52 protein-coding genes are annotated in these 53,680 nt (G+C 56.3%); 24 read left to right on the top strand and 28 right to left on the bottom strand.

The genetic code is table 11. The features are described 5' to 3' along the window. Together ACR1XY_RS20035 and bfr are read left to right on the top strand one after the other, a co-directional pair. Positions 1–225, top strand: a 225-nt coding sequence (locus ACR1XY_RS20035; protein WP_480595805.1) for a hypothetical protein, incomplete at its 5' end; no start/stop codon positions are given. A gap of 585 nt (positions 226–810) precedes the next feature. Further along, complete coding sequence (gene bfr / locus ACR1XY_RS20040) at positions 811–1,296, top strand: bacterioferritin (protein ID WP_480595807.1); 486 nt, start codon at positions 811–813, stop codon at positions 1,294–1,296. Between the two features lie 242 nt (positions 1,297–1,538). On the opposite strand, the gene ACR1XY_RS20045 is transcribed toward bfr, so the two are convergent. The 9 genes from ACR1XY_RS20045 to ACR1XY_RS20085 all read right to left on the bottom strand — a co-directional run bounded on the left by ACR1XY_RS20045 (position 1,539) and on the right by ACR1XY_RS20085 (position 11,016). After that, positions 1,539–2,162 (bottom strand): class I SAM-dependent methyltransferase, encoded by a 624-nt coding sequence (locus tag ACR1XY_RS20045; RefSeq protein WP_480595809.1) that lies wholly within the window; start codon positions 2,160–2,162, stop codon positions 1,539–1,541. 9 nt (positions 2,163–2,171) lie between these two features. Beyond that, complete coding sequence (gene pssA / locus ACR1XY_RS20050) at positions 2,172–2,918, bottom strand: CDP-diacylglycerol--serine O-phosphatidyltransferase (protein ID WP_480595811.1); 747 nt, start codon at positions 2,916–2,918, stop codon at positions 2,172–2,174. Positions 2,919–2,930: 12 nt separating this feature from the next. Then, on the bottom strand, positions 2,931–3,605 hold the full coding sequence (locus ACR1XY_RS20055) for a phosphatidylserine decarboxylase (RefSeq protein ID WP_480595813.1): 675 nt from the start codon (positions 3,603–3,605) through the stop codon (positions 2,931–2,933). Positions 3,606–3,904: 299 nt separating this feature from the next. After that, positions 3,905–4,876, bottom strand: coding sequence for a D-cysteine desulfhydrase family protein (locus ACR1XY_RS20060; protein WP_480595815.1), 972 nt, complete (start codon positions 4,874–4,876; stop codon positions 3,905–3,907). A 61-nt stretch (positions 4,877–4,937) separates the two neighbouring features. Then, entirely contained in the window at positions 4,938–5,642 is a 705-nt protein-coding gene (locus tag ACR1XY_RS20065; RefSeq protein ID WP_480595817.1) for a TSUP family transporter, read from the bottom strand. A 61-nt stretch (positions 5,643–5,703) separates the two neighbouring features. Continuing rightward, complete coding sequence (locus tag ACR1XY_RS20070) at positions 5,704–6,444, bottom strand: aspartate/glutamate racemase family protein (RefSeq protein WP_480595819.1); 741 nt, start codon at positions 6,442–6,444, stop codon at positions 5,704–5,706. A gap of 27 nt (positions 6,445–6,471) precedes the next feature. After that, positions 6,472–7,710 carry an NAD(P)/FAD-dependent oxidoreductase gene (locus ACR1XY_RS20075; protein WP_480595821.1) on the bottom strand — a complete coding sequence of 413 codons (1,239 nt, stop codon included), beginning with the start codon at positions 7,708–7,710 and terminating at the stop codon, positions 6,472–6,474. A 4-nt stretch (positions 7,711–7,714) separates the two neighbouring features. Beyond that, complete coding sequence (locus ACR1XY_RS20080) at positions 7,715–9,928, bottom strand: TRAP transporter permease (RefSeq protein WP_480595823.1); 2,214 nt, start codon at positions 9,926–9,928, stop codon at positions 7,715–7,717. A gap of 80 nt (positions 9,929–10,008) precedes the next feature. After that, positions 10,009–11,016, bottom strand: a complete 1,008-nt coding sequence (locus tag ACR1XY_RS20085; protein ID WP_480595825.1) for a TAXI family TRAP transporter solute-binding subunit — start codon at positions 11,014–11,016, stop codon at positions 10,009–10,011. A gap of 128 nt (positions 11,017–11,144) precedes the next feature. Here ACR1XY_RS20085 and ACR1XY_RS20090 point away from each other — a divergent pair, with 128 nt between their 5' ends. The 4 genes from ACR1XY_RS20090 to ACR1XY_RS20105 all read left to right on the top strand — a co-directional run bounded on the left by ACR1XY_RS20090 (position 11,145) and on the right by ACR1XY_RS20105 (position 16,078). Further along, positions 11,145–12,113 (top strand): LysR family transcriptional regulator, encoded by a 969-nt coding sequence (locus tag ACR1XY_RS20090; protein WP_480595827.1) that lies wholly within the window; start codon positions 11,145–11,147, stop codon positions 12,111–12,113. A 260-nt stretch (positions 12,114–12,373) separates the two neighbouring features. Continuing rightward, positions 12,374–13,831 carry a xylulokinase gene (gene xylB, locus ACR1XY_RS20095; RefSeq protein WP_480595829.1) on the top strand — a complete coding sequence of 486 codons (1,458 nt, stop codon included), beginning with the start codon at positions 12,374–12,376 and terminating at the stop codon, positions 13,829–13,831. Then, complete coding sequence (locus ACR1XY_RS20100; protein ID WP_480595831.1) at positions 13,828–14,787, top strand: aldose epimerase family protein; 960 nt, start codon at positions 13,828–13,830, stop codon at positions 14,785–14,787. The genes xylB and ACR1XY_RS20100 overlap by 4 nt, the downstream gene beginning before the upstream one ends. After that, positions 14,777–16,078, top strand: coding sequence for a cytochrome-c peroxidase (locus tag ACR1XY_RS20105; RefSeq protein ID WP_480595833.1), 1,302 nt, complete (start codon positions 14,777–14,779; stop codon positions 16,076–16,078). The genes ACR1XY_RS20100 and ACR1XY_RS20105 overlap by 11 nt, the downstream gene beginning before the upstream one ends. On the opposite strand, the gene ACR1XY_RS20110 is transcribed toward ACR1XY_RS20105, so the two are convergent. Both ACR1XY_RS20110 and ACR1XY_RS20115 read right to left on the bottom strand, forming a co-directional pair. Next, a complete protein-coding gene (locus ACR1XY_RS20110) occupies positions 16,079–17,590 on the bottom strand; it encodes a CRTAC1 family protein (RefSeq protein ID WP_480595835.1) in 1,512 nt (503 codons plus the stop codon). Then, positions 17,580–18,797 (bottom strand): ROK family protein, encoded by a 1,218-nt coding sequence (locus tag ACR1XY_RS20115; protein ID WP_480595837.1) that lies wholly within the window; start codon positions 18,795–18,797, stop codon positions 17,580–17,582. Before ACR1XY_RS20115 ends, ACR1XY_RS20110 begins: the two co-directional genes overlap by 11 nt. A 151-nt stretch (positions 18,798–18,948) precedes the next feature. On the opposite strand from ACR1XY_RS20115, the gene xylF reads away from it, so the two are divergent. The 6 genes from xylF (at position 18,949) to ACR1XY_RS20145 (ending at position 24,615) form a co-directional block, all read left to right on the top strand. After that, positions 18,949–19,968 (top strand): D-xylose ABC transporter substrate-binding protein, encoded by a 1,020-nt coding sequence (xylF, locus tag ACR1XY_RS20120; protein ID WP_480595839.1) that lies wholly within the window; start codon positions 18,949–18,951, stop codon positions 19,966–19,968. 60 nt (positions 19,969–20,028) lie between these two features. Next, positions 20,029–21,327, top strand: coding sequence for a sugar ABC transporter permease (locus tag ACR1XY_RS20125; RefSeq protein WP_480595841.1), 1,299 nt, complete (start codon positions 20,029–20,031; stop codon positions 21,325–21,327). Further along, positions 21,327–22,130, top strand: coding sequence for an ATP-binding cassette domain-containing protein (locus ACR1XY_RS20130; protein ID WP_480595843.1), 804 nt, complete (start codon positions 21,327–21,329; stop codon positions 22,128–22,130). The genes ACR1XY_RS20125 and ACR1XY_RS20130 overlap by 1 nt, the downstream gene beginning before the upstream one ends. 9 nt (positions 22,131–22,139) lie before the next feature. Further along, a complete protein-coding gene (gene xylA, locus ACR1XY_RS20135; RefSeq protein WP_480595845.1) occupies positions 22,140–23,447 on the top strand; it encodes a xylose isomerase in 1,308 nt (435 codons plus the stop codon). 456 nt (positions 23,448–23,903) lie between these two features. Beyond that, a complete protein-coding gene (locus ACR1XY_RS20140) occupies positions 23,904–24,125 on the top strand; it encodes a hypothetical protein (protein ID WP_480595847.1) in 222 nt (73 codons plus the stop codon). Between the two features lie 61 nt (positions 24,126–24,186). Then, positions 24,187–24,615, top strand: a complete 429-nt coding sequence (locus ACR1XY_RS20145) for a MarR family winged helix-turn-helix transcriptional regulator (protein ID WP_480595849.1) — start codon at positions 24,187–24,189, stop codon at positions 24,613–24,615. Positions 24,616–24,655: 40 nt separating this feature from the next. Here the strand turns inward: ACR1XY_RS20145 and fahA are convergent, their stop codons facing one another. The 9 genes from fahA to ACR1XY_RS20190 form a co-directional block, all read right to left on the bottom strand. Further along, the gene (gene fahA / locus ACR1XY_RS20150) at positions 24,656–25,906 is read right to left on the bottom strand and encodes a fumarylacetoacetase (protein ID WP_480595851.1); all 1,251 of its coding nucleotides are present in this window, start codon (positions 25,904–25,906) and stop codon (positions 24,656–24,658) included. A gap of 10 nt (positions 25,907–25,916) precedes the next feature. Beyond that, the gene (maiA, locus tag ACR1XY_RS20155) at positions 25,917–26,549 is read right to left on the bottom strand and encodes a maleylacetoacetate isomerase (RefSeq protein ID WP_480595853.1); all 633 of its coding nucleotides are present in this window, start codon (positions 26,547–26,549) and stop codon (positions 25,917–25,919) included. Between the two features lie 88 nt (positions 26,550–26,637). Further along, positions 26,638–27,183 (bottom strand): VOC family protein, encoded by a 546-nt coding sequence (locus ACR1XY_RS20160; RefSeq protein ID WP_170516642.1) that lies wholly within the window; start codon positions 27,181–27,183, stop codon positions 26,638–26,640. Positions 27,184–27,220: 37 nt separating this feature from the next. Continuing rightward, positions 27,221–28,537, bottom strand: coding sequence for a TRAP transporter large permease (locus ACR1XY_RS20165; RefSeq protein WP_480595856.1), 1,317 nt, complete (start codon positions 28,535–28,537; stop codon positions 27,221–27,223). Next, the gene (locus ACR1XY_RS20170; RefSeq protein WP_480595858.1) at positions 28,534–29,082 is read right to left on the bottom strand and encodes a TRAP transporter small permease; all 549 of its coding nucleotides are present in this window, start codon (positions 29,080–29,082) and stop codon (positions 28,534–28,536) included. Before ACR1XY_RS20170 ends, ACR1XY_RS20165 begins: the two co-directional genes overlap by 4 nt. A gap of 3 nt (positions 29,083–29,085) precedes the next feature. Continuing rightward, positions 29,086–30,120 (bottom strand): TRAP transporter substrate-binding protein, encoded by a 1,035-nt coding sequence (locus ACR1XY_RS20175; protein WP_480595860.1) that lies wholly within the window; start codon positions 30,118–30,120, stop codon positions 29,086–29,088. Between the two features lie 20 nt (positions 30,121–30,140). After that, positions 30,141–30,329: a DUF2783 domain-containing protein gene (locus tag ACR1XY_RS20180; protein ID WP_170406772.1), complete on the bottom strand. Its 189-nt coding sequence runs from the start codon at positions 30,327–30,329 to the stop codon at positions 30,141–30,143. A gap of 5 nt (positions 30,330–30,334) precedes the next feature. Continuing rightward, entirely contained in the window at positions 30,335–31,957 is a 1,623-nt protein-coding gene (locus ACR1XY_RS20185; protein ID WP_480595862.1) for an FAD-dependent oxidoreductase, read from the bottom strand. Between the two features lie 70 nt (positions 31,958–32,027). Next, positions 32,028–32,978, bottom strand: a complete 951-nt coding sequence (locus ACR1XY_RS20190) for an MBL fold metallo-hydrolase (protein ID WP_480595864.1) — start codon at positions 32,976–32,978, stop codon at positions 32,028–32,030. 278 nt (positions 32,979–33,256) lie between these two features. On the opposite strand from ACR1XY_RS20190, the gene ACR1XY_RS20195 reads away from it, so the two are divergent. Beyond that, on the top strand, positions 33,257–33,559 hold the full coding sequence (locus ACR1XY_RS20195) for a hypothetical protein (RefSeq protein ID WP_480595866.1): 303 nt from the start codon (positions 33,257–33,259) through the stop codon (positions 33,557–33,559). Positions 33,560–33,671: 112 nt separating this feature from the next. On the opposite strand, the gene ACR1XY_RS20200 is transcribed toward ACR1XY_RS20195, so the two are convergent. The 7 genes from ACR1XY_RS20200 to ACR1XY_RS20230 all read right to left on the bottom strand — a co-directional run bounded on the left by ACR1XY_RS20200 (position 33,672) and on the right by ACR1XY_RS20230 (position 41,732). After that, the gene (locus ACR1XY_RS20200; protein WP_480595868.1) at positions 33,672–34,907 is read right to left on the bottom strand and encodes a Tm-1-like ATP-binding domain-containing protein; all 1,236 of its coding nucleotides are present in this window, start codon (positions 34,905–34,907) and stop codon (positions 33,672–33,674) included. After that, positions 34,904–35,863, bottom strand: coding sequence for a phosphotransferase enzyme family protein (locus ACR1XY_RS20205; RefSeq protein ID WP_480595870.1), 960 nt, complete (start codon positions 35,861–35,863; stop codon positions 34,904–34,906). The genes ACR1XY_RS20200 and ACR1XY_RS20205 overlap by 4 nt, the downstream gene beginning before the upstream one ends. Beyond that, positions 35,860–37,185 carry an aspartate aminotransferase family protein gene (locus ACR1XY_RS20210; protein ID WP_480595872.1) on the bottom strand — a complete coding sequence of 442 codons (1,326 nt, stop codon included), beginning with the start codon at positions 37,183–37,185 and terminating at the stop codon, positions 35,860–35,862. The genes ACR1XY_RS20205 and ACR1XY_RS20210 overlap by 4 nt, the downstream gene beginning before the upstream one ends. Then, on the bottom strand, positions 37,170–38,654 hold the full coding sequence (locus tag ACR1XY_RS20215; RefSeq protein WP_480595874.1) for an aldehyde dehydrogenase: 1,485 nt from the start codon (positions 38,652–38,654) through the stop codon (positions 37,170–37,172). Before ACR1XY_RS20215 ends, ACR1XY_RS20210 begins: the two co-directional genes overlap by 16 nt. 7 nt (positions 38,655–38,661) lie before the next feature. Continuing rightward, positions 38,662–40,194: a tripartite tricarboxylate transporter permease gene (locus tag ACR1XY_RS20220; protein ID WP_480595876.1), complete on the bottom strand. Its 1,533-nt coding sequence runs from the start codon at positions 40,192–40,194 to the stop codon at positions 38,662–38,664. Positions 40,195–40,202: 8 nt separating this feature from the next. Beyond that, complete coding sequence (locus ACR1XY_RS20225; RefSeq protein WP_480595878.1) at positions 40,203–40,739, bottom strand: tripartite tricarboxylate transporter TctB family protein; 537 nt, start codon at positions 40,737–40,739, stop codon at positions 40,203–40,205. A 63-nt stretch (positions 40,740–40,802) separates the two neighbouring features. Next, a complete protein-coding gene (locus ACR1XY_RS20230; RefSeq protein WP_480595880.1) occupies positions 40,803–41,732 on the bottom strand; it encodes a tripartite tricarboxylate transporter substrate binding protein in 930 nt (309 codons plus the stop codon). A gap of 108 nt (positions 41,733–41,840) precedes the next feature. Between ACR1XY_RS20230 and ACR1XY_RS20235 the strand changes: the two genes are divergently transcribed. Beyond that, positions 41,841–42,620, top strand: a complete 780-nt coding sequence (locus tag ACR1XY_RS20235; RefSeq protein ID WP_480595882.1) for an IclR family transcriptional regulator — start codon at positions 41,841–41,843, stop codon at positions 42,618–42,620. A gap of 32 nt (positions 42,621–42,652) precedes the next feature. Then, positions 42,653–44,005 (top strand): aminotransferase class III-fold pyridoxal phosphate-dependent enzyme, encoded by a 1,353-nt coding sequence (locus tag ACR1XY_RS20240; protein ID WP_480595884.1) that lies wholly within the window; start codon positions 42,653–42,655, stop codon positions 44,003–44,005. 67 nt (positions 44,006–44,072) lie between these two features. On the opposite strand, the gene hpaR is transcribed toward ACR1XY_RS20240, so the two are convergent. Further along, complete coding sequence (gene hpaR, locus ACR1XY_RS20245; protein ID WP_480595886.1) at positions 44,073–44,513, bottom strand: homoprotocatechuate degradation operon regulator HpaR; 441 nt, start codon at positions 44,511–44,513, stop codon at positions 44,073–44,075. Between the two features lie 105 nt (positions 44,514–44,618). Between hpaR and ACR1XY_RS20250 the strand changes: the two genes are divergently transcribed. From ACR1XY_RS20250 to ACR1XY_RS20290, 9 genes are read left to right on the top strand one after another with little or no spacing between them, the layout of a single operon-like run. Beyond that, a complete protein-coding gene (locus ACR1XY_RS20250) occupies positions 44,619–45,017 on the top strand; it encodes a 5-carboxymethyl-2-hydroxymuconate Delta-isomerase (RefSeq protein WP_480595888.1) in 399 nt (132 codons plus the stop codon). A gap of 3 nt (positions 45,018–45,020) precedes the next feature. Next, positions 45,021–46,529 (top strand): 5-carboxymethyl-2-hydroxymuconate semialdehyde dehydrogenase, encoded by a 1,509-nt coding sequence (gene hpaE, locus ACR1XY_RS20255; protein ID WP_480595890.1) that lies wholly within the window; start codon positions 45,021–45,023, stop codon positions 46,527–46,529. A gap of 52 nt (positions 46,530–46,581) precedes the next feature. Next, entirely contained in the window at positions 46,582–47,436 is an 855-nt protein-coding gene (gene hpaD / locus ACR1XY_RS20260; RefSeq protein WP_480595892.1) for a 3,4-dihydroxyphenylacetate 2,3-dioxygenase, read from the top strand. A 43-nt stretch (positions 47,437–47,479) separates the two neighbouring features. Continuing rightward, positions 47,480–48,322: a 3,4-dihydroxyphenylacetate 2,3-dioxygenase gene (hpaD, locus tag ACR1XY_RS20265; RefSeq protein WP_480595894.1), complete on the top strand. Its 843-nt coding sequence runs from the start codon at positions 47,480–47,482 to the stop codon at positions 48,320–48,322. Between the two features lie 24 nt (positions 48,323–48,346). Further along, the gene (locus ACR1XY_RS20270) at positions 48,347–49,828 is read left to right on the top strand and encodes an NAD-dependent succinate-semialdehyde dehydrogenase (protein ID WP_480595896.1); all 1,482 of its coding nucleotides are present in this window, start codon (positions 48,347–48,349) and stop codon (positions 49,826–49,828) included. Then, entirely contained in the window at positions 49,828–50,682 is an 855-nt protein-coding gene (locus tag ACR1XY_RS20275) for a fumarylacetoacetate hydrolase family protein (protein ID WP_480595899.1), read from the top strand. The genes ACR1XY_RS20270 and ACR1XY_RS20275 overlap by 1 nt, the downstream gene beginning before the upstream one ends. Continuing rightward, positions 50,679–51,479, top strand: coding sequence for a 2-oxo-hept-4-ene-1,7-dioate hydratase (hpaH, locus tag ACR1XY_RS20280; RefSeq protein WP_480595901.1), 801 nt, complete (start codon positions 50,679–50,681; stop codon positions 51,477–51,479). Before ACR1XY_RS20275 ends, hpaH begins: the two co-directional genes overlap by 4 nt. Positions 51,480–51,493: 14 nt before the next feature. Then, a complete protein-coding gene (locus ACR1XY_RS20285; RefSeq protein WP_480595903.1) occupies positions 51,494–52,549 on the top strand; it encodes an aldolase/citrate lyase family protein in 1,056 nt (351 codons plus the stop codon). Between the two features lie 12 nt (positions 52,550–52,561). Next, the gene (locus ACR1XY_RS20290) at positions 52,562–53,299 is read left to right on the top strand and encodes a metallophosphoesterase family protein (RefSeq protein WP_480595905.1); all 738 of its coding nucleotides are present in this window, start codon (positions 52,562–52,564) and stop codon (positions 53,297–53,299) included. Positions 53,300–53,680 lie beyond the last annotated feature (381 nt).

The following is a 53,680-nucleotide window of genomic DNA, read 5'->3' on the forward strand; positions in this document are numbered from 1 at the left end:
GGCGACCCGCTACGACAGGTGCCCGAAGGTCTTCCTGTCAGCCATCGCCCTCGCAGCACTCGTCATCTATTGGCTATGAGCCCTGACCCTAGCTCGGATCAAAAGGGACAGGTTTTGCTGCGTTCAGCAAGGGGCACGGGATCGAATGAGGAATTGGAAACTGTCGTCGTCACCCTTATCAACCGCTTCGAACAAACGGCCCAGCCAAGCCTCATCAAAGGATAATTCGGCGGTTCCGCGCCGGAAGAATACAGATCCTTTGGTAACGGCTCGACGAAATCCGCGCATCAGGGTTTCTGCGGCGTATCTGAGCATCTGCCGGGTCAGCCAGCAGCAGAGCGCAGGCCTGACCCAATTCAACACGCGAGGATGATCGGGTCTGCAGTGCAACCACGCGTAGATGATTGACGAACTGCATCGCCCGCTCCAGCAGCTCGGGCGCACCGAGAGGGTGGACGTCTTCCCTTTTATTTAAACTGCCTGCCTGCATCATGATATGGGACCACTTCAAAACGCAAAGCCTTACAATTGTGCTAAGGCTTAATCCGGACAGCCACTGATCTGCAAAATGTAATAACCCGGCAGGTACAGCATTGCGGTCCCGGGATCGCACCCTACTCAGACTGGTAGCAATAACGAACGCGCTTTGCCAGTTCCCAGGGTAAAACTAACAAGAATCGTCGGGATTTCGGTTAGTTAACTGAAGGCAAAGGGTAATCCGTCGATTTTGGAACAGTTCTAAAAAATGTTAAGATCAACCATCGAAAACCTCGTCCATGCAAGACGAACATGAAGCCAGGGAGACCATTTATGAAGGGTGACAAAAAGGTAATCGATTATCTGAACAAAGCGCTTCGGCACGAACTGACAGCCGTCAGCCAATACTGGCTTCACTACCGCCTCCAGGATGACTGGGGACTTGGGAGCATGGCCAAGAAAAGCCGGGAAGAATCCATTGAGGAGATGGAACACGCCGACAAATTGATCGAGCGGATCATTTTCCTTGAGGGCCATCCCAACCTGCAAAAACTGGACCCGCTAAGGATCGGAGAGAATCCACGTGAAACTCTGGAATGCGATTTGGCTGCTGAGCAAAGCGCTCGTTCCCTCTATAAGGAAGCGCGAGATGTCTGCAAAGCCGCAGGTGACTATGTTTCCATGGGTTTGTTCGAAAGCTTGATGTCAGACGAAGAAGGCCACATTGATTTCCTCGAAACGCAGTTGGAACTCTATGACCGCGTCGGACCCGAGTTGTTTGCTCAACTGAACGCCACCAAGATGGAAGATGTCGAATAAACCGCGCTGACACCCATTGGCGTGTAGCTTTTCAAGAAATCCAGCATTTTCTTCGGTAAAGCATCATCGCTCCACGAATGTCGTATTATTTCGCAGAAGATCGCCAAATTATGACACTTCAATGCGCGCATCTCGCGGCTGCAAATCCGACTCATAAAAGAGAGAATTTGTTAAATTATTGGACCGAAAGGATGTTGCTCGGCTCCGTATTTAGGGCCGCAAAACCTTTCTTTTGAAGGCTGTTACCCGACCATTGTTTTTTTCAGTACCAAAAAAGTCATCATGCCCAGCGGGGGAATCTGTCTTTGTTCTTCGACTGAGAGCGCATCCTCTTTCAGCACCGTTTCAATCTCAAAATCGGAATGCCAGCCGATTGTATTTGCAAGTGGCGAAAACACCCTTTCAAGAGAAGCAAGCAGTCCCCGCTCTCGTTGGAAATGGTTCGTAATCACTACTTTGCCACCCGGTTTGCAGACCCTTGCTATCTCCGTCATCACCCTTTCCGGTTCCGGAACGACGGACAGAACGTGCATTGCCACAACCGTATCGAAATGGTTCTCTGGAAAATCAAGCGCGCGGGCGTCCATTTGCCTCAACTCTGTGACATGGCTGAGTGACATAGCTTTTACCTTGTCGCGGGCTTTTTGCAGCATCTCCTCGCTGAAATCGATCCCGGTCACTTGCGTCTCGGGCCCGTAATGCTCCAGTGACAGCCCGGTGCCGACGCCAACTTCAAGAACCTTTCCAGCGCGTTTGTTTATATATTCAACCGCGTGTTGCCGCCCGGCATTGGTGATAGCTCCAAACGTCTTGTCATAGACGGGTGCCCAGCGAGCATAGGAAGTTTGAACGGCTTTAATGTCCATATCGAGTCCTTAACGGTTAGAAGTAGTTTCCCTGTCGAGCCATGCCCACGCGACCATCACCACATATGTGAGACAGAGTGCGATCAGCGTGACCCAGGCAAAGGTCAGGAGCGCGGCACCTGCAACGGCGACGCCAATGAGGAAGTATTTTACGTTTTCACGGGAGATCCTTGTGGTCTTGAATGACCAAGTCGGTATGTGGCTGACAAGTAGAAGACCGATTGTCACCATGTAGAGGCAAATAAAAATACTGGGCAGCAATGGGGCATCCGCGAAAGCGAAGGACAGATACATTGGCATCATGACCAGCAGGGCTCCTGCAGGGGCGGGGACCCCCTCGAAATAGGCGCTGTCCTGATCACAGGTCTCAGATTTGCTACCCACATTGAACCGGGCAAGGCGCATGACGCAGCACACCGCAAAAAACAGGACTGCAAGCCACGCAGCACTGCGTATGTCCTGCAAGGCCCAGAAATAGAGAACGAGCGGCGGAGCCACTCCGAAGTTCAGGAAATCTGCAAGTGAGTCAAGCTCGGCCCCCAGTTTGCTGTCACTGCTGAGCAGGCGGGCAATACGTCCATCCAACCCATCCAGAACACAGGCGGCAATAATGAGCTGAACCGCAAGCACGTAGTTGCCCTGAACTCCAAATCTGATTGCTGACAAACCCGCGCAAATAGCCGTTATGGTTAACACATTGGGAAGCAAATGGATCAGCGCAAACCCTTTCTCTCCCTGTTCGGATGGTTCTGCCACTGATCCAACTACCTACTTTTCTACGGGTTTGTGCAAACTGGCAAGGACGGTCTCGCCAGCAATCATCGTTTGCCCGACACGCACCTGCGGGTCCACGCCATCGGGAAGATAGACGTCCAGCCTAGACCCGAAGCGGATCAATCCAAATCGCTCTCCGGTTTGCAGCGCGGCGCCGGGTTTTACAAAGCAGACGATCCGTCTGGCCACCAGGCCGGCAATCTGGACAACGGCAAGGTCTTGACCGTTCGTCATGCGGATACGCAGGCTATTGCGCTCGTTGTCTGCGCTGGCCTTGTCCAGGGATGCGTTGAAAAACTTGCCGGGGCGGTAAGCAACCGCGGTAACTTCACCTTCAATGGGCGTCCGGTTCACGTGACAGTTGAATACACTCATGAACACACTGACTCGGGTGAGAGGCGCATCGGTCATCCCAAGTTCGTTCGGTGGCACCGCCGCTTCGATCAGCGAAACCACCCCGTCCGCCGGACTGACGATCAACCCTTCTTCTGACGGCGGCACCCGTTCCGGGTCGCGAAAGAAATAGTAGCACCAGACCGTAAGGCCGACGCCAATCCAGCCCATTACGTCAGACAGAAGAAAAAGGCCGACCGTTATGGCGGCAAAGATTGCGACAAACCGAATACCTTCCGGGTGCATCGGCTTGATGAACGTATCGCGCATGCGCATCGCAAAATTTCCCTCAGGTCAATTGACGGCTCTTTCATAAGTGGATTGGTAAGGAACGCAAGTGGGACCACCCATGCCGGTGCCAATCAATGGTAGCTTGGAAGATTTTTTTCGGTGCAATAGACACGAAACTCGCTTCGTGACCACTAGTCATTTAGATTTCGCTACGCAACTGATGCAATCAGTTGGAGAGACATTGGTAACGGATGATGAGGAAATGCTTCACGCACCGAAGCGCTGACAGGGGTTGGGAGAAAAGTCGGTGGTCGCTGGCGGTGCTGTATTGGGCGATTTGTTTCTTAGGATTGGTTGTCCATCAACTCTCTTTGGTACCCGAATAATGCAGGCAGCCCACCCGTGTGCAGCATGACAACTTTTTGTCCGGGTTGAATTTCTCCTGCGCGCACCAAATGCAACAACCCTGCAAAGGTTTTCGCAGAATAGACAGGATCAAGGAAAATTCCTTCGGTGCGAGCCATCTTTTCCAATGCAGCTTTTGTCATTCCACTTAGTTTGCCGTAGCCGGGCGGCAGCGCATCATCCAGAACGTTGACCTTGTCCTGCAATGGCGCCGCGTCTATATCCAGCAAATCCGCCAATTTCTGCAGAACAGTATTCATTCGGACCTTTTGCTGATCGCGATTCCTGCGCACGCAGACGCCGAACACAGTGGCGGCATTCTCCTCCAGTGCTATTCCAGTCAACAAGCCTCCATGTGTTGCGCCGCTACCTGACGGTACGACGACTGCGTCGAAACTCGGCATCTGTTGGCACAATTCTTGCCCGGCGACGACATAGCCGAAGGCACCCAAGGGTGGATGGTTCAGTCCCAGGTGAATGACATAGGGTTTGCGCCCTTGAGCCTTCAGTTCTTCGGCGCGTGCATGCAACGCAGCGTCGGCACCGGCTTCGTCCTCGCCTTCGGGGTAGCTCATATGTTCGGCGCCCAGGATCCTTGCCAAAAGCACATTTCCTGAACTGTAGTACTCCTCACCCATATCCGGCACACGTTCTTCCAGTTGCAGGATGGATTGCATGCCCAATTTGGCCGCTGCTGCTGCCGCAGATCGAACAAAGTTGGACTGAACGGCGCCGGTGATCAGAACGGTATCAGCACCTTGCTGAAGTGCATCGCCAAAGTAGAACTCAAGCTGCCGCGTTTTATTTCCACCAAAGCCAAGCCCGGTCAGGTCATCGCGTTTCAGCCAAAGGTCTATGCCCAATTCCGCAGACAGTCGATCCAATCGCTCCAACGGGGTTGGACCTGTCATGAGTTGGGCCCGAGGAAATCTGTCCAGAAAATTTTTTTGTGTCATCGTCTGCCCTTCGATTTTACGCGATCGTAAATGCGCGATGAAAGAGAACACTGCAGGCTATCAACGAAACCACGCGGATAGCCGTTGTGACTAGCGATTGTGGTAAGCAAGGGCCTACCGAGCGTCCGAGAAGGCTGCCAATCAGCGTGAGCACGAGGAAGCCCCATAGTTGCGCGCCATAAGTGAAAATTTGCGTCTCTGAAACGCTGTGCAACAGAAATGCGATGCCATACGCCACCAGCGCAATGGGCTGAACCAGCTTTGCAACTTCTTTGGCTGGGCGGCCTTTTGCAATCAAACCGAAAACCATAAGAGGACCCGGTGTAGCCGCCCAAACGGTTGCCAGCCCAGACAACCCCGAAACAATCGAAAATCCCGCTGTTCCAATTGAGCGGCGCAAGGGCAGCAAGGTCGTTAGAAGCCCGATCAGCAACAGGCTGGCCGTCAAGCCAAGGACAAATGCCTCACTCAGCAAGGGGTAGACGGCGAGACCTGCAATCACTCCGACGAGGCATCCGATGATCGCCGTGCGAATTGTCTGCTCGTCGGCTTTCAGCACGTGCCGGTCTGTCGCTACCGCTGAAACAACGGTGTTCAATAGAAGCAGCACGGGAACAGCCGTCGAAGTACCAAGCAGGATCATCATTGGTGGCCCTGCGATAATGCTAAACCCGATGCCCACGCCGACTTGCAGCATTGCGCCAAGGCCGATGGCAGCCATCAGGATGGCAAGGTCAACGGACACTTATACCCCCAAGGTCCCGCGCGGTACTGCTGTCCCTTTACGCCCAAGGCATGATTCCGGCGTAGGCATTGCGCGTCGCAACGGTATGCGCCATCTGCGCCAGTGTCGTCAAATCGAAGACTGGAAGTTGCAGCACTTCCTGAAGGCGCGCGGCATATGGCGGCAAATCTGTACACTCCAGTACCAGCGACCGAATATCCGGTGCTTGGCGCTTTAATCGCAGCGCGGCCTCAAGGACTTCGGCCTCGATCAGATCAGTATCCATGCGGGTGCGCGCGTTTCGCAAAATCACCTCTGCGAATTCGCTGGTATCCTCTAACCCTTGCACCGCGACGGGAATATCGGCGGCCCCGACACCTTCGAAATGCCTCGGCGTCAGCGCTGACGCATCAGCGGTCAGCACGCCCACTGGAGCATTCGCTCCGGTCATGTGGAATGCCAGAGGCACCTGGATCAGGCTGGATGCGAAGACAGGCACCGAGACTGCCGCCGCCAGTTCCTTTTGAAACAATGCCAGAAAACCGCAGCTTCCGGTGATGGCCCGAACGCCCTCGGCCTCGAGCCGTTTTGCGCCCTCAATAAACGGAGCGAGCAATTCGGGGGTTGGATTGTTTAGCAGGGTAGGGACGGTGACGCCGTCGATCATTTCGTAGAGCACCGGAAACGGCAGGCTGGACGGGTTCTTTATGTGCCCGGGTGGTTTCGGGAAATAGCTTTCAAGGCACAAGACCCCGATTGAAGCCCCGCAGATATTCTGGCCGCCCGTGTAAATTGGCATGGTGCTCAAGTCCTTTCGATGCGGAAGTTAAAACCGGGCCAACGAATATGGCGCCAGATCGATATTCGGCCTGCGCCCTGACACAAGATCGGCCACAAGCTCACCGGTCTTCGGGGCCATCATAAGCCCGTAATGAGAATGCCCGAATGCAGCGTAGAGCCGGTCGTTGCCATTGAGCGGCCCAATTGCAGGCAGGCTGTCAGGGAAAGAGGGGCGCCGTCCCATCCAGAATCGGGCCTGACTTGTATCAAGATCCGGAACCATGGATTTGGCCTGTTCGGTCAGTATCGTTTCCTTGCGCGGATCGGCAGGGGTATTTATGCTGGCAAACTCGGCCGTGCCAGCGATCCGCAGGCCGTCTTGCATTGAACTTGCAACCACCTTTGCGTCGACATCCATGACCGAATTGTTCAGAGCGGCTGAGGGCATGGGAAACTCAACGTGGTATCCTCGTTCAGCAGCCAGGGGCACGGGCAGCCCCAGTGGTTTTAGCAGGTCAGCGGACCACACTCCGGCTGCAATGATAACATGGCGCGCGCGCAGTGTTTCGCCCAACGTGGCCAATCGCCAATCGCCGTCCTCGCCGCGGGTCAGCTTGGTGACTTCAGTCCTTACAATCTCGGCGCCTTGCGCGCGCGCTTTTTCAGCCAGAACTGCACCCACACGCCCTGGAGAGGTCGCGCGGGCCTGGCCTTTGATCACAATCGCGGCCTTGAACTCTTCTGTCAGTGCGGGTTCCATGCGCCGCAACTCCGCACCGCCAATGCGCTCCAAATCGCCGCCTTTTTCCCGGCGGATCAAATAGCCAAGCCCATCCAGGTCGGCCTCTTCCGGGTTGCGGAATGCGTGGATATAGTAGCTATCGGCGATCAGATCTTCGTGCCCGGTGCCATCCAGATGTCGACGGTACAAATCAATGGAGGGACGACACAAAACCTCCATCGCGTCCGAGACTTCGCGAACAGACTTTTCGCTGGACTTACCCAGAAAGCGCAAACCCCATGGGATCATCTTCGGCCAGAAACCCGCCCGGACCGACAGTGCGCTTTTCGGGCCCAGCAGCATTTGGGGTAGTTTCTTCCAAATACCTGGAACTGCCTGCGGAATGATCGACCAAGGTGACACCACGCCCGCATTACCGAACGAGGTCTCTTGCCCCGGTTCTCCCCGGTCCACAAGACGGACCGGTATGCCCCGCTCTTGTAGAGACAGTGCGCAACAGATTCCGACGATCCCTGCGCCGATAATGGTAACTTGCTCTGTCATCGTATCAGGCTGGAGATTGGCTGCGATTGCGCGCGATCAACTGGGTGACGATGACTGGCGAGGCCACTGCCAACGCTATTAGGTCAGCTGTCAGACTCGGGGCAACGAAGATCACCCCGGCGATTGCCATCAGAACACGCGACGCGAGGTTCAGTGGCTTCAGCCAGTAACCTACCACTGCAGCGGACAGGGCAATAACACCGGCTATGCAGCTAGCCGCGGTATATGTGAACTCCCACAGATTAAACCCGGTTGAGGACACAAACAGCAGAACCGGGGCGTAGACAAAGGCCATTGGCGCGATCACTTTGCCCAGTCCAAGGGTGAAGGCGGACAACCCTGTTCGGAACGGGTTCGAGTTGGCAATCGCCGCCGCCGCATAGGCTGAGGTGCAGACCGGAGGCGTGATTTCGGATACCACGCCGTAATAAAGTACAAACAAGTGGCTCGCGATTGGCGGAACGCCTAGTTGCGCCAGCGCAGGCTGCGCGACCGAAACCAGCATGATGTAGAGAGCCGTGGTCGGGATACCTGCACCCATCAGAATGCATACGATGGCGATGAATACCAGCGAGATGAAAAGCTGCAGGTCTTCCATCGCAAACAGCTGGAAGCTACCGAACGAGATCATGTTGTACAGATCGGACGCCAGATTGCCCGCGCCTTGCGTTACCATAAAGCCGATACGAAAGCCGATACCGGTGGTGTTGATTACGCCAACCACGATGCCCACCGCGGCAGCCGCCGCACCCACAGCCAGCGAGTATTTCACACCCAGTTCCACCGCAGCCAGCATCTCGGGCACTTCGATCCGTTTCTGCGGGTTGAGTGTCGCAACCACGGACAGGGCACACAGGATCGCCGTCATGGTCAGGTCGAATCCACCATCTGAGAATTTCCACAGCACGAAGGCGAGAAATGCTGCGGCATAGATCAACGTTGGTGGCTGTTTGATGCGCGACATGCCCGCGATCACGGCAAGAGAAATACCGCAGAAGGCGGACATGAACGGCGTATAGCCTGTGAACAGTACCACCAACAGACCGATTAGCGGTACGATATTGGCCCAGCCTTCGGCCCAAACGGCCTTGAGCTGCGGCAGTTGTTCTTTCGCCAGACCCTGCAGGTTCAGCTTGCGCGCCATCAAATGTACCACGGCGAAGACGCCGACATAGTGCAGGATAGCCGGGAAGATCGCCGCGATCACGATAGTGGTGTACGGGACCTCAAGGAACTCAGCCATGATAAAGGCCGCGGCACCCATGATCGGCGGCGTGATCTGTCCCCCCGCCGAAGACGCGGCCTCGACCCCGCCTGCAAAATGGCCGGGGTATCCAAGGCGCTTCATGTTGGGAATTGTCAGCGCGCCGGTTGATACGGTGTTGGCCACCGAAGAACCCGAGATCGTGCCGAAGAAGGCCGAGGATACCACCGACACTTTTGCCGGACCGCCAGTATAGCGGCCCGCCAAAATGGTTGCGTTGTCGATGAAAAGCTGTCCCAACCCAGTGCGCTGCGCGATCACGCCGAACAGGACGAAGTGGAACACGATGGTCGAAACCACCCAGAGTGTGACGCCGTAGATGCCTTCTTGCGGGAAATACATCGATGACACGAAGGTTTTGAAATTCACGCCGGGATGCTGCAGCAAGCCGGGGAAATACGGCCCCAGCAGAGCGTATGAGATAAACACACAGATGATCAGCGGTAGCACCCAGCCTAGCGTGCGGCGCGCAATATCCAGCACAAGAAGGATGATGACGACACCCAGAAACACGTCATATGCGTTTGGGTTGCCCATGCGGAACGTTTGTTCCTCAATTCCCAGTGCCGGGATTCCACGCCAGGCAATACCGACATAGAGCGCAGCAACGATGCCGAGCGCCATGAAGACCAGATCATAAAGGGGTATGTTGCCGATGCGGAACCGGCTGACCTTGAGGGCATAGAGGCTTTTGGCCCCGATAATAGGGATTGTCGCGTAGACCAGAATGAACAACAGGGCCAAATAGATACCCATGTGCCAGTGATCGGCAGGCAGGCCAAAACCTGCGGTGAAGAATTCGTAGAACGCAAAGATCAGGGCAACGACACGCAGCACTTTGCCAGTGGTGGGCGTAACCTGCCGAACGGCGGCGCCTTCGTCGAACTGTTCCTCAATAGCGGCCAGTTCCTCGGCCGTCAGTTCGTGGTCATCAAGTTTCTGGGTCTCGGACATGATGGCCCCCCGATTTTGCAAAATTCCAGAGTACGGTGCCCCGCGCAGGGGCACCGTCGACAGGTGTCAGTGAGGTGTGGTTACTGAAGAAGCCCGGCTTCTTTATAGAACTTCTCCGCGCCCGGATGCAGCGGAACACCCAACGCCTCGACACCGTCCAGGGCTGTGTCCGGAGTGATCTGCTTACCCTTGGCGTGGCCGTTATCCAGCAGCTTGCGGGTGTTGTCGTTCCACAGGGCCTTGGTCAACTGATAGACCAGATCCTCTGACAGGTCCGACGAAACAACCAGCATCGCGCTGACCGCGGGGGTTTTGGTTTCTCCGTCAATACCTTCGTAGACACCACCCGGAATGGCCGAGGGAATATAGGCGGGAATGATCTCATTGATCTTGGCGAGATCCTCATCGCTGAACGAATGCAAATTCATGCCCTTGGTCGAGGAGAGTTGCACCATAGCAGCAACTGGCCAGCCCGCAGCATAGAAATAGGCGTCCAGCTGACCATCGGCCAGACGCTCGGCGCTCTGGCTGTTGTTCAGCTCGGCTTCGTCCATGTTGTCGCGGTTGACGCCCCATGCGTCCAGCATTTGCAGCACGGCAACCTGCGTGCCCGAACCGGCTTGAGCAATACCAACACGTTTGCCTTCCAGATCGCCCAGATCGTTGATCGTCTGTCCGGCTGGCAGAACCAGATGCAGGTCTTCAGGAAACAGGTTGGCCACGATGCGCAGATTGGGATGAGGCTTACCCTCGAATTTACCCTCGCCCAGATACATCGAACGCGTGACGTCGGCCGCGGCCAGACCAGCCTCAAGCTCACCGTTTTGCACGGCGGCGTTGTTGAAGACCGACGCGGTTGTGGATTGCGCAATGGCGATCAGGCCGGGAACGCCACACTGCCCGCCCTCTTCGCACGGGCGTGAGCCCGGAGGAGCCGAGATGCCGTTGGCGATGGTGCCGCCAATGGGGAAATAGGTGCCGCCGGCACCACCAGTGCCGATACGGAAAAAGGTCGGGTCTTGTGCCAGCGCGGGGGCTGCCAGTGCGCCTGCCAGAGCAAGGCCAGTCAAGCATTTCGCAAATTTCATTGTCGTCTCCGTTGTTGGTTCGTTGGATTCGGTTGGTCCGAACTTCGATCCTGAAAGCCTAAAGGCAAATCGCATAAAAACAAATTTTTTATATTTCATAAAACTAAGGTTTTCCTTATGTATTGGGTATGAACTTGACGCAGCTCACTGTATTCCGAGAGGTGATGGAAACCGGCTCCATCTCTCAGACCGCCAAGAAACTGAACCGCACACAGCCCGCTATAAGTCTTGCGTTGAAGAACCTTGAAAAGACGCTGGGCTTGCCATTATTCGAACGCAAGGGAAGGCGGCTGGTGCCGGTGCCCGAGGCGCATTATCTGCTTGCCGAGACCACCGGCATCCTGGACCGACTTGCGACGATATCCAGCACAATGGAAGGGCTGATAAAAGGGCATTCCGGCAGCCTCAACATCGCAACAATGCCGGGTCCATCCGCTTTTTTGTTCCCGCGGTTTATTAGCCAATCGGTCGGTGAAAACCCAGAGATACGCATCACGTTGTCTACGCGTAGCTCACCGCAGATTATGGAGCTTGCCGGGACGCAGAACATAGATTTTGGCTTCGCAGATTTCGAACACTCGGCCGGGAAAGAGCCTCAGTATTCGGCTGAGCTGATCCGGGCGGACTGTTTTTGTGCCGTCGATCGTAACAGCCCGCTTGCTTCCCGCAAGATCTTGACAGTCTCCGATCTCGACGGGGCTCCTATGGGGGGGCTGCATGCCACTCATCCATTCCAAAGTAAAATTCGGCAAGAGTTTCAGGATGTATCTGCTAACTACAACCCAACGGTGACCTGTCAGTACTTTCTTCCGTTGATACCCTTTGTGAGCTCCGGTCAGTGTTATTCGATCGTGGATCCGTTGACTGTGGCGACTGAGCTGGAGCTAAATTTTTCGAACGGAAAGATTGCGTTCTTGCCCTTCGAGAAACCGCTCAGATACGAATATGCGCTCCTTGAGCCCGACCACCGACCACCGTCTCAGCTGGCACTAAAGATCAAAGCAGGTTGGAAAGCCGAAGTGTTGAGGATGTTGGAGCAGGTGAACGCAAACCCTAAAGCGGTATGTATTGATGAAGCTGGTGGCGAGCGTAGCTGAATTGCCGGTTCCTTTTTTTGTCTGCTGTTCGTGGTCTAGCGAGCTGCCATGTATGCATTCAACCGGTATGTATTTCATAAGAAGATGTGCTCTGCTGCATATGCCGAGTGGTGCAAGCTAGCTCGGCATAATGGGCGGCCTGACTGATGCGGCTAAGGGTGGTCAATTTTTGTCTGACAGCACCTTTCTGGCAGCACCTTGACAAGACCTCTGCATTAATTAATTTTATCAGGTAAAATAAATTCCTGGGGTGGTGTCGAATGTACTTGGGATTGGATTTGGGAACGTCGGGTCTCCGCGGGCTTCTGGTAGATGACACCGGTCTTGTCTTCGGTGACGCCGAGGTCAGCATTTTGACCTTGTCGCCCAAATCCGGTTGGTCCGAGCAGAACCCCCTGGACTGGATCAATGCTTGCCAAGAGGTTGTTAGGCAAATCCGCGCAAACAACGAGGAGGCATTTTCAAAACTGCGCGGTATTGGCCTAAGCGGGCACATGCATGGTGCGACACTTCTGGATAAAAGAGGTGAAGTGCTAAGACCTTGCATTCTTTGGAATGACACGCGGTCAGCTGACGAGGCAGCGATACTGGATCAAACGCCGGGGATGCGCACAATCTCAGGAAACATAGTATTCCCGGGGTTCACAGCGCCAAAGCTCGAGTGGTTGCGTACGCACGAGCCAGATGTGTTCTCAAAGATAGACAAAGTATTGTTGCCGAAAGACTATTTGCGGTTTTGGCTGACAGGAGAATACATTTCGGACGTGTCAGACAGCGCGGGAACATCCTGGTTGGATGTCCAGAATCGGCAGTGGTCGGAAAAAGCTCTTTCCATGGGTCACATGCGGGTCGAACAAGTGCCTCTCTTGGTCGAGGGCAGTGATCCCGGTGGAGAGCTGAAGGATGAGTTGAGACAGGAGTGGGGGCTTTCGTCTCCGGTTGTCCTTGCAGGCGGCGCGGGTGACAACGCTGCGGCAGCTTGCGGAATCGGGAGCATTAACGACGGCGCGGGGTTCGTTTCACTTGGAACATCCGGTGTGTTGCTGGTTGCGAGGGAATCCTATGCGCCTGCTCCGGAAACTGCTGTGCACTGCTTTTGTCATGCCGTCCCCGAAAGGTGGATACAAATGGGCGTCATACTTTCCGCAACTAACAGTATGAATTGGTTGTCGCGAACTTTGGGTGAACCGGTGGAAAAACTCGCTGCAGCGTTACCCGGCAGGTTGAATGGGCCTTCTTCGATCACCTTTCTGCCATACCTTTCAGGAGAACGGACACCGCATAACGACAGCCGGATCCGTGGCGCATTTCTGGGCGTGGACGTGTCGTCCGAACCTAATGACCTAACCCAGTCCGTGATGGAAGGCGTTGCATTCGCAATGAGAGATTGTCTGGAAGCGTTGAAAAGCACCGGAACGCAGCCGCGAAGCCTAATGGCGGTTGGGGGAGGCGCGCGATCCCGGTTTTGGTTGGAAACCTTGGCCACAGTTCTGCAAGTTCCATTGGAAGTGCCCAAAGGTAGCGAATTCGGTGCAGCAATGGGCGCTGCACGCCTCGCAATTTGTGCTGCCAACGGCGCTGAACCGGCGCAAGTCATGACGCCTCCGGAAATCGAAGAATGTATCGAACCGCGCAACGACCTGATTGACGCCTACGAAAACGAATACAGGCGCTATAAGCAATTCTACACGGCGCTAGAGCCACTTGCAGCAAGATGAAACCAAAAACGAATACGCTTGATCAGATTGAAACGGCTATTCTCGCCGATGGGGATATGCGCCTTTCTGTCCTGAACTACGGGGCTATAACGCAGGGCTGGTGGTACAAGGGCGAACCGCTCATTCTTGGGTTCGAAGACCCAACAGCGTATCTGACCGATACCCGTTACCTGGGCGCAATTGTCGGGCGGGTTGCAAACCGGATCGGCGGTGCAAAGTTTAACCTGGGAAGCACCACTTTCCAGTTGAGCGCCAACGAAGGCGAAAACACATTGCATGGTGGAGAGGGCGGACTCTCCAAACAATTCTGGAACCTCGAACAGATTGCTCAGAATGAGGTTTTGCTAAGCTACGTTTCACGCGATGGGGAAAGCGGTTTTCCCGGCGAGATCAGGTTTGAGGTCAGAATCTGCCTGCAGTTTCCGCGTTTGGTTTATTCAATGACCGCGCAGCCGGACCGGCCAACACCGATAAGTTTGACGCAGCATAACTACTACACTTTGGGTAGCTCAGAAGGAATTGATGAGCATAAACTGAAGCTAGCTTCAAACCGATACTTGGAAATCGACGATCAGGGAATTCCTTCGGGCCAAGTGCGTGCCACCAAAGAAAGCGATCTGGATTTTTCAACACCCAGAACAATCGGAAGTGTTTCGGAGGCGATCGATCACTACTTCTGCTTCGATCACGATCATGACCCATCGGCTCCGGCCGCTAAGTTCACGGCACCCTCTGGTCTTACATTAAAAGCCTATTCCGACCAACCCGGAGCACAGATCTATTCGGGGTACAAAAAGGCAAAACCACTTTGTGTTTCGTCCGCTTTGTGCATTGAGCCATCGGGCTACCCTAACGCACCCAATATCCCATTGTTTCCCTCAGTTATCTGCACCCCAGAGACACCCTACCGACAGGTGCTTGTATTAGAAATCTCTGAGGATCAAAATGAGAGCTAGCTCGCTGTTTTTGGCTATCAGCGCGTCGATCGCGAACCTTGGTGGCGCGAACGCTCAGACGTTTGGCCCGCTGCCAGAGTTTCTTGAGCCAGATTTCGCGAGTGTCGAGCTTGGGCGCTTGCTGTTTTATGACCCGATATTGTCAGGGAACGAAAATATCAGCTGTGCAACCTGTCATCATCCCAGGCTTGGCACTTCAGACGGCCTTTCCCTTGGTATTGGGGAAGGGGGGATTGGGCTGGGCGCAGAGCGAAGGTTGGACCCAGAGAACACTCCTGAACAACGTATTCCGCGAAATTCACCCGGGTTGTGGAACCTCGGGGCCACTGAATTTCAGACGTTTTTCCTTGATGGCCGACTAGAGGCAGACCCAACGCAACCTGAGGGTATTAGAACTCCGCTGGGCACAAACATGAGATCCGGTTTCAAGTCGGCGTTGGCGGCACAAGCAATGTTTCCGGTTTTATCGGCGGACGAAATGGCTGGTCACTACTCCGAGAATGACGTGAGCAAAGCGGTTCGCCTTGGTTTTCTGACACAGCAAGGCGGTGCGTGGGACCTGATAGCGACACGGGTCGCAGCAGTTCCTGAATACCGCCAGAGGTTTGAAGGTGTTTCGCCGGATGATGGGATCACATTCACGGCAATTGCCAATGCAATCGCGGATTTTATAGCCTTCGAATGGCGCGCGGATAACAGCCCGTTCGACCGCGCAATGCGCGGCGAGGCCGAGTTGCCGCAAGAAGCAGAACTCGGCATGGAGTTGTTCTATGGAAAAGCTGGGTGCAGCAACTGCCACTCGGGTTGGTTTCAGACGGATCATAAGTTTCATTCGATTGCGCTGCCGCAGATCGGTCCGGGTAAAGCGGCGCGATTTGAGAACCACGTCAAGGACGACGGCCGTCTTCGTGTAACCGGTGACCCGGAAGATGGGTTTGCGTTTCGAACGCCATCCCTACGCAACGTGACTCTGACGGCTCCATACGGCCATAGTGGAGCATACGCCCGGCTTGAGGACATGGTGCGCCACCATCTGGACCCGGTGACGTCTTTGCGAAACTACTCGATAGAGATGGCCCTGTTACCTGCTTTTCCGGGATCTGAAGATCATAATCCGTTGTTGGACGAACAGCACTTGGATGCGATCGCTGAAAGCAACAGCCTGCCAAAAGTTGCACTGACGGATCGAGAGGTAGTCTTACTTCTCAGCTTTCTGAAAAGCTTGGAAGACCCAGCCGAACGGCTAGGGATACCCGATCAGGTTCCAAGCGGACTGCCAGTGGATCGATGATCAACGGTGAATTCGAATGATCTGATTAGAGGGGTGTTCCAGCCATTCGCTAGCCTCTCCACCCGGCCAGATCACGCGAACCTGCGCTCGATCCTCACGCCCAAGTCCAAAATGGTGGAGCCCGGCGATACCACTGGCGTGGCCGCCGCCAACTGTTATCTCGCGAGTTTGAACACCCTGCGAGGTTCTGACTTCGATAAACCCGCCCACTGCTGCACGGTTGGATTGGTTCTGTGCGACATCAAGCAACAACCAATCTCCTCCCTGTGACGTGTTCTGGCTGACTTCCAGTTCCGAACCACGGTTGACGACAACAAGGTCCATACTCCCGTCGTTATTTAAGTCTGCAAGGGCTGCCCCGCGAGATTTCGCCATCGACGCAACGGCGGCGCTTGTCGAGGCTTCAAAGAACGAACCATCAGAGTTTTGCAAAAGCAGGTTGTTGGGATCGTTCAGGGCGGCGTCCGGCATTTGCTCAACATTGCCTTTGGCGACGAATATGTCGTCTCGACCATCATTATTCACGTCACTAAACTGCGCGTGCCACCCGGTTGATGGCCTTCCGTCATTACCGAGATGAGGCCGATGGGCTGTCGTGCCCTTTTCATAAGTAGCGTCGCGCCAAGTTGGGCCGTTAGTTTCAGGATCAAAAACCTGAAGTTTTTGGTCGCCCATAGACGTTAGATAGAGCTCGGGAAAACCGTCTCCGGTCAGATCCCGTGAGGCGATCCCCATTCCCCAGATTGAATAGGGTAGCCACCCTTCTTCAAGCGCATACAGCCGTGGTTCCGGTTCCATGGCCCAAAGTTGCTCTTGCCCGCCCCGCACGTAGTAGTGGCGGTCGTTACTGACACGAAGGTCCGCGCGCCCGTTTCGTGCCCAATCAGAAAACAGAATGGAAAGCGAACAAAACCCGGGTTCAAGCTGTTGTGGCTGTCGGTAACTGCGCCCTTCGGGGCGATAAAGCAGGGTCGGCCCGCAAGATTGGAATGGGCCTTCGGGGTCGAACCGATCAACATAAGTTCCAAACGCCAAGGTAGGTAAAGACTGCCCATCTTCCCAAGTGGCCGAGAAACCCGTCGTCCAGTGATCCTCGGACTGAAAACCAAGGTTTTCGAAAGGGCTGAATTGGCAGCCCGGATGGCCTTTGAGAAGGAGGTCTTTGCCTACACGCAAGACCGCTAAATCTATTAGGCCATCGCTATCCACGTCCAATGGATACGCCCCACTTACCCCGGTCAAGGACAGTTGGTCAGGCGTTTGAGCTTGAAAAGAGATCTCTTCCCGCGATGTATTTTTGAACAGTTGAGATTGATTTGATCCACCTGCCAGGAACAATTCGGGCAGTGCATCACCGTTGCAATCGAAAACGGCCAAGCCACCGCCAACGAAATGCTCCCAGCCGCCATCGTAAACATGCGACGGAACTTCAATGCTCACAAACTCGGGGATTCTTGTCTCCGCGTTGGCGACTGTGGCAAAAACCGATAATGCCGCAAGATCAAATCGCATTTGCTGCAAGTTCCTTAACTTTGAGGATCGAAATTTGTTCAATCCCGTACGCTGCTGCGCCCTTGGCCCACATCAGGTCACCCCAATGGTGCACTTTGATATCAGGCAAAGGCGCGTCCACGCTGACGACGCCACTTCGAATGCGGGTCATGACCTCATCCGTACAAAGATGTTCAAAGCTCTTTTGCGGGCCTGACACAATGATACACTCTGGGTCGAACAGGTTGATCAGATTGGACACTCCAAGCCCGAACATCTGACCCGCCCGGGCAAGCACCGAAGCCGCTCTTTCATCTCCAGAAACTGCGCGATCCTGTATGTCGGACACGGTCTTTAGTTCGTTGTTTTGTCCTGTGACTGTCATTTCCCGGATTAAAGCGTAGTCCCCGACATAGGCTTCAAGGCATCCGCGTTGACCACACTGACACAGGGCTCCGTCAAGTTGCACTTTTGTGTGTCCAAACTCTGCCCCGCAGCCTCTTTCTCCACGGTACAGTTTGCCATCGAGAACGATGCCAAGACCAACACCATGTTCGATCGTGACGACGAGAAAGTTTTTCAGACCGTTACCCAGCCCAAACAACTGTTCGGCTTTCGCGACAAGGTTGGCATCGTTCTCTACGAATGCGGGGCAGGGCAATTGGTTTGAGAGTAAGTTGCTGAAATCAATGTTTCTTTCGGTTATCGATGATGACCAGTGGACAAAGTTTCTGCTTGCATCGACCTGGCCGGCTACCCCGATAGAAATGCCCGCCAGTTGTTCGACTGAGCCATCGATTTTTGCACAGGCTTCCGTAAGCGCATTGTGGATGGTCGAAACAAACTCTGCAGGCGGCATTCTGGCGTTGTTTAAGGGAAACTTGTGCGAAGTGACTTCGTTGCCCTCAAAATCGACCAGAATGATCGATATCATCTGCCGTGCCACCTTTAGCCCCGCCACAAGGAAAGACTGACCGTCCAATTGCAGCAAGATCTTGGGTCGGCCCCTTTTTCCGGACTTTGATTGCGCTTCGGCTTCAATCTCTTTGATTAGCCCTGCTGAGATGAGATCGGCAGTCGCCGCTGTCACGGTTGCAGGGCTGGTCTGCAAGGCCGTTGCGATCTCGATTCGCGGAACGGCACCCTTTGATCTGATGTGCTCCAACACCCGCAGGCGGGTTGTGTTTCTTTGTTCCAAAGAAATCGGTGAGGCTTTGCTTTTCAGCATCTTGTACTCGCGAATCTATTTGTTGGTCTAATCTATTTGAGATTTCGCGCGTCTTGTAGACTAAATATTTTACCGACTGAAATAAATATGATATTCAGAACTGTGAGAGCCGCGAATCGTGATGCGATGGCTCAGCAAATGGGAGGAAATCATGAAAAGAATTCTCAGTGTCTCAACTGCGGCCACCTTATTGGCCTCGGTTGCATTCGCAGAGCCGGTCGTCGGTGTAAGCTGGTCCAACTTTCAGGAGGAACGTTGGAAGACTGACGAAGCAGCCATCAAATCGGCGCTTGAAGCAGGTGGTGCTGAATACACCTCGGCAGATGCGCAGTCGTCTCCCGCAAAGCAGCTGTCGGACATTGAAAGCCTGATCGCCCAAGGTGTAGACGCGCTTATCATTCTGGCACAAGACTCACAGGCGATTGGACCAGCTGTTCAGGCGGCTGCCGACGAAGGTATCCCGGTGATCGCCTATGACCGTTTAATCGAAGATGATCGTGCCTTTTATTTAACGTTTGACAACGTCGAGGTTGGCAGAATGCAGGCCCGCGCAGTCTTTGAGGCGATGCCCAAGGGCAACTATGTCATGATCAAAGGTTCTCCCACCGACCCGAACGCGGATTTCCTTCGTGGCGGACAGCAAGAGATCATCGGCGCAGCAGTGGACAGCGGTGAAATTGTGATCGTTGGTGAAGCCTACACAGATGGCTGGTTGCCCGCCAATGCTCAGCGGAACATGGAGCAGATTTTGACGGCCAATGAAAACAACGTGGACGCGGTTGTCGCTTCGAATGACGGCACGGCAGGTGGCGTTGTGGCCGCTCTGACCGCGCAGGGCATGGAGGGAATTCCCGTGTCGGGTCAGGACGGAGACCACGCTGCATTGAATCGGGTCGCGTTGGGCACTCAAACCGTTTCGGTTTGGAAGGACGCCCGTGAGTTGGGTAAGGCAGCCGGTGAAATCGCGGTCGCACTCATCGGAGGCACAAGTCCCGCAGATGTCGACGGCGCAGTCAGCTGGACTTCACCCGGGGGCACAGAGATGAACTCGGTCTTCCTTGCACCGGTACCGATCACCAAGGACAACCTTTCAGTAGTTGTAGATGCAGGATGGATCCCACTTGAAGATCTATGCCAGGGCGTGGAAAACGGCCCTGCTCCCTGCAACTAAACTTCACAGTCCCTGGCCCTTTTGGGGCCGGGGACCCTTGCTGACTATGAAAGATCGGAAATGACCGAAACTTCGTCTCAGCCGATACCAGAAAAAGCAAAACCCAGCCTGTTCCAACAGTTGGAACTGGATATGCGGCTTTTGGGAATGATCGGCGCGTTTGTCATCCTTTGCATTGGGTTCAATATCGTCACGGATGGGCGGTTCCTGACACCACGCAACTTGTTCAACCTGTCTATCCAGACAGTTTCGGTCGCCATCATGGCGTGCGGGATGGTGTTCATCATCGTCACGCGGCACATCGACTTGTCGGTCGGAGCGCTGTTGGCAACAACCTCGGCAGTGATGGCGATGACACAAACCGAGCTGCTGCCGCATATGCTGGGAATGGGTTTGAACAACCCGGCAACTTGGGCGATTACGATAGTGGTTGGGCTGTTTGTGGGCACATTGATTGGTGCATTCCACGGCTGGATGGTCGGCTATCTTACGATACCGGCCTTCATTGTCACTCTCGGTGGGTTTTTAGTCTGGAGAAATGTGGCGTGGTATTTGACCAGTGGTCAAACCATTGGTCCGCTGGACAGCACATTCCTAATGTTCGGCGGTACAAACGGAACAATGGGTGCAACGACAAGCTGGCTATTCGGGCTTTTCGCTACCGCAATCGCTATATGGGCCTTGTGGAGCGGACGACGGGCAAAAGCTGCACACGGTTTCCCTGTCAAACCGATCTGGGCCGAGACCACCATGGCTGGGATAATCGCGATTGCGATCCTCGGATACGTTTTCATCGTCAATAGCTACGCCATTCCAACGCGTCGACTGCAACGTATGTTCGAAGCGCGCGGAGAGACGATGCCCGAAGGGCTTGTTGTAGGGTACGGCATTCCAATTTCGGTGCTGATATTGATTATCGTTGCGGTGACTCTGACGATCGTGGCGCGGAAAACCCGGTTTGGCCGATACATCTTTGCCACCGGCGGCAACCCGGATGCAGCAGAGCTTTCTGGCATCAATACACGGCTGCTGACCGTGAAGATTTTTGCTCTTATGGGTTTCCTGTGCGCCGTTTCAGCTGTCGTCGCCTCGGCGCGTCTGGCAAACCACTCGAACGATATTGGAACGCTGGACGAACTGAGGGTCATCGCAGCCGCAGTTATCGGTGGGACCGCTTTGTCAGGTGGCATCGGCACCATCTACGGTGCGATCCTCGGCGCACTGATCATGCAAGCGCTTCAATCAGGCATGGCCATGGTCGGCGTTGACGCGCCTTTCCAGAACATCGTGGTCGGCAGTGTTCTCGTGCTGGCCGTTTATATCGACATCGTCTACCGCAAGCGACTGGGGGCAAAGTGATGCAAGCTCAGGATACGCAGAAATCCCCCGCCAACTCTGGTCGTGGTTCTGGCGCGCCGCCATTGGTCGAGATGCGTGATATCTCGATTTCTTTCGGTGGAATCAAGGCAGTAGACCATGTGTCGGTCGATCTCTTTCCGGGTGAAGTCGTTGGTTTGCTTGGACATAACGGGGCCGGAAAGTCTACTTTGATTAAGGTTCTGTCCGGCGCCTATCAAATGGATCACGGCCAAATTTTGATTGATGGCAAACCGGTCGAGATCGGCAATCCCCGTGATGCGCGAGCAAACAATATCGAAACCATTTACCAAACGCTTGCGCTGGCCGACAATCTGGACGCAACTTCGAACCTTTTCCTGGGGCGCGAGATGACGACGCCTTTTGGGTTGGTCAACGACGCGGCTATGGAGGCCGAGTGCCGAAAGATCATGGCGCAGCTCAACCCGAACTTTCAGAAGTTCAATGATCCTGTTTCCGCGTTGTCGGGGGGGCAAAGACAATCTGTGGCGATTGCTCGGGCCGTCTATTTCAACGCCCGCATACTGATCATGGATGAGCCCACGGCGGCGTTAGGCCCGCATGAAACGCAGATGGTGGCGGATCTGATACACCAGTTAAAGGCGCAAGGCATCGGAATTTTCCTGATCGATCACGACGTGCATGCGGTTATGGAACTGTGCGATCGCGCCTCGGTCATGAAAAACGGGAAATTGGTTGGCACCGTGGAAATTGCAGACGTCACAGACGACGATCTGTTGTCGATGATCATTCTCGGCAAACAGCCAGCACAAAAAGCAGAGTAGGGGGCAGAAATGCCAAGCGGATTTTTTGAAGGGATCGAGCAGATCCAGTTTGAAGGTGTTGAAAGCAAGAACCCGATGGCCTTTCGGTATTACAATCCGGACGAAATTGTCATGGGTAAGCGTATGGAAGACCATTTACGCTTTGCAGTTGCTTGGTGGCACTCTTTTGCTTGGGAGGGAGGAGACCCCTTTGGAGGAGCGACCCTGGAACGTCCATGGCATCCGCAGGATGATATGGGGCGTGCCCGCCTGAAGGCAGACATCGCTTTTGAAATGTTTGAGATTTTGGGTCAGCCATATTTTTGCTGGCACGACGCTGACATCCGGCCCGAGCAGGGTAACTTTGCCGACAACCTGATAACCCTGGAAGAAATCACCGATTATATTGGTGAAAAGATGCGGGTGTCTGGTACTAAGTTGCTTTGGGGGACGGCCAATATGTTCAGTCACCGCCGGTGGATGGCTGGCGCCAGCACTAACCCTGATCCCGACGTTTTCGCGTTTGCCGCAGCAACTGTAAAGTCATGCTTGGATGCGACCCATAAACTGCGTGGCGAAAACTATGTGCTCTGGGGCGGACGTGAAGGGTACGAGACTCTGCTGAACACGGATATGAAAACCGAGTTGGACCACATGGGCCGGTTTCTGAACATGGTCGTGGAATACAAACACAAGATTGGGTTCAAGGGCGCCATTCTTGTGGAGCCCAAACCTCAGGAGCCCTCTAAGCATCAATACGATTATGACGCGGCAACCTGCATCGGATTTCTTCGGAAATACGGGTTGGAGAACGAAGTAAAGCTGAACCTAGAGCAGGGACACGCGATCCTTGCGGGGCATAGCTTCGAGCATGAAATCGCGGTTGCTTCTTCTGAGGGCATGTTGGGTTCGATAGATATGAACCGCAACGATTACCAATCTGGGTGGGATACGGACCAGTTCCCGAATAACACGCCAGAGGTTGCTTTGGCATACTACTACATTCTGAAAGCTGGTGGATTTACAACCGGGGGCACAAACTTTGACGCCAAAATACGCCGGCAATCGATTGACGCCACCGACTTGTTGGCAGCTCATATCGGCGCCATGGACATATGTGCGCGTGGTTTGAAAGCAGCGGCTGCAATGATTGAAGACGGTGGTTTGGATCGAGCGCTGTCAGAACGGTACTCTGGTTGGAGCGCACCCGGGGCGGCGTCAATGTTGGACTGCAGCCTGGAAGAAATCGCCGCTCGAGTTGTTCATGAAGGGATCAATCCTGAGCCAAAATCAGGACGCCAGGAAATACTAGAGAATTACGTGAACAGGTTTGTGTGACCAAGGAAACTGATACATAGGGACAGGTTTCCAGGCGGGCTATGCTTGCGGCAGACCCCTGAGTGATATCCGGGTGTGCTAGTCTCACTTAGGATTATCGTGGTGAGTCTGGTTCGTTTGCTGACAAACTTCGCTGGTAAGTCTGCCTAATCCTGCCAAAGGGTTACCAAATTGCGCCAAAGCCTTTTGTCCCTTCTGATTTTTCGTGTGGGAATTGAGAAGGTCCGAGGTTGGGTTCCAAAGGCCAGCGATGAAGACGCGCTGTCGATGGCACATGCACCGTGACGCAGGTGTTGAAAATCTCGCTGGTAGCAGGTGCTCAAGTGTGCAGGCCTGCCCAATGATTATCTGTCTGCCTAAACCCGCGGCGCCACTCTGCGTGATTGCATTGCCCTGTGGGACGCGGTCAAGTCTGAATATGGCAAGGCTGATTTGGCTATTCACCTTGGGCAGACCGTGGCGCGGTCCCTTCGTGCCGCTGGTTTTTTTTCCTGCATCTCGAGTATCGAGATGAGCCTGACCCGGCTGACTGTGTTCAAGCCGCTGATGAGGTCGATCAAACTGGATGTCGACCGCCGCGAGGACAGGGTGGTCGCCACCTATTCCTCTGGCGACCCAGATGTTTCCGCCCCGCCCACCGCCGCTCGTCTCGAAGCGGTCTATTTCATGGAATGTTGATGGGTATACCTGCGAACATATCGTTGCAGGTGAAACGATATTGGCTTATTCTACGCGAAGCATGCAACTCGATGATTTTTTTCCATACCGATTGGCTGTCGCGTCCGAAGCGTTCTCAAGAAACCTTACGGACGTCTATGAGCGCGAACTGGGCCTCTCGCGTGAGGAATGGCGATTGCTGTTTCTGCTGGCAAATGTAGAAAGCATGACGTCGCTGGACCTCGCACGGCGGACGACACTTGATAAAGTACAGGTCAGCCGGGCGGCCAAACGCCTTGATGAAAAGGGGCTGATCGTTCGTGAAACCTCAGACGAGGATCGTCGAATCCGGGTTTATCGCTGCACGCCCGAGGGGTTTCACCAGTTTCAGCATCTAGAGCCAAAGGTGCGGGAACGGGCCAACCGTATGCTTGATGCGCTGACCCCCGAGGATCGCGAAGCGCTGGAGCAGGGAATATCGGCGCTTATGATCGTGGCCAAATCCGACTGAAATAAAGGACAGAGGTCAAAATGACCTCTGCCCATACCTGTCACGGCCGATCATGGGCCGAAAGCAGCGTGCCCACGCAGGATCCAAACCCGACACGATGGTCCTTACCGTGCGCGGCACCGCGCAGTGTGAGCTTATCGCCATCTTCCAGAAAGCTGCGCTCGTCTCCGCTGTCCAGGGTCAGAGGCTCTTTGCCGCCCCAGCTAAGCTCCAGCAGGCTGCCGCGATTTTCCTTTTCAGGGCCGGAAATTGTGCCTGATCCCAGCAAATCTCCCACTCGCATCGGGCAGCCGCTGGTCGTGTGATGGGCAAGTTGCTGAGCCGCGGAATAATACAATTCGTTGTAGTTGGTACGCGCGATAATCGTCTCTGCCGTACCATCAGGTGCCAGCCCGACCTCAAGGGCGATATCATAAAGCATCGGGCCGGGTTCCTGCAAATAAGGAAGCAGCTCTTTTTCCCGCTCGGGTGTTGAGGTGCGGAAGGGTTCCAGCGCCGCTTTGGTGACGATCCACGGGCTGATCGTGGTCGCGGTGGCCTTTGCCTGAAACGGGCCAAGCGGCTGATACTCCCATGCCTGAATGTCCCGCGCGGACCAGTCGTTAAGAAGAACATAGCCAAAAATCATGTCATCGGCCTGCTGAACCGATACAGGCCCGTTCGAAGGTTGCCCAACGATTGCGCCCATCTCCAGCTCCAAATCAAACCGCCGGGACGGGGCAAAGATCGGCGCGTCCATATCAGCGCTTTTGAGCTGGCCCCACGGGCGGCGTATGTCCGTGCCACTCACCACGATCGATGACGCACGTCCGTTATAGCCGATCGGAATGTGCAGCCAGTTCGGGGGCAGGGCGTTTTCAGGGCCGCGGAACATGGTGCCGACATTGAACGCATGATTGCGGCCTGCATAGAAATCCGTGTACTCGGCGACGTCGAACGGCATGGCCATCGTGGCGGAGGCCATCGGAACAAGATAGGCGGTCAATTCGTTCTGACGGTCAGATCCTGCGGCCAGTGCTTCGGTCAAAGTAGCGCGGAATTGGCTCCAGACCTGAGCCCCAAGCGCCATGAACCCATTCCATGACCCGCTCGAAAACACTGAGGCCTCGGGCAGATCAAGTTTGCCGTCCATCTCCATCTGCGCAACATCGAGGATCATGTCTCCGATAGCCACGCCACAATGCGGCGCGCCCGCGCCGGTTCTGAAAACACCATAGGGCAGGTTGTTTAGCGGGAAGTCGGTCGCGGCCGAGTTGGCGCTTTCGACCCAAGAGGGCAAGAGTTTCGTCATGGTTACACCTTTAAGCCGCGTCGGGCTGATTTTCGGGGCGGGCGTTGTTGAACGCCGTAAGGGAAAGGGCGCGTTCCTCGATCTCGAGAAGGCGGGGGAAGGGGGACATATCAACGCCCCAGCGATGCGCGTTATAAAGCTGGGCTACGAGGCAGATGTCGGCGAGGTCGGGACAATCCCCGAAACTGAACGTCGTCGCCTTTGGCAGCAGTGCTTGATAGGCGGTAAATCCTTCGGTCATCCAATGGCGGAACCAATCAAGCTGGTCATTCGCCGAAAGCCCCATGTGGGTCTTGAGGTGGGTCAGGACCTTGAGGTTGTTCACTGGGTGAATGTCTAACGCTATGGTCTGTGCAGCGGCCTGAACGCGGGCGCGTTGGAGTGGTTTTGTCGGCAATAGCCGAGGCTCAGGGACGATAGTGTCCAGATACTCGATAATCGCAAGCGACTGGGTCAGAACAGTGCCGTCCTTAAGAACAAGGGTCGGAACACCCTTGCAGGGATTAAGTGCCGCGTAGTTGGGGGCACACTGCTCTCCGGCGACCAGATTGACCGGGCAGGTTTCATAGCTGAGACCTTTGAGATTCAGAGCAATCCGGACCCGGTATGAGGTCGTAGAACGCCAATAGGAGTAAAGTTTCATGACCTCATCCAGCAAGTCTTAGCGCATAGTCAAAACCTGACGGCTTCAGGTCCCGCGCCGGATCAGACACCCGGCGCGGGAAAGTGCATCAGGCGCTTTTGTTGAGTTCTTTGGCGTGCAGCCAATCGGCGTGTTTCGGTGCTTTCTTGGTTTTCGACCAATCTTCGAGCATCAGCCATTTCACCTCGTCCATCCGTGCCAGCATCGCTTCTTCCTCTGGGTCGGGGCAGGCCAGTTCGATCCGGTGGCCTGAGGGATCGAAGAAATAGATTGAATGAAAGATCGAATGGTCGGTGACTCCAAGAACTTCGACGCCGTTGGCCTCGAGGTGTTCTTTGAACTCGATCAGGGTTGCGCGGTCCTTGACCTTGAAGGCGATGTGCTGAACCCAGATCGGAGTATTCGGGTCGCGGCCCATTTCAGGCTTGGTCGGTAGTTCGAAGAACGCCAAGACGTTGCCATCACCGGCATCCAGGAACAGATGCATGTAGGGGTCCGGCTCGTGGGTCGAGGGCACATGGTCCTCGGCAATGGCCAGAATGAAATCCATGTTCAGCATCTTGCCATACCACTCGACGGTTTCCTTGGCATCTTTGCAGCGATAGGCGACGTGGTGAATTTTTTCGATTTTCATCGTGTCTTCCTTTCCGAATGGGTTGGGTTTGGGAGGTTCACATCAGTCCCACAAGCCAGAGCGACAGTGAGGGAATGAGGATGAGCAGGGCCAGCCGCAGGATGTCGGCGATCCAGAAGGGCAGGACGCCCTTGAAGATGGTTGCCAGCGACACGTCCTGAAGAACACCTTTCAGTACGAAGACATTCATGCCGACCGGGGGGGTGATCAGGCTGATCTCGGTCGCGACAACAACGACGATGGCGAACCAGATCAGCGCGTTTTCGGGATCGAGCAACAGTTCGTTGGCGAACTCCAGCTCGAACATCAGCGGATAGAACACTGGCACCGTCAGCAGGATCATCGACAGGCTTTCCAGCACGCAGCCAAGCACCATGTAGACCACGATGATGAACACGATCACCGCCCATACGGGCATTTCGTTGTCGATCACAAAACTGGACAACGCATCGGGCAGCCCGGCGAAGTTTATGAAATTGGTGAACAGCTCGGCCCCGATAATGACGGCAAAGATCATCGCAGTAGCTCGGATGGAATCCATCGTGGCGGCGAAAAACCCACCCCATGTCATGGACCGCAAGGCTACAGCAATCAGCACCGATGCGCCTGCACCCATACCTGCCGCTTCGGTTGGGGTGAAAAACCCGCCGTAGATCCCGGTCATGATGAACAGGAACAGGCCCAGCACACAGAAGACGCCAACCAGGTCGGTCCGGCTCATCGGTTCGGTGTTTTCTTCTTCGGGCGCCAGCGCAGGGTTTACACGCACCGCAACCATGACCGCGCCAAGATACAGGAGCACACCGATGATGCCTGGTATGATGCCAGCAATGAACAGTTTGGCGATGTTGGTCTCGGTCAGCAGTCCATAGATGATCAGGATCACCGAGGGCGGGATTAGGATACCCAGCGTGCCGCCAGCCGCGATGGAGCCGGTTGCAAGGCGGTCATCATAGCCAAACTTGCGCATCGAGGGCATCGCGACCTTGGACATGGTCGCAGCGGTCGCCAGTGAAGACCCGCACACCGCGGAAAAGCCCCCGCAAGAGAAGACGGACGCCATGGCAAGGCCGCCGCGCAGTTTGCCAAATAGCCGGTCAGCACCCGCAAACAGGCCATGTGCGACGCCGGATCCAGCCAGCACGTTGCCCATGAAGATAAAAAGCGGAATGACTGACAGGCTGTAGGACAGTGCGGTATCGAAAGCCACTTGGCCGGTCATCGCCCAAGCCGGTTCCCAGCCGCGCATATAGGCAAAGCCGAAACCACCAACCGCCGCCATGGCAAAGGCAATCGGCACCCGCAACAGGATCAACCCCAAAAGGACGGCAAAACCGATGAGTGATTCAATCATGGCAAAGCCTCCGGAGACGCTTGATCGGAATTGCGCTCTTTCGGCGGTTGCAGGCCGCGCAAAAAGGCGATGAAGGCCGAGACCATGCAGGACACGCCCGCCAGATATCCAAAGGGGGCCAGCGGGATCTCCAGCGCGTTACTGACCGCGCCGTCATGGGCCGCCTTGGCCGCATGGGTAAACAGCCGCCAGGCGAAGGTGGCCAGAAGGGCGGCGGAAAACAGCCCGGCAAAGGCGGAAAGCAGACGTTGGGTATGCTTGCCGAGAACCATGTTCAGCAAGTCGACCTCGATATGCTCGCGCCGCTCTGTTGTCAGCGGCAAAGCCAGAAAAACAAGGGCTGCAAGCAGAATTTCGGTAAGTTCGAACGCGCCAGCCAGCGGCGCATTCAAAAAGTAACGCCCGATCACATCCACACAGGTAATGAGAATGAGGCAGAACAGGATCAGAGCGGCGCCGGCACCAAGCGTCCTGTCAAGCAGCAGCCCGATGTCCAGCCCCTCTTCCGGGGGCTGGTCGGGGAAACGATGGCGAAGCCGCTCCATGGATCAGAAATCCACACCAGCCTGCTTGCGCAGTTCTTCGAGGGCTGCCGCTCCGTCATAGCCATCAGCCGAAATTGCCTCGGACCATGCAACTTCGGCGTCAGCCGCCCGGGACTTGATCGCATCAACCACGGCAGCCGGAGCTTCGTAAACCGTGATCCCAGCCTTTTCAGCAGCTGCGCTGCCTTTTTCGTCGGCTCCGATCCAGGCCTCGCCAACCAGCGTGGCAAAAGCCTCGCCCGAGATCGCTTCGATCGCGGCCTGGTCCTCTGCGGAAATCTCGTTCCACTTGTCTTCGTTCATGACCATGAACCAGGTTGTGTTATAGAGACCGCCGGGCACTTTCATCGTGTATTTGACGTCTTCGGTCAGCTTGAACGCGGCCAAGGCATCATAGGGGAAGGTGACCCCGTCGATCACGCCGCGCGACAGCTTCTCATAGACCTCGCCCGAGGACATAAAGAGCGTTGTTGAGCCCATGCCCGACATCAGATCGGAAATATAGCCACCGGGGACGCGGATCTTCAGACCAGCAAAATCGTCGGCGGTTTCAATTTGACGGACGTTGTTGTGCAACATGCCCGGGCCGTGCACGAACAGACCCAGAAGCTTGGTGCCTTCATGCTCTTTCTGGGCTTCCAGCGGACCGGAATACACGTTCCAGAACGCTTTGGAACCAGCCACGGCGTCATCGCCGATGAACGAAAACTGGCCGATGCGCGACCGGGTGAAACGGTCATCGGTGGTGAAAGAGTGCAGACCATAGGTGATGTCGGCAATACCGTCGGCTGCCATGTCGTAATGCGCGGGCGGCGGGCCCAGCGGTTTGGCCAATACGCGGACCGTCACGCGCCCGTCGGTGACTTCTTCGACCTGCTTGGCCCAGGGTTTGATCGCGCCAGTCACGATCGGGTGGCGCGGTGGTAGCCAGCTGGACAGGGCCAGAGTGGTGTCGGCCATCGCGCTCGATGCGAGCGACAGGGCGATGGAAGTTGCGCCGACGCAGGCGAGGGCGCGGGTTTTCAGGTTCAGTTTCATAGTTTCCTCCCTATGAAGTGTCAGATTTCAGCAGCTTTGATCGCTTCGGTCAGAACCGAGCGTTCGCCGATGTGGTTAGCCAGTATCAGGATCAGGCGGGCGCTTAATGCGTCGCTTTGGTCTTTTTCCAGCCCGTCATGAGCGGCCAGAAGCTCGGCGTAGAAATCATCGACGCCATCAATGTTAGGGGTCAGGATCAAATCAGTCATGAGGCTTACTCCTTGCCGACCGCGCGCCGGATCGAAGCGCGGATCGCATTTTCGTCAAAGCCAGGCCGGCGAGAGGCCACGTGTTGATCAGGGCGGATCAGGTAAACCGCGCTGTCGGCCTCGCCCAGATACCGCTTTTTTAGCGCGCCGGTTTTGTCATCCTTGACCGAAAGGGCCAGGCGCGTGACCTGAACACCGTCTTCCTCGATCATGTCAGGGGCATCGGCGTCGATGGTCAAAAGGATGAATTCGTCGCCGAGTTTGGACAACAGGAAATCGTCGCCCAGCGGCGCATCAGGGCAAACCGATCCGGGGCGCGATTGTGCGGGGCCGTTCAGGGCATCTGCCGAGTTGAGCGGCGACCCGTCATAGGTGCAAGGCACCGACAGGCGACCGGAATTCACCATGGGGCGCGCAAATTCGTACTTTTCGGACAGCGAAAGCACGGCGTCGCGCAGAATGCGGCTCGTTTCGGACTTTGGAGTGATGAAATCCGTCGAACGGGTCGAATTCAGGATGTTTTCATCCGCGCCATGGATGCGTTCAACGTCGTAAGTGTCCAGCAAGCTTTCTGGGGCTTCACCGCGCATCACCATGCCCAATTTCCAGCCGAGATTGTCGACATCCTGCATGCCCGAGTTGGCTCCGCGCGCGCCAAAAGGTGAAACCTGATGCGCTGCGTCTCCAGCAAAGAACACGCGACCGTCGCGGAAACTGTCCATGCGCTTGCACTGGAACGTATAGATTGACGACCAGACCATGTCATATTCAACACCTTCGCCCAGGAACGCGTCGAGACGGCGGCGGATGTTCTCCTCTTTCATCTCTTCGGCCCGGTCGACATCCCAGCCGATCTGGAAATCCACGCGCCAGACGTCGTCGGGTTGCTTGTGCAGCAGGGTGGACGCACCCGACCCGTGGGTCGGTTCGAACCAGAACCAGCGTTCGGTCGGAAAGCTGTCGTTTTTCATCTTGATGTCGGCAATCAGGAAACTGTCCTGGAAAACTTTGCCGGTGAAATCCAGATCCAGCATCGTGCGCAACGGCGACGAGGCCCCATCACACCCGATCAGCCAGTCCGCTTCGAGCGTATAGGGGCCATCCGGTGTCATGATGGAAAGGGTGACGTGATCATCGTGCACTTCGACGGCATCCACGCGGTTCTTGCCGCGGATTTCAATCGGAGCTCCTTGCGCCTGCAACTCCTCAAAGCGGTCGAGCTGGTAACTTTCGTAATAGGGCTGCTGCATGTTGATGAAGGCGGGATATTCATGGCCTTCCTCGGGCAGCAGGTTAAACTCGAAAACTTGGTCGTCTTTGTGAAAGACCTTGCCGAGGTTCCAAACCACCCCTTTGTCAACCATCGGCTTGCCACAGCCATAGCGGCCAGCAACCTCTAGACAGCGTTTAGCAAAACAGATCGCGCGCGATCCCATGCCGACACCTTCGTGGTCGTCCAGCACCAGTGTCGGAATGCCCTGCCGCCCAAGATCAAGCGCGGTGGCCACGCCAATCGGTCCCCCGCCCATTACCACGACGGGATGGCGGACCGGTGACACGGCGTCTTGATCGGTCGATTTCTCATAGGGATAACGCTTGTAGGCAAGCGTGTATCTGTCATCGAACATCGGTTTTTTCCTCTGGCTGCGCGCGTTTCACTTTGATTGGGCGTCCGACCGAATGGCCGGGCCGATAGTTTTAACCCTGCAGGGCCTCCCACATCTCAAGGTCGCGCTGAGCGGTCCAGATGCGTGGGGTGTCGATGCCGCGGGCCTCGTCATAGGCGCGGGCGACATTGAAGGGCAGGCAATGCTCGTAAATCGCATAGTCGGCGAATTTCGGATCGCATTCGGCACGCACGGCGTCCCAGGCCTCTTTCAAAGACCCGCCACGGGCCGCAACCTGTGACGCTGGTCGATAGGTGCTTTCGACGAAATCACGCGTGTTCTCGATGGCGGCATTCACCATGTCCTTGCCGACCAGAGCATCCCCACGACCCGGTGCGATGGCATCGACGTCAAACCATTTGATCTGGTCCAGCGTGTCGCCCCAATCATTGAAATGCCCGTCACCGCAATAGCAGGCCGAGTGGTATTCCACGATATCACCGGTGAACATGACGTTCTGATCGGGCACGTGAATGACGATATCGCCTGCGGTATGTGCGCGGCCAAGATGCATCAGATCGATCCGGCGATTGCCCAGATAAACGGTCATCGTGTCGCTGAAGGTGGTGGTGGGCCAGGTCAGGCCGGGGATGCTCTCATGCCCTTCGAACAGGCGGGGGAAGCGTTGGAATTCGCTGTCCCAGTCTTCTTTGCCCCGTTCCACGACCATCGCGCGGGCCATGTCCGACATCAGGATCTGTTGCGCGCCAAAGGCGCTGGCGCCCAGAACGCGGACCGCGTGATAATGGGTCAGCGCAACATGGGTGATCGGTTTGTCGGTGACGGAGCGCACACATTCGATCACCTTGTTGGCCAGACGCGGCGTAGCCTGCGCCTCGACGATCATCACACTGTCATCGCCGATAATAACGCCTGAATTCGGATCGCCCTCGGCGGTGAAGGCATACAACCCTTCGCCAACCTCGGTGAACGATATTTTCTTTTCCGACATGTCCCCCTGGGACGCGAATGCCTTGGCCATGAGTATCCTCCAAAGACGCGATGCAGCTGGAATTCGGTTCGTTTTTTGCGGATTCGGCTACATCGTTACATTTGCAACAATCTCGTTTCATTTGAAACGAAAGTCAACGATAAACCGACTCTAAATGATGCAGGGGTGCCCATCCCCTTGTTATCAATGACTTGCCTGGCCCCTTTAGATGCTCGCTTGGGTGAGCTTGAGTCGTTGCAACAAGTATTCAGCCGGAGTTTGCGGCACGCCGTTACAGCTTCGATCGGATATTAAGTGCGGCTGGTAAGATGTCTAAACAGTCGGTTCGTAGTTTTCTGGCGTCCAGCGGAATTGAATTTTCTTCCTCATGCATCCTTGAAGATCAGGGGAATCCGACTCCACGTGCCAATGCAGGAAATCATCTCGGTCTTCATTGCGAAGGGAGGGCGCAGAATGCCAATTGGAAAAGTGGATGCCCGCATCCGTACTTGCATCAACGCATCTGCGCTCTGATCATCTTCCAGAACGCGGCGCTGTTTGATTTCGATCTCGAATGTCTTCAGCCGGGAGTACAGCGCCGGATCAACCTCGCTGTACCGCAAAAGCTGTAGCTACTTGCGATCCAGCAACGCCCGCCTAACACAGACTTGCAGTTGAGCCGCAGGCTGCAGTTGCGGGGATGCAATCTGGGCAGCTTCCGCTTTGCCCGTAGCACCATTATCGCTAGTCGCGGCTTACAAGCCCACTTTCAACCCACTCATCAAATTGAGCCAAGACCGCATCGCAAAATGCAGTGTCGTTGATGTGGACATCCAATTCGGTCATCGGCACCCGGCCCGGCAGGATTTTGCGGGCTTCGTCAACCATATCTGAAAGCGCTTTGGGATCATGAGCTTCCTCGCCTTCTTTGTCCCATGCCTCGACGCCTTGAACCGGCAGGAAGAAGTGAACAGGCCCGGTTGCAGCTTCCAGCCGGTTCGCCAGTTCTCGGATCCAGGCACGGCGTTCCTCGCCATTGAAAACCGAGCTTTTGATCAGGCGGTTATGTTCGTGAAAGGGGCGATCTGCATATTGGTCCGGGACTTCTTGCCAGCCGGCAAAGTCCAAAAGGTCAAGTGCGCCCGGGGCGACCATTTGTGGCGTGCCAACGCAACCGGCATTGGTCAGGCGATCTTCTCCGCTAGAGACAACGGAGCCTGCCAGCATATTGCCGAATTCTTGCATGCAGAAATCCATCACGCAGGCAAAGGCGCCCTCGGCAGCCAGTTTCTCGAAGGCCATACCGCCCATACCTGTCGAATGAAATACGGCCACTTCAAAGCCACGCTCTTCGAGTGCAGGTTTCAGGGTTTTCATGTAGCGCAGGCAGGACGACCCAAGACTGGTCATGCCAATCAGGGGTCTGCTGCGATCCGGCGCGATTGCGGCTTTGGTCGCGCCAACCACGGCCCCTGCGGCCTGTGCCAGTGAGGACCGGCAGATCGAATTCATACCATACAGACCGCCGGCCCACAGGATCATCTGAATGTCCGGGGCCAACCGATGCGGCGGGATCAGCGGCGAGAAGCTGACGGTCGAGACGATATACTTCGGCACTCCCATTGGCAGCGCTTGCGCACAATCCAGCGCAAGGTCGGTGCCCATGGTGCCGCCGGTGGCTAGCATCCCATCAAACCGGTTTTCGGCATAAGCTTTTGCTACAACCTTCGCCGCTCCGGCGGACATGACGCGGAACGCCTTGTTTTCATCCCCCAGCGCGATCACATCATCGATGGCCATTCCTTCAGCGGCGGCGACGTCGTGTTTCGAAACATCGGTCGGCGTTTCCGGATTGCCCAGAACAGACACGTCCATCGTCAGCACAGCCGCTCCCTGCGCCCGCACGGCGTCTTCGATGAACCGCATCTCGGGCTCTTTTGTGTCGTATGTCCCAATCAGCAGGATCGTTTTGTTGGTCATTGGTTTTCTCCTGTCTGTACTTTTTTTCCGAGGTAACGCGTCAGCAGACCCCGGGCGGTATCGACGAACCGCATATTGCGTGCCTCTGATCCATCTTCGTCCATCCGGGACGATATCCAGCCGACATATGTCACCGCACGCAGGGCCATGAACAGATCGAGATGCCCGGTATCGAGCGCACGTACCGTGCGGTATCCCTCAAGCAGGGATTTTCGCAGAGCGTCATAGTCCGGTTCGTGCAGGTTTTTCAGCAAAGTCGTCGCGATGTCGAACAGGCGGAATCCGAGCCCGGCATCGTCGAAATCTATCAACCAAACCTTGTCGCCCAGGACCATCACGTTTTCACGCACCAGATCGGCGTGGATCAAGCCAAAATCCAGCTTGTTTTCGATGTGTTGCAGATCACGGTTTGCTGTTTCGCGGAACATGATGAACAGGGCGCGGTCCTCATCCGTGAGCGTGGCGTTTTCCCAAAAACGATCCCACAGCGGGGCATCGCCCAGCAGCCCTGTGCGGTCCCAAGACCAGCGCATGAAGTCAACTGGCCGGACCCAGGCATCGCTGATCTTATGCAGCCGCGCCATCTCACGCCCGAGGACCCGAAAAACCCCTGTTCGGTCTTCGTGATCAATTCCACCGCCTGTCGAACCCAGTGGGCGACCGGGCAACCAGTCCAGCATATCGACCTGAACCCCGTCCAGTAGATGCAGTAAACAACCATCTGTGGCCGGTACTGGCGTGGGTACACCGACGCCCTTTGCGCCAAGCTCGGCAATCCACAGCAACTCGGACCGCAGAGCAGCATCCGAGTGCAAGTCTTTGCGATGCAGACGCAGGGCAAAGCTTTTTGTACCCGCCTGAACCCGGTAGACATGGTTTTCACGGGCGGCGACCAGCGACCACTCAGCATCTTCTATGCCCCAAAGGGTCAGGGCTTGCTCGACAATCCGGGTCATAAGGTCAGCGGGGTTTCGGCCAAAACCTCGTCCAGTGTGTCAAACAACAGATCGGCATTCTCTTTCGAGAACGGCATGGGGGGGCGGATCTTGAGCGTATTCTTGTGACGTCCCAGTTTCGAATGAATTATCCCCCGGTGCCGCATCGTGTTGATTACCCGGTCGGTGAACTCGCTGGCCGGTTCCTTGCTTTGCCGATCCAGCACCATCTCGGCCCCGAAGATCAGGCCCGAGCCGCGCACGTCGCCGATGCAATCGTACTTCTGCTGCAACGCTACCAAGCGCGCGCGGGCATGATCGCCGACCGTTTTGGCATTGGTGACAAGGTTCTTGTCCTCGATCTCTTCCAGCACCGCCATGGCTGCGGCGCAGGAGACCGGGTTGCCGCCGAAGGTATTGAAATACCGATAGCCATTGCGGAAGGTGGTCAGGATTTCGCTGCGCGTCACAACTCCGCCGACCGGATGGCCATTGGCCATCGGTTTGCCCATCGTCATGACATCCGGCACTACACCCATTTTCTGGTGTGCCCACATATGGGTGCCGGTGCGGCCAAAGCCGGATTGCACCTCATCACAGATAAGTAGGCCACCGGCCTTGCGCACCACTTCGGCCACAGGTTTCAGCCAGCCGTCTTGATGGTCGGGGAAGCCTTCGTTCAGGAAATACGGGCAGACCACCAAAGCGGCAAAGCCGATGCCGGACTTTTCATGCTCGGCAATCTGCTCGGCCACGGCATCGGCGAATTTGGTGCCGTCCGGGTCCGGATTGCGATAGCTGTCGGGCGCTTCGACAAAGCGGAAATACTGACCCAGGCCGAAGCCCACGGTCGGCACGTTCGATTTGCTCAACTGGCTGACCAGAGAGGTGTTGCCGTGATAGGTCGCATCCGTGGCGATGATACCGCGCTTGCCGGTCATGCCCTCGGCCATGCGCAGGGCAATGTCGTTGGCCTCGGACCCGGTGCAGGCCAGGATGGCGGTGTCCAGCGACGCATCCATGGTGCCAGTCAGCTTCTCGACATAATCCAGAATACCGTCATGCAAATAACGAGTATGAGTGTTGAGCGTCGACGCCTGACGGCAGATCGCGTCGACCACGCGCGTGTTGCAGTGGCCGACATGCGGGACATTGTTATAGCAATCCAGATATTTGCGCCCGTCCGCATCCCACAGCCAGACACCGTCGCCCTTCACGATATGAAGCGGCTCATCGTAGAAAGTCGAAACATTCGGGCCCAGCAGCTTGGCCCGGCGTTCAACAAGCGCGGCGGATTTCGGGGGAAGCGTCATGCGGTCGCCCTTGGTCAGAGTTTTATCCATGCGGTTTTCAAGTCGAGATATTTCCCGAGCGCGTGCAAAGACTTGTCATGCCCGTTGCCCGACTGGCGCACACCGCCCAGCGGTACGGTCAAGTCAGACCCGCCATAGGTGTTCACATGCACCACGCCTGCGCGGATACCCGCGATCATGCGGTGCGCGCGGCTCAGGTTCGACGTCCACACACCCGAGGACAGACCGTAGACAGAGTCATTGGCCAGCCGGATCGCCTCGTCCTCATCCTTGAAGGGCGTCACGGCGAGGACCGGGCCAAACACCTCGTTCTGGAACAGGTTGTCGGTGGGTTTCACTCTGGTCATTACCGTCGGCGCCATATAATAGCCGCCGGTTTCCTCAAGAATGCGGCCTCCGCCGGTACGGCGCTCGGCGCCCTCTGCCTCGGCCCTGGCGACGAATTCCAGATTAGAGTCCAGTTCGGGCAGTGAATGAACCGCGCCGATTTGCGTGTCCAGATCCAGCGGGTTGCCGACGCGCATCACCTCGGCATGTTTGACCAGCTCGTCAACGAAATCGTCGTGAATATCCTCTTGTACGAGCAGGCGCGATCCGGCGATGCAAATCTGGCCGGCGTTGCGGAAGATGCCGCCCGCTGACACTTTGGCGGCCTCGCTCAGGTCCGGGGCGTCGTTGAAGACGATGTTGGGGGATTTGCCGCCCAGTTCCAGATAGCATCGCTTCATATTCGACCGCGCCGAATATTCCAGCAGCCGCCGGCCTGTCGCGCCCGAGCCGGTGAACACCATGATGTCTACATCCATCGATAACGCCAGCGTTTCACCCACCACCCGGCCCGAACCGGTCACGACGTTCAGCACGCCGTCGGGCATTCCGGCCTCGGCCGCCAGTTCGGCCAGTTTCAACAGCGACAAGGATGCGCTTTCGGCCGGTTTCAGTACCACAGAGTTGCCGGTGGCCAGTGCCGGGGCCAGCTTCCACGCGCCGATCATCAGCGGCATGTTCCAGGGTACAATCGCGCCAACCACACCAACGGGCGCGTGATGGATCAGACCCAGTACGCTGTCCGCAGTGGGGGCGATCTGGCCATAAACCTTGTCGATCGCCTCGGCGTAATAGCGGAACGTACCGGCCGCAGACATCGGTTCGGCTTTCATGGCCATGGTAATCTCGGTGCCATTGTCGCGCACACCCAGAACTGCCAGTTCAAGGGCGTGTTTTTCGATCAGTTCGGCCAGTTTCAGCAGTACTTTCTTGCGCTCAGCCGGGGGGCGGCGCGACCAGCGGCCATCTTCGAATGCTGTTCGTGCGGCGGCAATCGCTGCCTCCATATCCGCCGGTGTACCTTCGGCAATTCGGGTCAGAACAGTGCCATCAATCGGTGATAGAACATCCCGGTGACCGCCTTGCGAGGCATCGACCCAGCGTCCCCCGATGAAGTGCGAACGGGGGGACAGAACCTGAGATCGCAGGGCGTCAATATCGGATTGGTTCATGGCAGGGTTACCCTTGCTGATTGGGGTGATCGGAATCGACCGGTAGCGCGGTCGGCTGGGGTTTCAGCTTGTTGCGGAATTCAAAGTACAGCGTGCGGAAATGAAGCAGCAGGATCAGTACGATCAGCGCTGTCAGGATCGCCGCAATCGGGCGGTCGACGAAATCGAGAGGTGATTTGACCCGCGCCATGGCGCTGCGCAGTTTGACCTCCATGATGCCGCCCAGAACCATGCCCAGGATGATCGGCACAATCGGCAGGTCCAGCCGTTTGAGGATCAGGCCGAACACCCCAAACCCGGCGGCAATGGCGCAATCGGTGATCGAGTTGCGCAGGCTGTAGACGCCAACAAAGGCCAGGATAAGGATCATGATGCCCAGAAACCGGGTCGGGATCTGGATGATCTTCAGCAGCAAGTTGGTCGAGAACAGCAGGAATACCAGAACGATGACGTTCAGCAGGATCAGCGCCATATACAGCGCCATCACAAAGTCCATCTGGTTTTCGAACAGCTGCGGGCCGGGGATGACGTTGTGCACATAGAATACCGAAAGCATCATCGCGGTCAGCGCTTCACCTGGGATACCCAGCGCCAGCAGCGGGATCATGGCAGCGCCAGGAACGGCGTTGTTGGCGGCCTCGGAGGCCACCAGCCCCTCGGGCGAGCCGTCACCGAATTTGTCGGGGTCTTTCGAGGTCTTCTGTGCATAGGTGTAGGACAGGAATTGCGAGGTGAACTCGCCGGTGCCCGGCACCATACCCATGAACACACCGATGCTGGAGGACACGGTGGCAACACGTTTTATACCCAATAGTTCCCTGAGACCGGCGAAAATGCTGCCGCTGACGTGCGCTTCGCCCGGTGCATGGTTCTTTTCCAGTAACAGCAGCAGCGCCTGACTGATTGCAAACAGGCCCAGCACCACAACGATCAGATCGACACCCGAGGCCAGCCAGCTTTGGTCAAATGTAAAGCGGCGGGTGTATTTGACAGGCTCAAGCCCGACGGTGTTCAGGAAAATCCCGAAGGCCGCCAGCATGCCAGCAGCAAAAATCTGTCCACGATGGGCCAGGATCACCAGTATGATCCCCAGAAGGGCGGCCAGGAAAATCTCGCGGCTCCCGAAATGCGGTGCGACCAATGCCAGAATCGGTGACAGGATCATCAGGCAGATGATGGCAAAAACTCCGCCAAAGAAAGATGCGGAATAGGCCAGCGACAATGCGCGATGCCCCTGTCCGCGTTTGGTCATCGGATAGCCGTCATATGTGGTCAACGCGTTTACCGCAGTGCCCGGCGTGTTGATCAGAATGGCCGGAATAGCGCCGCCATACATGGACGAGCCATAGATACCCAGCAACAGCGTCAGACCGACAATGGGTTCAAAGGCGAATGTAGCTGGCAACAGGATGGCGATGGCCACCGCAGCTCCCACACCGGGCAGCGCACCGATGACGACCCCACCGATCGAGCCGATCAGAAGAGCGGCGATCACCTGCCATTGTGTCAGAATAGAAAGACCGGACAGAAGCGTTTCCATAGCGAACCTCAGAGATAAGTCAGCGCAAAGGCGCGCACGGAATCCGGCAGGTATTCATAGACGGCGCCTGCCGGAATTTTGACCTGCAGAAAGGCACGGAAGATGATCGTCACCGCAACACCGAACGCCACCGCAAGGCCAATGGCGCCGGCAGTTCGGAACCCGGTTCGAACCGCAAGGAAAACCGCGAACAGAACGGTCGACGGCAAATATCCCGAAAGCGGGACGACCGCGACATAAACCAGAAAATAAGCGACGTATTCAATAGACCGAAACCAGAACGCGACTTCGGGCCAGCGACCCGGAATACGGTCTGACATGGCCGAACTGAGCCAGTGCAGAAAGGCAAATAGGAACATTGCCCAAAGCGAGACTTTCGGCCAGAAGCCAGGTTGCGCAAACCACTTGGTGCGTTTGACAACCTCGGTCTGTGTATCCAATTGGGTCAGAAGGAAAATGGCAAAAACCAGAAAAGCTAAAGCAAAAACAACATCGCCGGGTCGGCGGTATCGTTTGAACATGTCTTGCAATGTCTTTGCGATCATTTTGGCCTCCTGTTGGATAGAAAAAGGCCCGACACCATCTAAATGTGCCGGGCCAGTTTCGCTTTATTCGCCTAGAATCTCTTCGATTTTGGAGAAGGAGGCTTTGTCCTGTTCGATTTGCGCGTTCGAGGCATCCGGGTCCTGCCAGTAGATCAGCGCTCCGGTTTCTGCGGCAAGTTTCTTGGCCTTGTCAGAGTTTATCGCTTTCTGTGCAGCCGCCGTGATCTTTTCGCGCGCCTCTGCCGGGGTGTCTTTGTGGACAAACAGCCCATTCCACAGCGCCAAAGGCAGTTCGGGGTTAAGCTCGACAACGGTCGGCGTGTCTGGGACCAGCGAAATCCGCTCACCGCCGATGCTGGCCAGAACATTCACCTGATCCAAGCAAGGAAGTACGAGCTGAAGCGTTGTGTTGATCACGTCCACGTCGCCCGAAGCCAAGGTGTTGCAGTCCAACGCGTCAAAGGCGGCTTCGCTGGCGAAATCAAATCCGCTGCTTACCGCAGCCGCGAAGGTCACTTGTGTGGGCGGTAGAACCGTGCCGAAATGACCGAGCGCTACGTCGTTTTCCTTGCCATGTTCCACCAGTTCCTCCCAGGTCGAGAAAGGCGCGTCTTTGCTGGAGGCGATGACGAAGGGATAGGTCAGAAAGATGCCAATCGGTTCGAACGGGTTGGGGTTGAGCTCAGGAATGCCAATTTCCGGGCCTATGACCGGCACACCGATGACGAAAGAACCGATCGTGTAGCCATCCGCCGGAGCAGTTGCGACCTCAACAGCGCCAGGGAAGGGGCCACCACCGCCGCCGGGCTTGTTCACGACTGCGGCGGGTACGCCGTACATGGCTTGGAACTCGTCAGCGATGAGACGCGTCAACACGTCTTCCAGGTCACCCGGGGGCCACGGAACGACAAAAGAGACTGGCTTCTCTGGATAGTCGGCCAGTGCGGCGGTTGCAGAAACAACAAGTGCTGCGGCTGTTAGAACTTTCTTCATTGACACCTCCCGTCAGTGGTTCATTATTTGATCCGCGTTAACAAGAATAATGTTGCTTTGTTAAGCGTGTTCTGTCAAGTATTACCTTAACGGGAGGATGTGAGTCATATGGGTGCTGCCCTGAACGCCTTGAAAATGCTCAACTACTTTTCAAACGCTCGGCCGGAGATCGGGCTAAGTCAGTTTGCGCGGTTGTCCGGATTGAACAAAGCCACCGCACTGCGCCACCTTCGGGCGCTAGAGGAATATGGGCTGATCGAACAGAACCCTATGACCAAGTCCTACGCGGTTGGGCCGGCCGCGCTACGTCTGGCGGGGTTGCGCCAGATCGCCCGTCCCGGCATCGAGAGTGCCCGCCAAAGAATGCAGGTCGCGATGCAGGAAGTTGGCGAAAGCCTGCATCTTTCGCTGCTTGAAAAGGATTCGCTTCAAACCGCGCTGGTGGTCGAAACGAACCGCCACAGCGTACGGGTTAGCCTCGACCCTAGCGAGGTTCTTCCGATCAATGCGACCGCATCAGGTCTTTGTATGCTTAGCTTTGGGCCATCCTTCTTGCTGGAGCGTCTCGGGCAGGAAGAACAAGTGCGATACACGGACACTACGCTGACCGACCCGGCCAAGATCAAAGAGCGGGTCGCGACAATCAGCCAAGTCGGTTGGGCGAACAGCAGTGGAAGCTATGAAAATGGCGTCTATGGTTATGCGGCCCCCATATTCGGAATTGATCAGGTGGCGTTGGGAACCATTGCGATTGCCGTTCCCGAAGGCCGTGCCGGCGACGAACGGCTGCCCGAAATCCTGACCGCCCTGCATGCCCTCTCGACTGACCTGACCGCAAGTTTTGGCGGTCAGCTTCCCGATACATTCCCAACCGAATTCCACCCTTGAGCGGGTGTACACAAACCCCGGAGACCCGAGACATGAAAGACTCGAACTTTCTGAAAGAAAACAACGCGCGTTACTTCTGGCACCCAATGGCGCACCCCGCTGACAGTCAGAAGAACCCGCCGATCATTCTGAACGGTGGTGAAAGTGTAAGCATTATCGATGTCGATGGTCACAAGGCGCTGGACGCGGTCGGGGGGCTTTGGAACGTCAATCTGGGCTATTCCTGCGAACCGGTGAAACAGGCCATCGCCGATCAGCTGAATGCACTGCCCTACTATTCGACCTTTCGCGGTACCAGCAATGACAAGGCGATTGAGCTATCTTATGAACTGGCACAGTTCTTCGAACCCGACGGCCTGACTCGTGCATTCTTTACCTCGGGTGGCTCGGATTCGGTTGAAATAGCTCTGAAACTGGCGCGGCAGTACCACAAGGTGCGCGGCGAGGCCGGGCGAACCAAGTTCATCAGCTTGAAGCAGGGTTATCATGGCACCCATTTCGCCGCGGCCTCGGTCAACGGAAATCAAAAGTTCCGCGCAATCTATGAGCCGATGATGCCAGGTTGCTTTCATGTGCCCGCCCCCTGGACCTATCGCAACCCGTTTGATGAGACTGACCCTGAACGTCTGGCGCGGCTCTGCGTCAAAGCGCTTGAGGCCGAGATCGCATTTCAGGGGGCAAATACCGTTGCCGCCTTTATCATGGAGCCGGTTCTGGGGGCAGGGGGGGTTATCCCACCGCACAAGAGCTTCATGCCCATGGTACGAGAGGTTTGCTCGAAACACGGTATTCTGCTGATCTCGGACGAGATCATCACAGCCTTTGGTCGCACAGGCAGCGAAAGCGGTGCGCGGCATTGGGGTGTGCAGCCCGATATCATGACCACGGCCAAGGCGATCACCAATGGCTATTTCCCCTTTGGAGCGGTGATGATCTCGGGTGCGGTCGCCGAGGTATTCGAAAACGACCAAACCGGCAAGGCGTCGGTGGATCAAGGCTATACCTATTCCGGCCACCCGGTTGGTGCAGCGGCGGCTCTGGCTGCGCTGTCCGAGATCAAGCGCCTGCGCGTTTGGGAAAATGCTGCCGCGCGTGGGGATGAGTTGTTTGCCGGGCTGCGAAAGCTGGCTGAGAAATACGATGTAATCGGAGATGTGCGCGGTGGCGAGGGGTTGATGTGTGCGCTGGAGCTGGTCTCAGACCGTGCGACCAAGGCACCTATAGCCAAGCACCTGCCGCTGCAGGTTCAGAAAGCGGCTTACGAAGACGGTGTGATGGTGCGCGTGTCCGGGAACAACATCATCCTGTCACCGCCCCTTATCATCTCGTCCGAAAATGTAGCCAAGATTGTGTCGTCACTGGATACTGGTCTAGCAACTCTGTGAGCACGCAAATGGCCCTGACCGCAACGGGCAGGGCTGCATCCGATCCTTCAGTGAGCCTGAAGCCAAGTCAAACTTTGACCGCCTGCAACTCTTCGAGCAGGTCCAGCAATTGATCCAGTTTCTCGCGGCCCATCTGTGACTCAATATTGTTTGAAATCGCCAGCGACGTGGCAAGGTTGTCTTCCAGTACCGCGCGCCCCGCATCGGTGATGCGAACCATTGTACGGCGCTTGTCTTCGTTGTCCTGGCGGCGGGTGATCTGGCCCTCAGCTTCCATCGTGCGCAGAATGCGGGTGAGGCTGGGCAGCAGCAGGCAGGCCTCGTGGGCGATAGCGCTTTGTTCAATCTCGCCCAGCTCGTCCAGAACCCTCAGGATGCGCCACTTTTGTTCGGTCAGCTGAATGTCGTGAAGCATATCCCGGATCGGTGCCATGACGGTTTCCCGTGCGCGCAATAGCGCAATCGGAAGGGAACGGGACGTACTTTTTGTGTGGCTTTGCGTGCTCATGCCGCCTTCTAAAGCGCCAGTTTTGAAATTGCAAAGATTAACAAGGCAAGTTCTTGACAGCGTGATTACAAAATAGTAAACATGTTAAGCAATAGGGGAGGGCGCATGCCACATTTTCACGTCGAATATTCCGGGAACCTGGAGGACAAGGTCGACATGGGTGGCCTGTGCGAGTGCATCCGGGCCAAGGCTGCCGAGATTGATACCTTTCCGATGCCGGGTATTCGCGTCCGAGCCGTTCGGGTTGATCATTATGCCATTGCTGACGGCAATCCGGCGCATGGCTTTATCGACATCTCGATCCGCCTGCGCGCAGGTCGGCCAGACGACGTCAAGCAGGATGCCACACAGCGCATATTTGAGGCGGTCAGAGCATATCTTGCCCTCGCCTTCTCGCAATATTCCATCGCGCTCTCGCTTGAGATGCGTGACATCGACCCGAAGCTTTCGCCCAAGACCGGTACAATCCGCAATCACCTTGGCGCGTCCACGCAGGAGACCTGACGCATGAGCGCACTGAACATAAACATCGAAAAACTGGCTGGATTTCTGGCGCGGTTCAAAAAGACGGGCATCAAAAACCGCATCGCGGGTAGAGACGTTGCCGGGTCTGCCGGTGTGTTTCAATCCACATCGCCGGTCGACAAGTCGGTGATCTGCGACGTCGCCCACGGCACGGCGGATGACATCGACACCGCAGCTAAAGCGGCCAATTCGGCCTTTACCGAATGGCGCGACATGCCCGCCACCGAACGCCGCCGCATTTTGTTGAACGTGGCCGATGCGATTGAGGCGCGCGCCGAGGAAATTGCGCTGTGCGAATGCTGGGACACAGGCCAGACCCTGCGTTTCATGTCCAAGGCGGCCCTGCGTGGGGCCGAGAACTTCCGCTTTTTTGCGGATCAGGTGGTGCAGGCGCGGGACGGGCAGCATCTGAAATCGCCGACTCTGATGAATGTCACAACCCGGGTGCCGATTGGCCCGGTTGGCGTGATCACCCCGTGGAACACGCCGTTCATGCTGTCGACCTGGAAAATTGCGCCCGCTCTGGCCGCTGGTTGCACGGTGGTTCACAAACCCGCCGAGGATTCGCCGCTGTCAGCCCGCCTTCTGGTCGAAATCGCCGAAGAAGCCGGTCTGCCCAAAGGTGTGCTGAACACCGTGAACGGCTTTGGCCCGGATGCGGGCAAGGCGCTGACCGAACATCCGCTGATCAAGGCCATCGCGTTTGTCGGCGAAAGCCGCACCGGTAGCATAATCACCAAGCAGGGCGCAGACACCTTGAAGCGGATGCACTTGGAACTGGGCGGCAAAAACCCGGTCATCGTGTTCGATGACGCCGATCTGGATCGGGCGCTGGATGCAGTGATCTTCATGATCTACTCGATCAACGGCGAGCGTTGCACCTCGTCCTCGCGCCTACTGGTGCAGGACAGCATCAAGGATGAATTCGAAGCCAAGCTGATCGAGCGCGTCAACAACATCAAAGTTGGCCACCCGCTGGACCCGGCGACCGAAATCGGCCCGCTGGTGACCGAAGAGCATTACAACAAGGTCACCAGCTATTTCGACATCGCCAGAGAGGACGGCGCGACCATCGCGGCGGGTGGTGTAAAACTGGGTGATGAGGGATACTTCATCCGCCCAACCCTGTTCACCAACGCCACCAACCAGATGCGCATCGCGCGCGAAGAAATCTTTGGCCCTGTCCTGACCTCGATCCTGTTCTCGACCGAGGAAGAAGCGCTGCAGATCGCCAATGACACGCCGTATGGTCTGACCGGTTATGTGTGGACCAACGATCTGACACGGGCACTTCGCTTTACCGACAAGCTTGAAGCCGGAATGATCTGGGTGAACTCAGAGAATGTACGTCACCTGCCCACGCCGTTTGGTGGGGTCAAGGCCTCGGGCATCGGTCGGGATGGCGGCGACTGGTCGTTCGAGTTCTATATGGAACAAAAACACATCGGCTTTGCCACCGGTCAGCACAAGATCATGCAGTTGGGCAAATAATCCCGACGGGCTCAAAAAAACGCGCGAAAAACTCTAACTCCAGGAGGAGACTATGGGAGAAATAGTACTCGCCGCCAAAATGACCCACGTGCCCACGTTGCTCATGTCTGAACAGGAGGGGCCGATCAAAGGAAAGCGCCAGGCAGCAATAGATGGTCACCGGGAAATCGCCCGTCGCGCCAAAAAACTCGGCGCTACAACGGCGATCATTTGCGATACCCACTGGGTGATCAACGCGGGCTTTCACATCAACGCCAATGACAAGTTCGAGGGTTTGTTCACCTCGAACGAATTCCCGCAGTTCATTCAGGACCTGCCTTATTCCTACAAAGGCAACCCCGAGATTGGCGATGCGATTGCCAAAATCGCGTCGGACAAGGGCGCCCATACGCTGGCGCATCACCTCGACAGCCTCGAGCTGGAATACGGCACGCTGGTTCCAATGCGATTCATGAGCCGTGAGCATGATATGAAAGTCGTATCGGTCGCGGCATGGGCCACGGTGCACAGCCACGACGAAAGCCGCATTGTGGGCGAGGCGATCCGCGAAGCGGTCGAGGCCAGCGATGAAAAGGTCCTGCTGGTTGCGTCGGGTTCGCTGTCGCACAAGATTTGGGCGAACAAGGACTACGCCGCAAACAATGGTACATTCACCATCAGTTCGGAGTTCAACCGCCAAGTGGATCTGCACGTTCTGGATATGTGGAAGAGCGGCGACCACGCTACCTTCCTCAAGATGCTGGGTGATTACGCTAACTTTTGCTGCGGCGAAGGTTCGATGCACGACACATCAATGCTGTATGGTGCATTGGGGTGGGATGCGTACGACAAGAAATGCGAGGTTGTGACCGAGTATTTCCCATCCTCCGGCACCGGGCAGACAAACGTGATCTTCCCGGTGACCTGAACGGGCTGACAGGCGCGCAACGCATTTTGGAAAGGAGACGATCATGGGAAAGATTGTACAGGCCGCGAAGATTACGCATGTGCCAAGTATCTGGATGTCCCACACGATGCCGAAATACAAAGGCATCCGCCAACCTGCCATTGATGGCTATGCGCGTCTGCGTCAGGATGCGATCGATCGCAAGGTCGATACCTTCGTCATCTTCGACACCCATTGGATCACCAATCAGGGTTTCCACCTGAACACGAAAGAGCACCACAAGGGCCGTTTCATCAGCCACGAACTGCCGCACATGCTGGCGGATATGGAGTTCGACTATCGCGGTGATCATGAGCTGGGGGAAACCATCCTTGATGTTCTGCGCGAGCGTGGCGAACGGGCCTTGGGCCATTCGCACCCCGATATGGGCATGGAATACGGTACCTTGCTGCCGATGCACTTTATCAACGATGGCGTGAACGCGCGGGTTCTGCCTGTGGCAGTCAACCAGTTTTCGTCGATTGCCGAAAACCGGGTTTGGGGTGAGGCAATTGCCGAAGGCATCCGACGGTCTGACCGGAACGTCTCGATCCTGGCCTCGGGGTCGCTGAGCCATGATTTCACGCCCAACGAACGCTCGGTCGATGGTCTGAATTCGGTGAATGGAGAGTTCAACCGACAGATGGACATGCGGGTGTTGGACCTGTGGGAACAGGGCCGTTTTGAAGAGTTCCTGGAACTCCTGCCCGACTACGCCAAGAAATGCGTCGGCGAATGTGCCATGAACGATACTGCCTTGCTGTTCGGCGCCCTTGGATGGGGCAGTTACAAGGGCAAGATCGACATCTACACCCCGTATTTCGGAAGTTCCGGAACGGGTCAGACCAATATCAGCTTCTCGGTGTAAGGCCGGGGTGACAGGAAAATTCGAATGACTGAACTGCGTCTCAACGATTCTAGCCTGCTTGCCGAAATGGCGCGGGTCGGGTCCAGATGGGTGGATGCCACCGAGGCTGAAAGCGCGATTGACGTAACCAACCCGGCAACGGGTGAGGTGATTGGCCGGGTGCCCAATCTAGGTGCTGCAGAAACGGCCGAGGCGATTGCCGATGCGCAGCGCGCCCAGAAAGACTGGGCCAAACGCACCGCGAAAGAGCGCAGCCAAGTCTTGCGTCGCTGGTACGATCTGATGATGGAAAATCAGGATGATCTGGGTACCATCCTGACCGCCGAACAAGGCAAGCCGCTGGCCGAAGCGAAGGGTGAGATCGCCTATGGTGCCAGTTTTATTGAGTGGTTCGCCGAAGAGGCGCGTCGTGCTTACGGTGATGTCACCCCCGGTCATGCGCCGGACAAGCGGATCATCACTGTCAAACAGCCCATTGGTGTCGTGGCCGCTATCACGCCCTGGAACTTTCCCAACGCCATGATCACCCGCAAGGCCGGACCGGCCTTTGCTGCTGGCTGTTCCATGGTGCTGAAGCCCGCCAGCCAGACGCCATTTTCGGCAATCGCGCTGGCCGTTCTGGCCGAACGTGCGGGGCTGCCTGCTGGTCTGTTCTCGGTAATCACCGGATCGGCGCGTGCGATTGGGAGTGAAATGACCTCAAGCCCGATCGTTCAAAAGTTGACCTTCACAGGGTCGACCGAGATTGGCGCGATGCTTTATGCCCAATGCGCGCCGACCATCAAGAAACTGGGGTTGGAACTGGGCGGCAACGCGCCGTTCATCGTGTTCAACGATGCCGATCTGGATGCCGCCGTCGAAGGGGCCGTGATCGCCAAGTTCCGCAACAATGGGCAGACCTGTGTTTGTGCCAACCGCATCTACGTGCAGGCCGGTGTTTATGATGCCTTTGCCGAAAAACTGGCTGCCAGGGTAGCGACCCTGCCGACCGGCAACGGGTTTGACGAGGGCGTCATTTTTGGCCCGCTGATCGATCAGGCCGCCGTGGACAAGGTGGCCGAACATGTCGGAGACGCAACTTCCAAAGGTGCCAGGATTGCGCTTGGGGGCAAGCCCCACGCGCTTGGCGGCACCTTCTTTGAGCCCACCATCCTGACCGGTGTGACCTCGGACATGGCAGTGGCGACCGAGGAAACCTTTGGCCCTGTCGCGCCCTTGTTCAGGTTCGACAGCGAAAACGAGGTCGTAGCTGCCGCCAATGACACCGAGTTTGGGCTTGCCTCGTATTTTTATTCCCGGGATCTGGCCCGTGTTTGGCGTGTGTCCGAGGGTCTGGAATACGGAATGGTGGGCGTCAACACTGGCCTGATTTCGACTGCCGAAGCCCCGTTTGGTGGCGTCAAGATGTCGGGTCTGGGGCGCGAAGGGTCCCGCTATGGGCTCGATGACTTCATGGAACTCAAATACATCTGCATGGGTGGTATCGATGCCACCGAGGAGGCCTGATGCGCTTTGCAACCTACACCGCCGATGGCGCAACCTACTTTGGCGCAATCACCGATGACGGCGCGATCGCGCTGAATGACGCCTTTCCCGATCACGGCAGCCTGTACCAGGTGATCACCGCCGGAATGTTCGATCAATTGGCCGCGGCTGCCGAGGGCCGGGAGGTGACGCACAAAGACCTCACCTATGAGATGGTCATGCCCGATGCCCGCCGCATCCTTTGCGTTGGGGTGAACTTTCCTGATCGCAATGCGGAATACAAGGATGGCAGCGCGCAGCCGAAATACATGTCGCTGTTCCCGCGCTTTGCCAGCGGATTTACAGGCCATGACCGCCCGCTGATCCGTCCGCCGGAAAACCATTCGCTGGATTACGAGGGCGAAGTGGCCATCGTAATCGGCAAGCCGGGCCGACGGATTTCAGAGGAAGACGCCTATGACCACATCGCGGCCCTGACCCTGTGTAACGAAGGCACGATCCGCGACTGGGTGCGGCACGCCAAGTTCAACGTCACCCAAGGCAAGAACTGGGATAACTCCGGCGCAATCGGCCCATGGCTGGTGCCGTTCACCGATGCGGCGCAACTGGATGACGCCCGCATCCAGACCCATGTGAATGGCGAGCTGCGCCAGGACGATACCCTGAACCGCATGATGTTCCCGATCCGGCGTGAAATCGAATACATCTCGACCTTCATGACCCTGCAGCCGGGCGATATCATCGTCACCGGAACGCCCACCGGGGCAGGGGCGCGATTTGATCCCCCGAAGTACCTTGCTCCAGGCGACGTGGTCGAGGTTTCGGTCGAAGGCATAGGCACGCTGCGCAATACTGTCGAGGACGAACAGGTATGACCCCCGAGGATCATGCAAGCGCCGCCGCTGATCTGCTGCAGGCTGAGCGTACGCGTGAGCAGATCGGCCTGTTGAGCCTGCGCTACCCCGAGATGGGGATAGACGACGCCTATGAGGTGCAAAACGCCATCTATCGCCAGAAATTGGCCGAAGGGCGTAAGGTGATCGGCTGGAAGATCGGCCTGACCTCGAAGGCCATGCAATATGCGCTGAACATCGACATTCCCGACAGTGGCATCCTGTTTGATGACATGGTTTTTGATAACGGTGGAACTGTCCCGGCGGGCCGTTTCATCCAGCCGCGGATTGAGGCTGAGATTGCCTTTGTGATGAAATCCGCAGTTGGCGGCGAAAACGTCACCCGCGACGAGATCATCGCCGCAACGGATTACGTCGCGCCCTCGATCGAAATCCTCGACACCCGTATTCAGCGGATCGATCCCGAGACGGGCAAAGCCCGCACCGTGTTCGACACGATCAGCGACAATGCGGCCAATGCGGGCGTTTTACTGGGTGCAGAACGGCACGCCGTCGATGCCTTTGACCTGCGCTGGGTCGGTGCCTTGGCCTTCCGCAATGGCGAGATCGAGGAAACCGGCCTGGGTGCAGGCGTGCTGAACGACCCGGTCGAAAGCGTAGTCTGGCTGGCCCGCCGTATGGCGCAATACGGCCAAAGCATCGATCCCGGTCAGGTCATCCTGTCCGGCAGCTTTATCCGCCCGGTCGAATGCCCACCCGGCACTGAAATACATGCCGATTTCGGACCGTTTGGCTCTGTCGATGTCATATTCGCCTGAAAGGAACACTGCACATGCCTGTGCCGAAGAACACGTTCAAAGCCGCTCTCAAGGTCGGGCGACCCCAGATCGGTTGTTGGGTTGGGTTGGCCAATGCCTATACGGCCGAGATCGCAGCAACCGCGCAATTCGACTGGCTGCTGGTCGACGGTGAACACGCGCCGAACGATTTGCGCTCGATCCTTGAACAGGTGCGGGTGATCGAAGGATCGGGCAGCACCCCGGTTGCGCGCCTTCCGATTGGCGAGACATGGATGATCAAGCAATATCTGGACGCCGGAGTGCAGAACCTTCTGGTGCCCATGGTCGAAAGTGGCGATCAGGCGTGTGAACTGGTGCGAGCGGTGCAATACCCGCCGCGCGGCATGCGGGGCGTGGGTTCGGCGCTGGCGCGGGCCTCGCGGTTTGCCGCAATCCCGGACTATCTAAAAACGGCGGACGAACAGATTTGCCTACTGGTACAGGTGGAAAACCAAGTTGGCCTGGCGGCGCTGGACGATATTCTGGCGACCGATGTGGATGGGGTGTTCATCGGCCCCTCCGATCTGGCCGCCGACATGGGCCATATCGGCAATGCTGGTCACTCAGATGTAGTTGAGGCCGTGTTGGACGCGCTGACCCGCATCGTGGCTGCGGGCAAGGCGGCGGGTATCCTAACCCTTGATCCGGTGATGCAGCGCAAATGTCTGGACTTGGGGGCCAGCTTTGTGGCCACTAATATTGACGTTACATTATTTGCAACAGCAATGCGCAACGCTGCAAAAGCAGGGCTGGGCCTGTTGCCGGACCAGATCGCCTCGGGCTCGGCCCAAACCGCTGCAGCCGGCAAATACCTGCAGCAACTCTGTAAGCATTGGTCGCACAAGGCCGAGGCCAGTTTTGATGAGAAGAAGGGTAGCGTGATCTTTGCAGATGGAAACAGTGTGACCCTCGAAGCGGACGATACCACCCTGACTCTCACCGCAGTGACCGGTCCTCGAGGCGATTTGGCGCGTTGGAAAGATGTAATCGAAGCTCATCTGGTGCGTTTCGCCTTTCGCGAAGAGATCCGCATCAATTGGTCTGAATAAAAGCACCAAAAAATGTCTGATCCCATCTACGCCATAGGCGACATCCACGGTCAGTTGATCATGTTGGAGGACGCGTTGGCGCGCATAGAAAAAGACGGCGGGCCTGATGCCCAAATCGTCTTTATCGGTGACTACACGGATCGCGGCGCCCACAGTCGCGAGGTTCTGGACCTTCTGATAAATGGGCGATCCGAAGGTAGAAACTGGACATTCCTGCGCGGCAACCACGACCAGATGTGCGCTATGTTTCTTGAGGATTACCCAAGAAACGATGCGCGCCTGTTGGTCGGCTATCATTGGCTGCATCCCCGGATCGGCGGGGTTGAGACGCTGAGATCTTATGGCGTTCAGGTGAAAGACGGGGATCGAACCTATCAGATCCACGCCAAGGCCAAGGCTGCCGTTCCGCAGGCACATATCGGTTTTCTGGCAGGGCTGGTCCCCTACTATCTGCACGATAACCTGTTGTTTGTTCATGCAGGAATACGACCCGGCATTCCTTTAGATCGACAGGATCACGATGACCTGATCTGGATTCGAGAAGAATTTCTAAACTGCCCGGACCCCTACCCGTGGCTGGTCGTTCATGGCCATACCCACGTCGCTAAACCGGAACACCACGGAAACCGTGTGAACATCGACACCGGAGCAGGATATGGCCGATCATTGGCCGCCGTGGTTTTTGAAGGATCAGAGTGTTGGATGTTGCAGGACAAGGGCCGAACTTCCCTGACGCCTCGAGCTTTTTGAAGATCTTTCGGTAATTGTTGACAGCGCGTTACAAAAAAGTCCTGGCGCCGTTGAAACACTCGCTCATGCGCCAGTGGCGATCACAGCTATGCTTTCGGCAAACAGAGGAGAATATGATGCTTCACCGGATCAAAATCTCATGATCGGCAACGTTTCCCCGTACAATCCCTCTCGAGTTTCGTGAGCAACAAACATCCTGATTTCTCGTCAAACAATCCGGACATAGGGGTGCGATAGGCCCAACCTATCTTCTTTGTGGCGAAAACCAGCAGCCGGTTTCCGCTGGATTATGTCGTTTCCTGCAATCAGATATCGCAATCAGTGAGGTTTGAGTTTGGCGAATCCTTCAGTTTGGCGACAAGATTGGAGATACGCCCTATG

Source organism: Ruegeria sp. AD11(2025) (genome assembly GCF_056542405.1).

Coding starts and splice junctions, on each gene's coding strand:
- ACR1XY_RS20130 (WP_480595843.1), top strand. CDS start 21,327: ATGCAAGCTCAGGATACGCAGAAATCCCCCGCCAACTCTGGTCGTGGT.
- ACR1XY_RS20215 (WP_480595874.1), bottom strand. CDS start 38,654: ATGAACCAATCCGATATTGACGCCCTGCGATCTCAGGTTCTGTCCCCC.
- ACR1XY_RS20220 (WP_480595876.1), bottom strand. CDS start 40,194: ATGGAAACGCTTCTGTCCGGTCTTTCTATTCTGACACAATGGCAGGTG.
- ACR1XY_RS20085 (WP_480595825.1), bottom strand. CDS start 11,016: ATGAAATTTGCGAAATGCTTGACTGGCCTTGCTCTGGCAGGCGCACTG.
- ACR1XY_RS20285 (WP_480595903.1), top strand. CDS start 51,494: ATGCCTGTGCCGAAGAACACGTTCAAAGCCGCTCTCAAGGTCGGGCGA.
- fahA (WP_480595851.1), bottom strand. CDS start 25,906: ATGACGAAACTCTTGCCCTCTTGGGTCGAAAGCGCCAACTCGGCCGCG.
- ACR1XY_RS20115 (WP_480595837.1), bottom strand. CDS start 18,797: ATGCTGAAAAGCAAAGCCTCACCGATTTCTTTGGAACAAAGAAACACA.
- ACR1XY_RS20185 (WP_480595862.1), bottom strand. CDS start 31,957: ATGTTCGATGACAGATACACGCTTGCCTACAAGCGTTATCCCTATGAG.
- ACR1XY_RS20075 (WP_480595821.1), bottom strand. CDS start 7,710: ATGACAGAGCAAGTTACCATTATCGGCGCAGGGATCGTCGGAATCTGT.
- ACR1XY_RS20275 (WP_480595899.1), top strand. CDS start 49,828: ATGCGCTTTGCAACCTACACCGCCGATGGCGCAACCTACTTTGGCGCA.
- ACR1XY_RS20070 (WP_480595819.1), bottom strand. CDS start 6,444: ATGCCAATTTACACGGGCGGCCAGAATATCTGCGGGGCTTCAATCGGG.
- ACR1XY_RS20210 (WP_480595872.1), bottom strand. CDS start 37,185: ATGGATAAAACTCTGACCAAGGGCGACCGCATGACGCTTCCCCCGAAA.
- ACR1XY_RS20230 (WP_480595880.1), bottom strand. CDS start 41,732: ATGAAGAAAGTTCTAACAGCCGCAGCACTTGTTGTTTCTGCAACCGCC.
- ACR1XY_RS20090 (WP_480595827.1), top strand. CDS start 11,145: ATGAACTTGACGCAGCTCACTGTATTCCGAGAGGTGATGGAAACCGGC.
- ACR1XY_RS20125 (WP_480595841.1), top strand. CDS start 20,029: ATGACCGAAACTTCGTCTCAGCCGATACCAGAAAAAGCAAAACCCAGC.
- xylB (WP_480595829.1), top strand. CDS start 12,374: ATGTACTTGGGATTGGATTTGGGAACGTCGGGTCTCCGCGGGCTTCTG.
- ACR1XY_RS20175 (WP_480595860.1), bottom strand. CDS start 30,120: ATGAAACTGAACCTGAAAACCCGCGCCCTCGCCTGCGTCGGCGCAACT.
- ACR1XY_RS20110 (WP_480595835.1), bottom strand. CDS start 17,590: ATGCGATTTGATCTTGCGGCATTATCGGTTTTTGCCACAGTCGCCAAC.
- ACR1XY_RS20100 (WP_480595831.1), top strand. CDS start 13,828: ATGAAACCAAAAACGAATACGCTTGATCAGATTGAAACGGCTATTCTC.
- ACR1XY_RS20290 (WP_480595905.1), top strand. CDS start 52,562: ATGTCTGATCCCATCTACGCCATAGGCGACATCCACGGTCAGTTGATC.
- ACR1XY_RS20235 (WP_480595882.1), top strand. CDS start 41,841: ATGGGTGCTGCCCTGAACGCCTTGAAAATGCTCAACTACTTTTCAAAC.
- hpaR (WP_480595886.1), bottom strand. CDS start 44,513: ATGAGCACGCAAAGCCACACAAAAAGTACGTCCCGTTCCCTTCCGATT.
- hpaE (WP_480595890.1), top strand. CDS start 45,021: ATGAGCGCACTGAACATAAACATCGAAAAACTGGCTGGATTTCTGGCG.
- hpaD (WP_480595892.1), top strand. CDS start 46,582: ATGGGAGAAATAGTACTCGCCGCCAAAATGACCCACGTGCCCACGTTG.
- ACR1XY_RS20080 (WP_480595823.1), bottom strand. CDS start 9,928: ATGTCCGAGACCCAGAAACTTGATGACCACGAACTGACGGCCGAGGAA.
- ACR1XY_RS20205 (WP_480595870.1), bottom strand. CDS start 35,863: ATGACCCGGATTGTCGAGCAAGCCCTGACCCTTTGGGGCATAGAAGAT.
- ACR1XY_RS20055 (WP_480595813.1), bottom strand. CDS start 3,605: ATGCGCATGCGCGATACGTTCATCAAGCCGATGCACCCGGAAGGTATT.
- ACR1XY_RS20165 (WP_480595856.1), bottom strand. CDS start 28,537: ATGATTGAATCACTCATCGGTTTTGCCGTCCTTTTGGGGTTGATCCTG.
- ACR1XY_RS20180 (WP_170406772.1), bottom strand. CDS start 30,329: ATGACTGATTTGATCCTGACCCCTAACATTGATGGCGTCGATGATTTC.
- ACR1XY_RS20060 (WP_480595815.1), bottom strand. CDS start 4,876: ATGACAGGTCCAACCCCGTTGGAGCGATTGGATCGACTGTCTGCGGAA.
- ACR1XY_RS20195 (WP_480595866.1), top strand. CDS start 33,257: ATGTCTAAACAGTCGGTTCGTAGTTTTCTGGCGTCCAGCGGAATTGAA.
- ACR1XY_RS20225 (WP_480595878.1), bottom strand. CDS start 40,739: ATGATCGCAAAGACATTGCAAGACATGTTCAAACGATACCGCCGACCC.
- ACR1XY_RS20250 (WP_480595888.1), top strand. CDS start 44,619: ATGCCACATTTTCACGTCGAATATTCCGGGAACCTGGAGGACAAGGTC.
- ACR1XY_RS20065 (WP_480595817.1), bottom strand. CDS start 5,642: ATGGCTGCCATCGGCCTTGGCGCAATGCTGCAAGTCGGCGTGGGCATC.
- ACR1XY_RS20045 (WP_480595809.1), bottom strand. CDS start 2,162: ATGGACATTAAAGCCGTTCAAACTTCCTATGCTCGCTGGGCACCCGTC.
- ACR1XY_RS20105 (WP_480595833.1), top strand. CDS start 14,777: ATGAGAGCTAGCTCGCTGTTTTTGGCTATCAGCGCGTCGATCGCGAAC.
- ACR1XY_RS20145 (WP_480595849.1), top strand. CDS start 24,187: ATGCAACTCGATGATTTTTTTCCATACCGATTGGCTGTCGCGTCCGAA.
- maiA (WP_480595853.1), bottom strand. CDS start 26,549: ATGAAACTTTACTCCTATTGGCGTTCTACGACCTCATACCGGGTCCGG.
- ACR1XY_RS20190 (WP_480595864.1), bottom strand. CDS start 32,978: ATGGCCAAGGCATTCGCGTCCCAGGGGGACATGTCGGAAAAGAAAATA.
- ACR1XY_RS20240 (WP_480595884.1), top strand. CDS start 42,653: ATGAAAGACTCGAACTTTCTGAAAGAAAACAACGCGCGTTACTTCTGG.
- ACR1XY_RS20200 (WP_480595868.1), bottom strand. CDS start 34,907: ATGACCAACAAAACGATCCTGCTGATTGGGACATACGACACAAAAGAG.
- ACR1XY_RS20270 (WP_480595896.1), top strand. CDS start 48,347: ATGACTGAACTGCGTCTCAACGATTCTAGCCTGCTTGCCGAAATGGCG.
- hpaD (WP_480595894.1), top strand. CDS start 47,480: ATGGGAAAGATTGTACAGGCCGCGAAGATTACGCATGTGCCAAGTATC.
- bfr (WP_480595807.1), top strand. CDS start 811: ATGAAGGGTGACAAAAAGGTAATCGATTATCTGAACAAAGCGCTTCGG.
- ACR1XY_RS20170 (WP_480595858.1), bottom strand. CDS start 29,082: ATGGAGCGGCTTCGCCATCGTTTCCCCGACCAGCCCCCGGAAGAGGGG.
- xylA (WP_480595845.1), top strand. CDS start 22,140: ATGCCAAGCGGATTTTTTGAAGGGATCGAGCAGATCCAGTTTGAAGGT.
- ACR1XY_RS20160 (WP_170516642.1), bottom strand. CDS start 27,183: ATGAAAATCGAAAAAATTCACCACGTCGCCTATCGCTGCAAAGATGCC.
- xylF (WP_480595839.1), top strand. CDS start 18,949: ATGAAAAGAATTCTCAGTGTCTCAACTGCGGCCACCTTATTGGCCTCG.
- hpaH (WP_480595901.1), top strand. CDS start 50,679: ATGACCCCCGAGGATCATGCAAGCGCCGCCGCTGATCTGCTGCAGGCT.